This is a genomic window from Anoxybacillus ayderensis (genome assembly GCF_013761015.1).
Taxonomy (GTDB): domain Bacteria; phylum Bacillota; class Bacilli; order Bacillales; family Anoxybacillaceae; genus Anoxybacillus; species Anoxybacillus ayderensis.
In genome coordinates this window covers 226,735-284,405 of sequence record NZ_JACDUV010000002.1, presented here as the reverse complement: position 1 = coordinate 284,405, position 57,671 = coordinate 226,735, and the positions used below count along the sequence as shown (strand labels likewise).

Here is a 57,671-nt window from a genome sequence, read left to right as displayed (position 1 = left end):
ACCGAACGTCATCGGCACGCTGCTTGGTTCAATTTTAATCGGGGTGTTGTTAAACGGGCTGACGATGATGAACGTGCCGTACTACGCCCAAGATATAATAAAAGGAACGATTTTAATTTTCGCACTTGCGTTGTCCCATATTGTAAAAAAGTAACCCACCTTACGCAAGGTGGGTTTCAAACGTCCGTTCTTTTTCTACTTTTTCCATTAGTTCATCAATAAGACGAATGACTTCGGTCGATGCTTGTTCGAGTTCTTGCAGTTGCGCTTCGGCACCTTTTATATCGCCTTTTGCGTACGCTTCCGCTGCTTTTTTCGCCGCGACGTGCACACGTTCATGAGGGGCATCGAGCTTTTCATACGCTGGTGTGCCTTTCAGTTGTTTTTTCGTTTGTTCATCAAAGTACCATTTTCCTAATCGGCATTGATGGTGAGAAGCGACATCTTCTGGACGAACGGTTTCGTAGCCGACAATCATATTGTAAATGCGCCATTTCCATAATAAGTGATCCGTTTTCGCTAAATGCAATAACGCTTTCGCAGATAGTTTAATATTGTTTTCGTTAACTAAATGTAAACGGAAACGGTCGATCGCTTTGCTTAACGCATGAACCGTCTTTCCTGTTTTTTCACCAAGCTCGCGAACGTATTCTGTTAATGAGGCAATCGATGCCATTCGGTTTGCGATTTCATCGACAGCCGCCGCTTGTTGTTCAGCAACCGCAGCATTCGTATTTGTACTATCTTGAATGTCGCCCATCGCTGATACGATTTCGTTTAATAAAGGCATCGCTTCTTGCGCTTGACGAACCGCTTGACGAATCGTCGATGACGTTGAATAAATGGCCGATGATACTTCCGATGAAATCGTCCGCAACTCTCCGACGTTTCGTTGCACTTCGCCGAGCGATTGTACCGTATGATCGGCAAGCTTCCGAATTTCTTCCGCAACGACGGAAAATCCTTTTCCGTATTCCCCTGCACGTGCCGCTTCAATCGAAGCGTTTAACGCGAGTAAATTCGTTTGATCCGCAATGCCGTTGACAAGCTGCATCACTTTTTCAATCGCGCTTAAATGTTGTTGTAAATGTTCAAAACGATCAACCATGTTCGTAAACTGTTCGGACGTTTCCATAATTTCTTCAAACGCTTCCGTCATCATTTGTTGCCCTTTTTCCGCCTGTTCAACGGATGTCGTCGTTTTTTCGGCGATGACGGTCGCCGCGTGCGCCACTTCCGAAACGGCGGTCGTCATTTCTTCCGTCGCCGCCGTCACCATTTGTACATCGCTATTTTGTTGATCGAGCGCTTGCAGTAAATCTTTAATAAACATAATTTCCGCATTTTGTTCCATCAACATTTCTGTTCCGCTTGCGATTTGTTCCATCATCGTTTCTGTGTACACTTCAACGAGAAGCTGTTGCTCAATATTAATCGCCCGCTGCAACGTTTCCATCAATGTTAAACAACGTTTCGGCGCAAGGGCGGTTTTTGATAACAACGTTGTTAAAATAAAGAAATTCAAATGATTAAAGGCAACGATCAATTTTCCGACATTCACTTTTTGTTTGCGCAACAAATGGAAAAAGCGAAGCGATTCATCGACGTACGCGCGGTTGCGTTCCATCGTAAAAAAGGCGTTCATATACGCTTCGATGCGCGCTTCAGTCACCGCATTTGCCGCTTCTGGCTGCACTTGTTTCAGCCCCTCATAAAAAAGACGAACCATCTCTTGTTTGTACGGTGAAATGAGTTCATCAATTTGTTTTAACTTTGCGAAATCTTCAGTCGTAAAATGGTTGTATGATAACGTGTCGATAAATCGTCCTTGAAACGAATAGTCTGTCCCTTTTTCAAGCAATTCGTTTAATGACGGACGAAGGCGCTTAAATAACATGCGATTCACCTCTTTAGCTGTCTTGACATATAAGTCTATTGTACTATATCTCTTTCATGCATGTCATTAGTAATTGGCAAGGTAATATAAAACGTCGTGCCAACGCCTACTTCGCTCTCGACATCAATGCGCCCGTCATGTTCTTCAATAATTTTATAGCTGACCATTAAGCCGAGCCCCGTTCCACGCTCTTTCGTCGTATAAAACGGCTCCCCTAATTTTTTTATTTTCTCTTTCGGAATGCCGCTTCCTTCATCGCGGATGGCGATGCGTATGCCTTCTTCGACACGTGAAACAGAAACGGTAATCGTGCCGCCGTTTGGCATCACTTCAATCGCATTTTTTAATATGTTAATAAACACTTGTTTTAATTGCTTCGGTTCGCAATAAATAAGCGGCACTTGTTCATACGTCGCTTCAATTTGAATGTTATGCATCGTCGCCTGCACGCTTAATAAATCGACCGTTTCTTGCATAATTTTCACCACGTCGCCTCGTTCATAATGAATGGCTTGCGGTTTCGCCAACACGAGAAATTCAGTAATAATTGACTCAATGCGCTTTAATTCTGACATAATGACGTGGAAGTACATATCATATTGTTCGCAATCATTGCCGATACTTCCTTGCAATAGTTGAATAAATCCTTTTAACGCTGTCATCGGGTTGCGAATTTCATGAGCGATGCCTGCTGCTAGTTGCCCGACGACGTTTAACGTATCAGACTTGCGCAACTGTTCTTCCATTTCTTTTTTCTCGGTCATGTCGCGCACCATCATTAACCCGACATGTTCAATAATGTTTGGCTTAAACGATAATTCCACAATTTTTTTCTTTCCTTCGCCATCGATGAGCGCAAACTCTTTTTCTTCTTCTTCATTTCTCAGCCACATGTGAAATTTATTTAAATCGTTGCTTGCAATAAACGTATGTAAGCTCTTTTTCATTAGCTGTTCTTTTTGAAGGGCAAAAATGCGGCAGGCGGCAGGATTCGCATCAAAAATGCGCTGTTTATCGTCAATGAGCACGATGCCGTCCATCGCATGATTAAATACGCTGCGAAACTTTTGTTCTTGTTCGCGCAACTGCTTTTCCATTTTTCTTCGTTCGCTGACGTTGCGAAAAATCGTTAAATGGTAGCCGTTAATGGCGCCTTTTTTCGATGTAAATTCAAGCTGTTTTGTTTCGCCATTTGGCATATGAAACGTCAGTTCATCGCGAATTTGCCCATCGCGGAAAAATTGGCGCAGCACGTCGCGCACTTTTTTATTTTTTCCATCGATAAACTGCAATAAGTTCGCATGGACGAGATCGTGAAGCGGTAGCTCAAACGTTCGGCTTGCGGCTGGATTGGCGCGCAAAATGTTTCCAAAATCATCGCAAATAATAATCGCTTCGTGCGCTTGTTCAAAAATGGCGCGAAATCGTTCTTCGCTTCGCTGTAAGTTCATTTCCATGTTTCGTTTTTCTGTCACGTTGCGCATAATCGCCATAAAAAAGCCGCTATGCACGTTCGCTGTCAACGTCAATTCAAACAACTTTTGCATGCCGTCGCCTAAAATAAATGGAAGCTCGCTTGATACCGTTCCGTTTCGTTTTAACGTAAGCAACAGTTGATCGAATAAATCGTGATATTCAATCGGAATAAATGTTTGCATCGAAAGCTTGAACAAATCTTCTTTTTTTACGTTGACGCTTGCACAAAAGGAAGGATTGGCGTCAATGAAGCGACCTTGTCCATCAAAAATAACGATGCCGTCGCCTGCGCGATTAAACAAATCTTTAAATAACGTTTCGTTAATCGTTCGTTCACGCTCAAGCGCTTTTTTCGAGGAAATGTCACGGATGATATATAAATCAAATTGTTGCTTTTGATGGCGGCGCATAAATAGTTGCACATGTTTCAATTCACCATCGGCTAAACGGACGACGAGTTCATCATCGTACGCCCCAAATTTGCGCAACATTTGCTTTTGAAATTGAAAAATATGTTCAGGTACAAGGTATAAATATTCTTGAAATTTTTTTCGCAACAGTTGTTCTTTTGGCGTACGAAATAAACGGCACGCCGCATCGTTGACGTCAACGAACGCCCCGTCATCTTTCACAATAATCATCGCATCTGTCACTTGTTGCAACATAAAATCATACCGACTCATTCGCTCATCGATCGCTTCTTTCTCTCGTTTTGAAAGCTGAACGAATACGGATTCCTCCATCATATCTTTCAAACTCAAACGCTTTCCCTCCCCACTACTCCCTCTTCATATCATGTATATTCGCTACATCTGTTTTCATTCCTTCTTAACATTCTGAAAATTTTACTAATCTGATCGGATTAAAAAAGAGCAGCTCATTCGCTGCTCATTGATCGGTAATCACGATATATGTCGCTTTCATCGGTCCGTGTACCCCAACGACTAAATTCATTTCAATGTCTGCGGAGTTGCTTGGACCTGTAATGAAATTGATGCATGACGGAACATGTTTTTGTTCGCGAATGAGGCGCGCCGCTTGCGTCATGCGCGGAACGATTGTACTTTTCGGAATGATCGCCACGTACGTTTTCGGTAAAAAGCTAATCGTCCGCCCTTGGTTGCGATCATTAAGCAACACGACCGTTCCGGATTCCGCTAACGTTATGTCGCTAAATGTGATACCGATGTTCGCTTTTTCCGCTGCTTCAATGTTTGCTCGTCCGAGCGATACGTCCCATACGTGCACATCTTCTCTTTTTAAAAACGAAGATAAACCGACTTGTTCATATCGCTCATCATTTGCGACAACGATCGGTCCGCCGCCATGGGCGTCAATGACTTGTTCGATCGTGTGACAGAGCCCATCTGTTGTCGTTTCCACGAGCGTCGTATGAATGCGGGTACATTGCTTTTTTAATTCATCAAGTAACTCGTCTTGACTATACCCTTGAAATACCGTCTGTTGCGGCGCATGTTTCCATTGCGGACGTTCAACAAATGCAGGCATATCACGTCCAAGACGAGAAGCGAGGCGTTGTAAAAAAGCTTCCATTACTCTTCCCCCCTTTGTTTGAACCAGTCGCGAAACCGTTCTTTTTCTGGCGCTGGAAATTCGCGAATATCCGTCCATGCTTTTAACGGCCCTGGGCCTTTCGAAATGCGGTCGTTTACTGTAAACGGATTGACGGCCGTCGGTGCAATTTTTGAACCGAGTTTATACAACATGGACGATGCCGCGCCAAGCCCGAACGCTTTCATCGCTAACTTTTCCGAAATCGGCGCCTTTCCTTCCCGTTCAACAATCGTTTGCCGATGTTTTAACAACAGTTCATGGAGCGGAATTTTGACCGGACATGCTTCTGTACAAGCTGCACATAACGTCGATGCATACGGCAACTCTTTATAGTCGTCATAGCCACCAAGAAGCGGCGACAAGACGGCCCCAATCGGTCCGGAATAAATCGAACCGTACGAATGACCGCCGATATGACGGTATACCGGACAAACGTTGACGCAAGCCGCACAACGAATACATTGCAACACCGGTTGAAATTCCGTTCCTAAAATATCGGAACGTCCGTTGTCGACAATGACGAGGTGAAATTCTTCTGGTCCGTCCACTTCCCCTTCATCGCGCGGACCTGTTAATACCGTAATGTAGCTCGTCAATTTTTGCCCGACGGCGCTTCGTGTCAGTAAGCTGACGAGCACTTCCATTTCTTCAAACGTCGGTACGATGCGCTCCATTCCCATGACCGTAATTTGTGTTTTCGGTAAAGCGGTCACTAAATCGGCGTTTCCTTCGTTCGTGACTAACGTGATCGAACCTGTTTCCGCAACGGCAAAGTTGCATCCGGTAATGCCGACATCTGCCGTCATATATTCGTTGCGAAGCATATGGCGCGCATGAAGCGCCAATTCTTCTGGCTTTTCTGTTTTTGTATACGCCAGCTTTTCTTTAAATACGTCGCGAATTTGTTCTTTATTTTTATGAAGCGCAGGCGCGACGATGTGCGATGGCGGATCGTGGTCATCGACTTGCAAAATGTATTCGCCAAGGTCTGTTTCAATGACTTCGCATCCGAGTTTTTCAAGGGCGGCGTTCATATGAATTTCTTCGGTCACCATCGATTTTGATTTCACAATTTTTTTCGCTTGTTTGCTTTCGACGACGCGGCAAATGTAGTCGTTCGCTTCTTCTGCCGTTTGCGCGAAAAACACATGCCCCCCGCGCTTTTTTACATTTTCACTTAATTGCATTAAATAATAATCTAAGTTTTCGAGCGTATGTTGACGAATTTCTTCCCCAAGCGCGCGCCATTGTTCCCAATTGCCGAGCTCCGCTGCTGCTTCCAATCGGCGCGTGCGCAGCCGCTCTTGCGCTCCTGCCACCGCTCCGCGCATGAACGTATTATGAATCCCTTTTTCCACTCTCTCGTGAAATTCTCCCATGTTAATTTTCATCGCCATATGAATCCCCCCTTTATCGGCTATTTAACACTTCGGCAATGTGCATGACGCGAATCGGCTTTCCCTTTCGCTTGATGCGCCCGCCGATGTTCATTAAACAGCCGCAATCGGCTCCGATTAAATAATCTGCTTCGACTCGTTCAATACATTCAATTTTTTCATCGACCATTTGTTCCGAAATCGGCCCCATTTTGACGGAAAACGTACCGCCAAATCCGCAACAATTGTGCGCGTTTGGAAGCGGCACGACTTCAAGGTCTTTCACATGTTGCAAAAGCGCAAGCGGCGCATCTTTCACGCCAAGTAAGCGCGTCATATGACATGACGTATGATACGTCGCTTTTCCTTTTAACCGCGCCCCGACATCTTCCACTTGTAGCACATCGACGATAAATTGCGTCAATTCATACGTTTTATCGGCCACGCGTTTCGCCCGCTCTTCCCATTCACCGTCGCCTTTGAAAATGTGCGGATATTCTTTAAACATCGTCGCACATGAACCAGATGGCGTGACGATATATTCGGCATGTTCAAACGTGCGAATCATATGTTTCATCGCTTCTTTCGCTTCTTTTACATAGCCGCTATTGTACGCCGGCTGTCCACAGCACGTTTGCGCTTCGGGAAAATGAATCGTACAGCCAAGCCGCTCTAGTAGCTCGACTGTCGCTTTTCCGACGTTGACGTGAAACAAATCGACTAAACATGTAACAAATAATGTAACGTTCATTCCCGATCCCCTCTCCAAGAAAACGTTTTCTTTTTTTCACTTTACATCTAATTGCCAAATTAGTCAACCGGTCATCTGATGAGTACGTTCGGAGGAAGCCCCTCCGTTATGAAGAAATATAGTCGGACAGCACTTTTTCGACATGACCTAAATGGTCTTTCATTCGCTCTTGGGCAAGTTCGGCGTTTTGTTCGCGAATCGCCTCAAAAATAGCAATATGATCTTCAAGCAGCTGTTCGGTCGTCGCTTGTTTGGCAAACAACCAAATGCGGCGCGTCTCGCGCATCGTCTCCATCATCATGCCTGAGACGTTGTTCATTAAACTCACTAATAGCGGATTTTTCGTTGCTGCGGCAATTGCCATATGAAATAAAAAGTCCGCTTTTTCGCCAAGCTCTTCGTCGCCAATCGCTTCGCGCATTTGCGTAAGGGCGCTTTGCATCGCGCGCAAATCTTCGTCTGTTCTTCGTTTCGCTGCAACGCCTGCGGCACCAACTTCAAGCAGCTTTCTTACTTCTAATAAATGAGCGACATCTTCTTTATTCATGAGCACCGCTGCAGAAATCGGAAACGATAACATCGCTGGATCAAACTCGCGCACGTATGTGCCTTCCCCTTGTTTCATTTCAATGAGCCCCATCGCCCGAAGCGCCGTCAGCGCTTCACGAATGGCCGCCCGTCCAACTTGGAAATTTTCTGCTAGCTGTTGAACGGAATCGAGTTTATCGCCGGGCTTTAACTGACCCGTTTGAATCATATGTAAAATCGCTTCCGCTACTTCTTCATATATTTTTTTCGGTTTAATTTGTTTGTACACGTTGTCCACCCCATTGTTTCTTGTTTGCTCCCCCATACAAATAGAATATCATATCATATTTTTCTACAAAATAACTGTGAAAAATTTTTAAATATTCATATTGAAAATTGGTTGCGCTTACATTATGATATACTCATCAGATGATTGTATGACCTTATGATAAGGGGATAAGGAATTACATCATCATATTGAACAAAGGGGGATGCATATGAGTATCGGTATGTTATCATTTATCGCACTATTGCCAATTTTAACAGTTTTCTTATTTCTCGTCGTGTTAAAATGGCCAGCGAGCCGCGCGATGCCTGTTGCGCTCGTCGTCACAGCCGCGATTGCGTTGTTCGTTTGGGGAACGAAAGTAAACGTCGTTGCTGCCGCAAGCGTCAACGGCATAAAAACAGCGATTGAAATTATGTTTATCGTATTTGGAGCGGTGTTGCTTTTAAATACGGTGAAAGAAAGCGGCGCGATCGAAACGATTCGCCAAGGGTTTATTCACATTTCACCTGACCGCCGCATTCAAGCGATCATTATCGCTTGGTTGTTCGGTTCATTTATTGAAGGCGCAGCAGGATTCGGTACACCAGCTGCGATCGCCGCACCTCTTCTCGTTGCGATCGGCTTTCCAGCGATGGCGGCTGTGTTAGTTGCGTTAATTATTCAAAGTACGCCTGTTTCTTTCGGAGCGATTGGAACACCAATCCTCGTCGGAGTAAACACCGGCCTTGCGAACCAAGAAGCGGTCATGAAAGCAATTGGCGATATGGAGTTTACAGATTACTTATTGCAAATTGCCGCAAACGTCGGCATTATTCATGCGATGGTCGGAACGTTTATTCCGCTTATTATGGTCGGAATGCTTACGCGCTTTTTCGGCAAAAACCGTTCGTTCCGTGAAGGATTGCGCGTCTGGAAGTTTGCGATGCTCGCCGGCTTTGCTTTCACCGTTCCATATGCGATCATCGCGAACGTGCTCGGTCCAGAGTTTCCGTCGTTGCTCGGTTCATTAATCGGTCTCGTCATCGTCGTACCAGCGGCAAAAGCAGGGTTATTTATGCCGAAAGATACGTTTGATTTCGAACATCGCAACAATTGGGAACAAGAATGGATCGGTCGTTTAAACAACGAACAAACGAACATCGGGCAAGGGAAAAAGCGCATTTCGCTTTTAAACGCATGGTTCCCATACGTATTAGTGGCGATTTTGCTCGTCATTACGCGCACAGTAACGGAAGTAAAAACGTTTTTAACAGGAGAAAGCGTCACGATTTTAATCGACAATTTGTTTAACTCCGGCATTGCGATTAAATCGACACCGCTTTATTTACCGGGGACGATTTTCTTAATCGTTTCGCTCGTCACATACGTTTTACATCAGATGGATGCAGCAAGCTACAAAAAAGCGTTTAGCGATTCGTTTAAAACGGCATTAAGCGCAGGGTCCGCGCTCATTTTCGCCGTGCCGATGATCAACATTTTTATTAACTCAAAAACAGAAGAACTGGCAAGCATGCCGCTCGTATTGGCGGAAGGGGTGTCGCACATCGCCGGTTCCGCATGGCCGATCGTTGCGCCGCTCATCGGTGCGCTCGGAGCGTTTATCGCTGGAAGTAACACGTTCAGCAACATGATGTTCTCGCTTTTCCAATTCGGTACAGCGGAAAGCATCGGTTTATCTGCTTCAGGTGCTGCGGTCGTCGTTGCGTTGCAAGCGGTTGGTGGAGCTGCTGGAAATATGATTTGCGTTCATAACGTCGTTGCGGCTTCCGCGACAGTCGGTCTTGTCGGTCAAGAAGGAAGCTTAATTCGCAAAGCGCTCATTCCGATGACATATTACATTTTAGCGGCCGGTATGCTCGGCATGGGCTTCATCGTCGGCGGCTTCAACATCTGGTTCATCTTATATGCCGTCGTCGTTGTCGCATTCATTTTCTTTATGGTATCGAACCGCGGCAAAACGAAACGGGCGGAAAATCAAATTTCAGCATAATACAAAGGGTGTCCTCACAAAAAGGGCACCCTTTTTCCTTCCCTTCGGATATGATATAATTGTTCGTTGCAACCTACATATAAAGGAGTCGTTTGCAGTGCACATTATCTGTACAACGTTAAATGCAAAATATATTCATACGAACTTGGCAATTCGATATTTAAAAGCGTACGCCCAGCCGGAGTTTCATGTGGAGCTTGTTGAATATACGATTAAAGACCCGGTGTTAAATATCGTCACCGATTTGTATCGTCGCAAACCGGATGTCGTCGGGTTCAGCTGTTACATTTGGAACATCGAACAGACGATTGAAGTCATTCAGCTGTTGAAAAAAGTGCATCCAACCGTCACGATCGTCGTCGGTGGGCCAGAGGTGTCATACGATGTTTCTTATTGGCTTGAGCGCGTGCCGGAGTTTGATTATATCGTCATTGGCGAAGGAGAAGAAACGTTTAAACAGCTGCTTACCGCACTAGAACGTGGCGAAGATGTGACAAACATTGCAGGGCTTGCGTTTCACCGAGACGGGAAAGCGATCATTAACCCGCAAAGAAATAAAATCAACTTAGCAAACGTACCGTCACCGTTTCGCTTTCCTGAAGATATTCCGCATTTGTCGAAGCGCGTGACGTATGTCGAAACGAGCCGCGGCTGTCCGTTTAGCTGCCAATTTTGTTTATCGTCGATTGAAGTTGGCGTTCGTTATTTTGACCGCGAAAAAATAAAGGAAGATTTGCGTTATTTAATGAAACACGGCGCAAAAGTCATCAAATTTGTCGACCGCACGTTTAACATTAGCCGCAGCTATGCGATGGACATGTTTCAATTTTTAATTGACGAACACGTGCCGGGCGTCGTGTTCCAATTTGAAATTACGGCTGACATTATGCGCCCAGAAGTCATTGAGTTTTTAAATAAAGAAGCTCCCCCAGGGCTGTTCCGCTTTGAAATTGGTGTGCAATCGACAAACGATGACGTCAACAAGCTCGTCATGCGTAAACAAAATTTTGAAAAGCTTACGCGCACCGTCACGATGGTGAAACAAGGCGGCAAAATTGCGCAACATCTTGATTTAATTGCCGGGCTTCCAGAAGAAGATTACACATCGTTTCGCAAAACGTTTAACGACGTGTTTGCGCTTCGCCCAGAAGAGTTGCAGCTCGGCTTTTTAAAAATGTTGCGCGGCACAGGGCTTCGCCACAAGGCAAACGAGTACGGCTACATCTTTATGGACCGCGCGCCGTATGAAATTTTGCGCAACAATGTGCTTTCGTTTGATGACATCATTCGGTTAAAACAAGTGGAAGATGTGCTCGAAAAATATTGGAACGATCATCGCATGGACGAAACGATTGAATATATCGTCACCCATTTGTTTGATACACCGTTTGACTTTTTCCAAGCGTTCGGCACGTATTGGGACGAACAAGGTTGGGCGCGCATCGGGCATCAACTTGAAGATTTATTCCGTCGCCTTTATTCGTTTTTACAAACGTTACAGACGAACGACTTGCCGATCGTAGAAGCGTTAATGAAATACGACTATTTGCGCAATCAAAAACAAAAACCGCGCAAACCGTGGTGGGATGAAAAAACGGACAAACATGTACGCGCGCGCGTATACGAAAAACTGTCCGAACAACCGCATCTTCTTTCGCTAAGCGAAAAAGAATTATTTAAACATACCGTCGTCGAAATGATTCCTTTCGACTTGCCGCATTATTTACAAACGAAACATATTCGCCGCTGCAACATGGCGCTGATCGTTTACTTTAACCAAACGACGATGAAAGCGGAGACGTATAGTTTGGAAATCGAAAAGTAGGAGAGAGATCCCTCCTACTTTTTCTTTTCCTTTTTCGCTTCTTCTAACAGCTCGATCACTTTATAGGCATTGATGTCGCCTTGTTCGTGTCCGAATTCTTCCTTTAATATGTCGCTTGGAATCGGAACTGTTTTGCCCGCTTGTTTGTTTTTCATTTTCCTTGCCGTCCTTTTTTTGAATTTCGGTTTGCGCCGCGGCTCATATCTTCTCCACCGGCATATTGCGCTTCAAATTCGTCTTTCGGCATGCTTTCCGTCGGCGTTTGGTTGTTCGTCTTCGCGGCATCATGTGTTACTTTTCGTTTCATGATCGTTCACCTCGTCTATATGTTTGTTCTTTTTTGTACGCAATGAGTATGATGTCTTCGCCCGTTTGTTCACGAAGCTTTCGCTCAAATTGTTGCACTTCGGCGATGTCTCGTTCATTTAAAGATGCAATTGGAAAGCGCATATTGATTCCCCCTCACAAGTAATGTCGCGCAAAGAAACATATTTTATACGTCGCTAAGCCACATTAATAATTGAGGTGATCACAATGGATAAAGAAATCGAATCGCCCATTTTCGATGAGACGCAACCGCATCAAATTCATGCGCCGTCGTTTAAAGGGACAAATATACGCATGCAGCCGCCATTTATAAACAAATATGGGGTCGTCATCGGCGACAGTAAATACAATTCGCCACACTCCCCGCTCAATGAATGGAGCGATGAAACCGATCCAAGCGTCATGGCCGGTGATGAATGGGTGCATCCGACGAACGACATCGGTTGGAATACACCTGAAAACCACGCCTTATTAGAAGAAAAACGAAGCGGACAAGCCCCGTTCACCCATCCAGATAAAGATGTCGGATACGGGGCGGATTGACACATTTGCCTCCTTCTCGTCATACATTGAATAAGCAATGCATGATGAGGTGTCATATATGAATCAAGAATGGATTCAACTAATGAAAGTAATCGGTATTGGGATTATTGTGACAGGATATATCATTTTATTTATAAGCGAATATAGTGAGTGGGAAGAAATGAAAAAAGGGGGATCATTTTCCCCCTGTAAATGAAATGCCTTTAATAAAGTAACGGTTGAAAAACGCATAAATGACTAAGACAGGCATTGTAAATACCATCGATGCCGCCATAATGTAGTTCCAATAGCTAATGTATTGTCCTTTAAAACTATTTAACCCAAGCGGCAACGTAAACAAGTTCGGATCGGATAAAATGATAAGCGGACGCATAAAGTCGTTCCACGAACCCATAAAAACGAAAATGGCTTGCGCGGCGAGCGCTGGGCGAGCGAGCGGCAACACGATGCGGAAAAATGTGCCGATGCGGCTTAACCCATCTAACGCCGCGGCTTCTTCTAACTCTTTCGGGAAGTTAATGAAAAATTGACGCATCATAAAAATGAATGTCGCGTTAATCATTGCTGGGACAATCATTCCTTGATACGAGTTCAGCCAACCGAGCTGTTTTAAAATTAAATAGTTCGGAATCATCGTTACTTGTGCTGGAATCATTAATACCGCAAGAATGATCATAAAAATCGTCTGTTTTCCTCGGAAATGAAGGCGAGCGAGCGCATAGCCTGCCATCGAGTTAAACATTAAGTTTAAGATCGTCACCGTCACCGCAATGATGACGCTATTCATAAACCAACGAGGAAATAGCTCTTGTTCGATAAAAATTTGTTTATAGTTATCAAGCGTAAAGTCTTTCGGAATAAAACTAATCGAACCGCTCACAATTTCTTCAAGCGTTTTAAACGATGACGAAAGCGCCCATAAAAACGGAATCATCGTCACGATCGCATATAAGGCGAGAATCGTATATAACAATGCTTTGCCTATTCTCATGATCTTCCCTCCTTTAGTAAAGAGACTCTTCTTTTGAAAATTTTCGCTGCAACCACGTCGCAAGTAAAATGACGATCGCTAACGCAAACGCAAGCGCAGCCGCATATCCCATCGTTCCGAGCGATTTAAACGCATATTGATAAATAAGAAGAACAACCGTTAACGTCGCATTGTTCGGTCCGCCTGAACCGCCGGAGAAAATGTACGATTGGTCAAACAATTGGAACGTACCGATTAACCCCATAATGACGACAAACGATGTGACAGGTCTTAAATACGGAACAGTGACGTACCAAAACTTATGCCAAGCGTTCGCCCCGTCTAGCTCCGCTGCTTCATATAACGAATCCGGAATGTCTTGCAATGCCGCTAAATAAATGACCATAAAAAACGGCGCTGTCGACCAAATGTTCATAATCATAATGGCGTTTAAGGCAACAGACGGATCGCCAAGCCAGTTGTATGTCGGCAAGCCGAAAAACTTAAGCACGTGGTTGACAAGACCATTTTGGTTGTACATCCACATAAAAATAAGCGTCAAAACAGCCGATGATGTTAACGTCGGCAAAAAGTAAACGATGCGGAAAAACTTTTCTCCCTTTAACCCCGCATTAAGCGTTGCCGCTAAAACGAGCGCCAACATCGTTTGCGTCGGCACGACGATCGCCACATATTTCGCCGTATTCCAAAGCGCAATTTTTGCCCGCGTATCGTCTAATATGCGCGTAAAGTTGTCGAAACCGACAAATTGAAAACTTGCTCCTCCTAATAACTGCACTTTATGAAACGATAAATAAATCGCAAATAAAATCGGACCGATGACGAATAAAAGAAGAACAAATAACGTCGGTGACAATAACGTGTAGGCCGTTCCTGCTTCTTTCCATCGCTTACGACTAAACATATTTTCATCTCCTTTTGTCTTGCTATTCACCTCTTTCAAGTGAAGATTGTGCAACACTTCACTTGAAAGAAGGGAACAGCGAGGGGGAATCCCCCTCAGCCGTTACTTCGCTTCAATTTCTTTATTCGCAATGTCTTGTGCTTTTTTGAGCGCTTCCGCAAGCGGTTGTTCACCTAAAAAGGCGCTCACAAACTGGTTGTTAAAGTTGTTCATAATAATCGGCAAGTTCGTACCGTTTTGCCATACGGTCGCATACGGTGCTCCTGCAACAAGCGCTGCGCGCAATTCATCTTTATCGTATCCGAGTTCAGATGCGACCGATTTACGTGTTGGCAACGCAAATCCTTTACTTGTCCAAATTTTCATTCCTTCTTTTCCTGTTAAAAACGAAATAAGTTTCCATGCCGCTTCTTTCTTTTGCGAATCTTTGTTCATGACGTACGCTACTGTATACGCCATCGTTCCTTTTTTGCCGTCAATCGTTGGCACTTCTGCTGTGCCGAACGGTGTATTTGGGAACGTTTCTTGTAGGAACGGAATCGCCCAGTTTCCTTCAATGACCATCGCTGCTTTTTGTTGACCGAACATTTCGCCGCCCCAGCCGGCGCCAACTTCATTTGGTTGCGCTGCTGATTTATCTTTTAAGCGCATATCGACGATTGGCTGTAACGCTTCAACGACTTTCGGATCGGCAAAGCTTGCTTTGTTGTCTGTCACGACTTTGCCGCCTTTTGATTCCGCGATGTAGTATAGGCGCGCTAATTCCGGTGCTACCCCGAAACCGTACACTTCTGTTCCCTTTGTTAATTTTTTCGCCGCTTCGCGCAATTCATCCCACGTTTTCGGTACGTCTAGCCCTGCTTCTTCAAACATTTTTTTGTTGTAGAAAAGCGCTAACGTCGAATAGTCTTTCGGGAAGCCGTATATTTTACCGTCTGGACCTTTAAACGCATCAAGAAGCGGTTTTTCAAAATCGTTGATGTCAAAATCGTCTGTGACGTAGTCATCAAGCGGCTCTAAAACACCTGTTTCAATCATCGCTGGCGCTTCAAACGCATCTAAATAAAATACGTCTGGACCTTCGCCGCCAATTAAGCGCGTTTTAATGACATCCATATATTGATCGGAAATGACTTCATGTTTCACTTTAATGTTCGGATATTTTTTCTCAAATTCATCTAACGTTTGCTTTAACAATTTTTGTTCCATCGGGTTGCCACCCCAACCTGCAAGCGTGACTTCTACTTGTTCTTCTTTCTTATCGCTTCCTTCATTTTTTGCTGTTTTTTCTTCGCTGCCACATCCCGCTAAAACGCTTCCAAAAAGCATTGTCGACATACTAAGCGCAAACCATTGTTTCTTTTTCATCATATAAGACCCCTTTCTTATTCATTTTATATTTGGAAGGGAGACGAGCTCCCTTATTCCCGATGAAATGCACGTACAATTACATCGTACGTTAACTCAGCTGTCGTTTGGACGATGTAGTCCGCTTCTTTTAACGCTTCCTCGTCACCGACGCCAATGGCGAACATGTTCGCCGCTTGAATGGCCGCCACACCTGCTTGTGCATCTTCCACCCCGACGCACGCGGACGGGTCTACTTGTAGCTGTTTAGCCGCAGTCAAGAAAATTTCTGGGTGCGGTTTGCTGTTTTTTACTTTCGCCGCATCGACGATCGTATCGAAATATTCGCCAATTTGTAGCCGTTCGATGACGGTAAACGCATTTTTACTTGCGGATGCTAAGCCGATTTTCACGTTTTCACGTTTTAGTTCACGCAATAAATCGAGTATGCCGGGAAGTAAATCGTCTGGCGTCATGCGCGCAATGAGCTGTTTATAATGTTCATTTTTTTTGTCGGCTAGCGCCTCTTTTTCCGCCATCGTATAGCGCTCCGCTTGGCCGCCGAGCGCTAAAATGCGCTCGAGCGACTCCATGCGGCTCACCCCTTTCAACTGCTCGTTAAACGCGCGATCAAACGTGATACCTAATTCCTCCGCAAGCTGTTTCCATGCGATAAAATGATACTCTGCCGTATCGGTAATGACACCGTCTAAGTCGAAAATAACTGCCTTTAGTTCCTTGTTCATCATGTCAAATCCTTTCATGCAAGTGGAATCGTCACTTCGTCTTTTACTTCGTATGTCGTGCCGAACACATCAAACGTCACGGCATCGCAAACGTTCGTCACTTTTTTCACGACGAGCGACTCGTGCGTGACCGTTACTTCTAACCGATCACCGCGCCAATATATTGGAAACGATAGTTTTCTCCATTGTTTTGGAAGTTTCGGATGAATGCGTAACTTTCCGTCAAGCATGCGCACGCCGCCGAATCCGCATACGACCGATTGCCATACGCCGCCGATGGAGGCGGTATGCATGCCGTGATCCGATGATTTCATATTCGGACCTAAGTCGATGCGGGATGCTTGTTCAAACAATTGATACGCTAGCTCGCGATCGTCCATATCGCTCGCTAAAATGCAATGTGTCGATAAACTGAGCGATGAATCGTGAAGCGTTTTTGGCTCATAATAGTTCCAGTTCGCTCGTTTCACTTCTTGTGAAAACTTATTTTCTAGCAAGTAAAACAACACCATAATGTCCGCTTGTTTCGATACTTGAATGTTGTTCACTTGTTCAAGGTTGTAATCTTCAAAAATCGTGCCAACGCGCGTTTGCTTTTTATATTTCGTTAAGTCGATAATTTGTTTCGTTAAATACGTATCATCTTGCGGAATGACGAGATCTTCTTCGCGCGGCTGTGGCAAGTAAATGAGATCGACTTTTTCTTTCCATTTTTTATATGCTTCATGCACGCCAATTTTTTCGTGTAACGCGTCAAGCAATGCCGGATCGCTTTCTTTTAATCTTTCATAATAGCGAATCGCTGTTTCAATGTTCCAATGCGCCATATAGTTCGTAAAGGCGTTGTTGTTGACGTGCTCTTTATATTCATCTGGACCGATGACGTCGTTAATGTGATATTGTTTCTTTTCTTCGTTCCATTCTAATCGGCTCGCCCAAAACGTCGCGGTATCAAACAACATTTCATAGCCACAACGTTTCATAAAATCTTCGTCGCCTGTCACTTTGTAATATTGCCATACCGCAAACGCGATATCGCTCGTAATATGTTGCTCGATAAAGCCAGACCAAATTTTCGTCGCTTTTCCTGTCACAATATCAACCGCGCCCCATACCGGTGTCACTTCATCGCCTGTAAACGCTGACTCCCACGGATACATCGCTCCTTCATAGCCGTTCGCTTTCGCTTTTCGGCGCGCCCCTTCAATCGTGTTGTAACGATATTCAAGCAAGCTGCGGGCAATATGTGGGAACGTGTATGTGAAAAACGGCAAAATGAAAATTTCCGTATCCCAAAACGAATGGCCTTTATATCCTTCGCCTGTTAACCCTTTTGCCGCAACCCCAAAGCGCGCGTCATGCGCTGGCGTCATAATGATTAAGTGGTAATGCGCAAAGCGAATCGCAAGCTGGTCAAATTCGTTTTCGCTTTCGATCGTAATGTTCATTTGCTCCCAACGTTTTTTCCATTCCGAAACGTTTTCGGAAAAGAGCGCATCGTACCCTTTTTTCGCTTCTTCTTTTAAGTCGTTGAGCGCCTCTTGTCGCATCACATCAAGGCTGTATGCGTCATGGTCGTACGCTTTGTCGCGGCTTGTGTACACGTTGGCGAGCTTTTCAAACGTGAACGCCTCTCCCTTTTTGACATGAAACGATACTTGAATAAACACTTTGCGGCGGTCGATCGCCATGCGCGGCTCTGTTTCGACTTCTTTTCCGTCAATCATATATCGATGGACCGCATTGACGACAAAATCAATTTTCGATTCCGTCGTCGTTTGAATAAGTTGCAAGTATTTTTTATCAAAAATGCGCTTTTCTCCTTCGTGGAAATGTTGCGCTCCGCTATTTGTCATTTGCCCGTTAATGCCGGATGTAATGTGAACGTCCGCGTCGCAATTGAGCGGTCTTATTTCCATCTTCATACCGATGAGATGTAAGTTTTTTAGCGACACAAAGCGGCGAAACGTAAGCTCAAACTGCTCGCCGCGCGTATTTTCCCAAATGATGTGGCGCACTAATTCCGCATCTTTCACATTTAAGTCGCGGCGATAATGAATAATTTTCCCTTTTTCTAACGAAAACTTTTCGCCATTTAACCAAATGTCTAACTCAACGACATCTGGTGCATTCGGCAGTTCTGTCACTTCATATTCATCAAACTGGTTAAACGTACCGGCAACAAACAAATTGCGCACTTGCCCGACGTACGATTCTTCCGTCGCTGAACGAAGCCCCATATACCCGTTGCCAAGCGCCATAATCGCTTCGCATTTTCCGAGCGCATGCGGGTTGAATGCGACTTCTGATACGATCCAGTTTTTATACTCGCCTGTTCCTAAGTTGTATTGCAGCATCGTAAACTCCCTTTCCTCGTGTAAATGTCATTTTTCCAAAACGTTTCGGATTTTCGGCATGAAAAAAGGATTACCCTTTTTTCACTTCCGCCGTCGACTCGCGCACGACAAGTTGCGTCCGCAACGTCACAACTTTCGCTTCGTTTCCTTCCAACATATCAATAAGCATGCTTGCCGCTTCATAACCCATTTGAAATTTATTTTGCGCCACCGTCGTTAATGCGGGAGATACGTATGACGCAAGCAAAATGTCATCATATCCAACGACCGATACATCGTCAGGCACGCGCAAATGAAGCTGTTTGAGCGCTTTCATGACACCGAGCGCCATTAAGTCGCTTGCGCAAAAGATGGCAGTAATATTCGGCTCGTTTGTAAACAACTCGTATGCCCTCGCTTCCGCCATCTCTTCCGAAAAATCGCCGTTAACGATCCACTCTTTTCGAATCGGCACATTGGCTTCTTCCATCGCCTCATAAAATCCTTGCAGCCGTTGCTTGCTGACGAAAGCGTAATCGTGCCCGTTCATCATCGCAATGTTGCGATGCCCAAGCTCAAGCAAATGTTGCACCGCTTTTTTCGCTCCATATACGTTATCGGTCGTTACATATCCGACGCGGTCGGACTGAATCGGAATGTCGATTAATACGCACGGAATGTCGCTTTCGACAACTTCCGTTAAGTACGGATCATCCGTTTTAATTCCTTGCAAAATGACGCCGTCCACGCGCCGTTCGCGACATAGTTGCGAATACGTTTTTTCCCTTTGTTTCGTCGAATTTGTATTAAACAAAATGACGTCATAATCTGTTTTGGCGATGTAATCGTTGACGCCTGTCATCACTTCAAACGTAAAGTTATCCTTTACCGCTGAGCGCGTCATGCCTGAAACGAGCAGCCCAATCGTTTTCGATTTGTTCATGACAAGGCTTCGCGCAAGCGTATTCGGGCTGTAATTGAGCTGCTTGGCGATGTCGATAATTTTTTTGCGCGTCTTTTCACTGACGTCGGAATAGCCGTTTAACGCGCGCGAAACAGTCGTCACCGACACACCAGCCGCTTTCGCAATATCTTTAATCGTTGTCACTTTCATTTCCTCCAAAACGCTTCGGATTCCTTGTTGATTTGAATTGTAAACGAAGTTGAAACCGATTGCAACAAAAAATTTGTGAAAAAATTCGTGGCATTTTCCCCAAAAATACTCTCCCTTTCTTTTAAACGGTCATGCTATAATGAGAAAAAAGCGAAGGGGGCCTCACGATGAAAAAGCGATGGTCAATCCGTTTTCAGAAAAAACCAAAAACAAAACAAATGAAAAAAACGACGACGATCGGCAGGAAGTATGGGATCGTTTTCAGCTTTGCTACACTTTTATTTGTCAGCGTTTTCATTTTTGTATTTTTACTCGTCAATAACTTAACGAACGTCGTCAAACAAGTCGAACAAAAAAGCGACGAAGCGATTTTAATTACCGACCTCGGCTCGTTATTTAAACAAAAATATATTGTCATTACCGACTATATGACAAACCCCCGCCCAGAAACGCTTTGGCAATACGGCGACTTAACGAAACAGTTTAACGATAAAATGAAACAATTAGAGCCGCATATGCAGACGGAGGAGGCGAAAACGATATATCGCTCGACGATTTCGATTGAAAATCAGTTAAATGAATTGCTTTATAAAACGATTCAACCTGCGGTGTTATCGTATCGTGATCGCGGCGAACAAATCGACATTTTCCAAGTCATTAGCTTTCAAAATAAAGCGGCAACTATTCGCGATATGAGCATCGAAAAACTCGATGTGTTACGAAACATCGTTGTCAATGAACGAAGCGCGCTGACGACAGAAATGAACGATACGATTGCGAAAAACATTTTTATGATGTTGATTACCGTCGTTGTTGCGATCGTTTTATCTGTCATCTCCCTCGTCATTGTGAGCCGAAAAATAAGCAAACGATTAAAACAAGTCGTCGACGTTTGCCATGAGCTTGCGCGCGGCAATTTGCGCGTCCAACGCTTGACGGATACAGAAATGGATGAAGTCGGACAAATTTCGCAAGCGATGAATGAATTAGCGGACGGTCTTGAACAATCGATCGCCCAAATTCAAGCGGTTGCTACGCATGTAAACGACATGTCGCACACGTTGCGTCTAAACGCGGAAGCGACGACCGAAGCGAACGAACAAATTACGCAAGCGATTCTCGAAGTCGCATCAGGGGCAGATGAACAAGTAAACGTATCGAAACAAACGAACGAAGCGGTGCATAACGTATCCGATGCATTAACGACCGTTATGAGCAAAGTAAGCGAAACAGCAAAAAGAACAAACGAAGCAACGAAGCGCGTGAATGAAGGAACATCACTAGTAGAGCAAACGGTTGCACAAATGAAGCTTATTCGCGAACAAATTGAACATCTCGCTTCCGTCATTGAATCGTTAAACGATAAATCAAAAGAAATTCATCAAATCGTCGGCTTTATTACAAACATTTCTGATCAAACGAATTTGCTTGCATTAAATGCCGCCATTGAAGCAGCACGAGCGGGCGAGCATGGAAAAGGATTTGGCGTCGTCGCAGAAGAAGTGCGCAAACTAGCTGAACAAACGGCGCATGCGGCAGGAAACATTCGCACGCTCGCTGAACAGTCGCAAACGCAAACGGCGCATGCGGTGCACGTCATGCATGAAAGCAGCGAGTCATTCCAATGCGGCCATTCGCTCGTTGAACAAGTCGGGCATATTTTCCGTATGATTTCTACCGATATGGCGCGCGTCCAAGCAGAAAGCGATACGGTGAACGAAACGATTCGTTCCGTTGATGAAAAAGTAAAAACGATGACGTCATTTGCGGATCAAATTATTGATATTTCATCACAATCAGCTAAAAATATTGAACAAGTCGCGGCTACAACCGAAGAACAAAACGCAACGATGCAAGAGCTGCTCGCTTCTTCGCAAGAGCTCGCCAGCACGGCCGAACAACTTCGCCAAACGGTCGCACGTTTCCACATGTAATCGGACAACCGTCCTTTCTCAACATAAAAGGACGGTTTCTTTTTCGTATGCTACATGCAGAAAGGAAGTGAACGAATGCTCTCTTCTCACCTCGCGAAAAAAATCGTATCCGACGTGCGTCGCCTTATTCATGAAGACATTATTATCGTCGATACGAACGGAATCATTATGGCAAGCACCGACACGACACGCATCGGTCAATTTCACGAAGGAGCGTTTCTCGTTTGCCAAGAGAAGAAAAAGCGAATCATTACAAAGCAAGACGAAGGTGTATTAAAAGGTGTGAAAGCAGGCGTGAACTTGCCGATTTTTTTTCACGGCGACGTCATCGGCGTCATCGGCATTACAGGCGATCCAACGAACGTATCGCCGTATGGAGAACTGTTAAAAAAAATGACCGAGCTTCTTATTCAAGAAAACTATTATACAGAACAACTGCAGCTCGAAGCGCGGGCGCTTGAAACGTTCGTGTTTGAATGGCTGCAAACGCGCGAATGGTCACCGTCTTTTTTTGAACGCGCGCAACTGTTTCATATTGACTTAACAGCGAAGCGGCGCGTCGTGATCGCTTCGTTAAACGATAAAGAACGGACGATTTCGATTGAAATGTGGAAATTTACCCAAACCGTTTGGGACGACAAACGCGACATCATCGTTCGCTGGGGAAACGATCGCTTGCTTTTTTTACAAACAGACGACGACAAAGAACGAACGAGCGCAAAAATAAAGACGTTGCAACGATCGTTTTTGGAAAAATATGATGTTTCGTTTCATGTCGGATGCGGAAAAATGACCGATGCGAAATACGTGTATGAGTCATATAAACAAGCGGAGCGCGCCCTTCATGTCGCGAAACAAACAGAGGAAATCGTCTTTGATGAAGACTTACGACTAGACATGTGCTTAGAAGACATTTCTTTATCAACAAAACGAGAGCTCATTCAACGAACGATCGAACCGTTAATGAACGACGAAGAACTGCTTCATACGCTCCGCACATTTTTTGCGCACAACTTATCGCTCAAACAAACAGCCGAAGCGCTTCACATTCATATTAATACGCTTCATTACCGACTGAAAAAAATACAAGAATATACAAATTTAAACGTGCGCCACTTGGAACATGTCATCACTTTATATTTAGCCATTCGTTTTTTAGATGAAATAACAAAAAAATAGCTTGTAAACGCTTTATTTTTATATGTTCATCTATAGCGGGTTTCCCCGCTTTTTTTTATGCTTATAGTACAAATAAGAAAAAAGGGTGAACGACATGATCACTGAACGAGTGAAGCAACAATTTATTGACATTGTTGGTGCAGAAAACTACGACGATTCGAAAGCCGGACGGCTCGTTTATTCATATGATGCAACCCCAAACTTTCAGTCGCTTCCTGATGCGGTCATCGCACCGCGCAATACAAAAGAAGTAAGCGACATCGTAAAAATTTGTAACGAAGAGCGCATTCCGATCGTTCCGCGCGGTTCAGGGACGAACCTTTGCGCCGGCACGTGCCCAACAGAAGGCGGCATCGTCCTATTGTTTAAACATATGAATCGCATATTAGAAATCGATGAGGAAAACTTAACGGTTACTGTTCAGCCGGGCGTCATTACGCTCGACCTCATTCAAGCGGTCGAAGCGAAAGGGTTATTTTACCCACCGGATCCAAGCTCGATGAAAATTTCGACGATCGGCGGCAACATTAACGAAAACTCCGGCGGTTTGCGCGGCTTAAAATACGGGGTGACGCGCGATTACGTCATGGGGCTTGAAGTTGTGCTCGCTAGCGGCGACATCATCCGCACAGGTGGAAAACTTGCGAAAGACGTCGCCGGCTATGACCTCACCCGTTTATTTGTCGGCTCGGAAGGCACGCTTGGAATTATTACGGAAGCAACGTTAAAGCTCATTCCGATGCCGGAGACGAAGCAAACGATGCTCGCGCTTTATGAAGATTTAGAAGCGGCTGCCCGTTCCGTTTCAACGATTATCGCCAACAAAATCATTCCGACGACGCTTGAATTTTTAGATCAGCCGACGCTGCAAGTCGTCGAATCGTTCGTCAACATCGGCTTGCCGACGGACGTAAAAGCGGTATTGCTTATTGAACAAGACGGTCCAAAAGAAGTCGTCGCCCGCGATATGGAAGCGATGGCGCGCATTTGTCGCGAACAACGCGCCATTTCCGTTCAAGTGGCAAAAACGGAAGAAGAAGCGAACAATTTGCGCACCGCAAGACGTTCCGCCTTATCGGCGCTCGCTCGCTTAAAGCCGACGACGATTTTAGAAGATGCGACCGTCCCGCGCTCGCAAATTGCTAATATGGTGAAAGCGATTAACGATATTGCGCAAAAATATAACGTCACCATTTGCACGTTTGGCCATGCGGGAGATGGAAACCTTCACCCGACATGTCCGACAGATGTGCGCGACAAAGACGAACTGCATCGCGTCGAGCAAGCGTTTGAAGACATATTTGCGAAAGCAATTGAACTTGGCGGCACGATTACAGGCGAACACGGTGTCGGCGTCATGAAAGCGCCGTATTTAGAATGGAAGCTCGGCAAAGAAGGAATCGCGGCTATGAAAGCGATTAAACAAGCGCTCGATCCGAACAACATTATGAATCCGGGGAAAGTGTTCGCAAAAAGCACGCGCAAACGGGTGGTGGTGACGCGATGAAAAATGAACAGATCATGCAACAACAATTTCAAGCGCGCATGAACGAAGACGAACTATTAAACTGTATGCGCTGCGGCTTTTGTTTACCGACATGTCCGACATATATTGAATCCGGCTTTCAAGAGTCGCACTCGCCGCGCGGACGGATCGCGTTAATGAAAGCGGTCGTCGATGGGCTCATTGAACCGGATGAAGACGTCGAACGTTCGCTTCAACTTTGCCTTGGCTGCCGGGCGTGCGAACCGGTTTGCCCTTCTGGCGTGCGCTACGGTCATTTGCTTGAAGAAGCGCGCGATATTATTGCGCAACATAAAACGTATTCGCCGATCGTTCGTTTCATTCGCCATCTCGTATTTAAACAGCTGTTTCCATATCCGAAGCGCATGCGCATCGCAACGGCGCTCCTCGGCTTTTATCAACGGTCTGGGCTGCAATCTTTCGCGCGAAAACTTGGCTTGTTGCGCCTGTTGCCGAACCATTTAGCGACAATGGAAAAAGTGCTTCCGAACGTGCCGACGTGGAAAGAAATGAACGAACGTCCGACGCACGTTGAAGCGCTTGCCCCACGAAAGCATCGCGTCGCCTTTTTTAGCGGTTGTTTAATGGATACGATGTTTATGGACATAAACGATCGCACGATGAAACTATTGCAGCTTGCCGGCTGCGACATCGTCATTCCTGAGGCGCAAACGTGTTGCGGGGCGCTCCATGGACATAGCGGTGAAAAAGCGGACGCAAAAACGTTAGCGAAACGAAACATTGAAGCGTTTGAAGCGCTAAACGTCGACTATATCGTCACAAACGCCGGCGGTTGCGGAGCGTTTTTAATCGAATACGACCATTTGTTAAAAGACGATCCCGTTTGGGCGGAGCGCGCGAAAGCGTTCGTTGCCAAAATCAAAGACGTCTCCGTCATTTTAGTAGAGCTCGGCTTTCATCATCGCATCTTGCGCTTGCCAAACCAAATCGTGACGTATCAAGATTCATGCCATTTGCGCAACGTGATGAAAACAGCGACTGAGCCGCGCCTCCTTCTTCAGTCAATTGCAGGCGTCGAGTTTCGCGAAATGAAAGATGCCGACCGGTGCTGTGGGTCTGCGGGCATTTATAACATCGTTCATCCGGATATGTCGATGCAAGTGCTCGATTATAAAATGGAACAAGCGAAACAAACGAAAGCGACGACGATCGTTACCGCCAATCCCGGTTGCTTACTACAAATGAAGCTCGGCATTGAACGTGAAGGGCTTACAAACGTGCGCGCCGTTCATCTCGTCGACTTGCTTTTTGAAGCGGTCGAAGCGACGAAAGAAGCGACTGAGCCGATGAAGCAAACAGGCTAAGGGGCAGCCCTTAGCCGTTTTTCTAATGCCCGTCTTTTTTGTTCGAGCTCGGCTTCACTGCAAGCTTTTCGTTCATATTGCGAATAATCGATATGTAGCCACTCTGGAACCATCTCCGTTCGCACCGGTCTTCTTCTTCGCTCTTTTGTCGTTACATATCCGTTTTTCTTCCAGTTACGCAAAATGCCTTCCGTATATGTCCACGTGTTTACCCCGTTTTGCAAAGCGACTTTCAGCGCATGAAGCACCATTTCCTCTGACGTTTCATTGACCCATAATGCGATTTTTTCTCCAACATAGCCACTTATCGTCCCGAAACCGTTTTGTTCATAAAATTGTATAATATTTTGTAATGTATGATCTGTTGTTATATTTGTTTGTCTGTTCATCGTGCTATGTCCGCCTTGGCAAGTTGACACGTACGACGCGTCATGTTGCACCGTCTTTTGTTCATGTTGCGCGTTCGTGTCATCATTTTGTCGTTTTTCCTCGCCATTCATGACGTTCGCTAGCACATCATAATCAATGCGATACCATTTCGTTTTATCAAGCTTGGAGCGATACCTTGATACGACGATGCCTTTTTTCTCAAGCCGAACGATCGTGCGCCGAATCGTGCTTTCCGACCAAAACGGAAACTGCTTTTGCCACCCTTCGTACGTGTTATATACCCACACATGCCCATCATACGTATGCGTACTTTTCCCGAGCCAATAATGAAGTTGCTGCAAAAAAATGCTTTCATTCAACCCGAGCTTCACCGCCACCGTCGGCAAAACAAACAACGGATCATCATTGACTAACCATCTCATCCGAATCCCTCCTATCTACATTTATCGCCTCATGTGCGATATTTAGTTAGGGGGGAAGAAAAAAAGAGAATGCGTATGCATTCCCTTTATGCTTCTGGTGTAAATGTGCGCTGAGCGAGTTCGTTATCAAGCATAAATAGCGAGTTGCTGTCGTTTTCGATGCGCTTGAGCTTTTGGATAAGCGTATCAAACAGCGACTCTTCTTCCACTTGTTCGTCAATAAACCATTTTAAAAAGTTCATCGTCGCATGTTCGCGCTCGTCTAACGCTAAGTCAGATAGTTTATAAATGCGGCGCGTCACTTCTTTTTCATGAGCGAGCGCTTTTTCGAAACAATCGCGAACGGACGTAAATTCGTTGTTTGGCGATGGGAAGCCTGTCATAATCGCTCGTTCGCCAAGCGCGTTAATAAAGTTGTAAAACTTCATCGCATGGAAGCGTTCCTCTTCCGCTTGAACTAAAAAGAAGTTCGCAAAACCGTCCAACCCTTCCGCCGAGCAATATGCTGCCATCGCCATGTACGCATGCGCAGAATAAAATTCAAAATTCATTTGATCGTTCAATCCGTTTAACAATTTTTCACTTAACATACATCAACACTCCTCTCTTTCTTTATTATAACAAAAAGAGGAGGAACGTGCCTCCCCTTATTCGTTTTGCGCTTTTTTCAACGTGTGAATCGCTTCTTTTTGTTGTTTCGTTTCTTTTCCGGAGAAAAACCAACCGCCAGCGGCAATCGCTAAAAGAACGATCCAGAAAGTCGCTTTCCATAATGCTGAATGGGCAAAATGTTCCGAAACGACAGCTAAACTTGGATGCGCAAGCGTGTAGACTGCCAACTTCACGCCAACCCAACCGACGATTAAAAATGCAGCGGATTCTAAGCTTGGGCGTTTATGCAACAATTTCACGAACGCATTTGCCGCAAAACGCATAATAATGACACCAATTAATCCACCGGCAAAGATGACTAAAAACTTTCCGCCATCTAGCCCCCCGATTGGTGGTAAATTCGTATTTGGCAACGTCATCGCTAAAGCGACCGCCGCTAAAATCGAATCGATCGCAAACGCTAAATCAGCAAGTTCCACTTTAAATACTGTCATCCAAAAACCGGACTGCTTTTTCCCTTCTTTATGCGAACCGTCTCTGTTTTTGTTAATAAAATGATGCACGGCGATAAACATTAAATATAACGCACCGAGCGCTTGAATTTGCCAAATGTTCACTAAATACGAAATGACAAACAGCGCCGCAAAACGAAGAATGAACGCACCGGCAAGCCCGTAAAAGAGCGCCCGCTTTTGCTCTTTCTCTGGCAAATGCTTTACCATAACCGCCATCACAACGGCGTTATCGGCGGCGAGAATGCCTTCTAAACCGATTAAAACGAGAAGCACCCAACCGTACTCTAACAATAATGATACATCCATGAATGATCCCTCCTGTAATATGTAGTTTTCCCTCGTCCGTCGGCAAAAATCATGAGAACGCAAAAAAGACCTTTGCCGAACGGCAAAGGTCTCGCTAGACACATGTTGTGCCAACAAAGCCGATGGACGACGTCCATGAATTGACGACTTTGTTTTCAGGCATCGCCTGAACGCTACTCCCCTTTGTAAAGGAAAACTATGTTATTTGTAATTTCATTATAAGCGTACGAACTTATTTTGTCAATCCGTTAACTTACTTGTTTTTGTCCAACGTTTGCCTCATTTAACTTACTATGTTTGCGGCCGTACAAGAAGTAAATGACGAGACCGATCGCAAGCCAGCCGCCAAAGCTTAACCACGTCGTCGCTGGAAGCTGAAGCGCTAAATACGTACAAAACGCTACCGCAAGAAGCGGAATGACAGGCACAAACGGCACCATAAAGCTTCGTTTTAAGTTCGGTTCTGTTTTGCGTAAAATTAAAATGCCGATCGCCACAGTCGTAAACGCAAACAACGTTCCGATATTTGTTAAATGCGCTAATTTATTTAACGGAATCACCCCAGCGAAAATGGAAACCGCAATGCCCGTCACCCATGAATTCACAAGCGGCACTTGTTTTCGCTCGCTCACTTTCGCAAACAATGACGGAAGCAAGCCATCGCGGCTAATCGCATAAAAGAGGCGCGTTTGGGCATAAAGCATCACGAGAAGCACGGTCGTAATCCCCGTAATCGCCCCGAGCGAAATAAATCCTGCCACCCAATCTTGCTCAATATAGTTTAACGCAAAAGCAACCGGATTTTTTACACCTAGTTGGTCGTACGGCACAATACCTGTTAAAATGAGCGAGACGGCAATATAAAGAAGCGTACAAATCGCAAGCGATGCGATAATGCCGATCGGCATGTTGCGCTGCGGATTGCGCACTTCTTCTGCCGCTGTCGATACCGCATCAAACCCTAAGTACGCAAAAAACACCGTCGCTGCCCCTGCTGCCACGCCTGAAAAGCCGAACGGCATAAACGGCGTCCAGTTTTCTGGCTTCACATACCAAACCCCAACCGCAATAAACAATAAAATGACCGCAACTTTAATAAAAACCATCACCGCATTAAAGCGCGCTGATTTTCTCACCCCTTGCGTCAATAAAAACGTAATAAGCAAAACGATGACAATCGCTGGCACATCAATGAACGTACCGTTTGCCGGATCGTAAGCGCTTGTCAACGCCTTTGGCAGCTCAATGCCAAATCCAGCGAGCAACCCTTGAAAGTAGCCGGACCATCCCGCCGCTACTGCTGACGCTGCCACTCCGTACTCTAAAATTAAATCCCAGCCGAGCATCCATGCGATTAACTCACCAAATGTCGCATAGCTGTACGTATAGGCGCTTCCCGACACCGGCACGCTTGAGGCGAACTCCGCATAACAAAGCGCCGCAAAGACGCACGCCAATCCTGATAAAATAAACGAAAGAACGAGCGCTGGTCCTGCATGCTCAGCTGCAGCCACTCCCGTTAAAACGAAAATGCCCGTTCCAATAATCGCTCCAATTCCGAGCATCGTTAAATCAAAGGCGCCTAATTCTTTTTTGAGCGCTGCCCCTTTTCCTGATTCGCTCATGAGCGCCTCAATGGACTTTTTCCGAAACAAACTCATCGTTGTAAACTCCCCCTACTTGTTATGTTCATTTTATACTTTAACGCCCAAAATCGTTAAAGACAATACTTTTTCGCTATTTCGAAATATTTTTATTTTTCCAACAACAGAGGGAATGTCACTTTCATCGTCGTTCCGCGCCCTTTTTCGCTTTCCATCGTCCACGTGCCGTTCATCATTTCAATGATGCGAATCGATACCATCGCCCCGAGCCCTGTCCCTTTTTCTTTCGTGCTGAAATACGGTTCCCCATATCGCGCAAGCTGCTCTTTCGTCATTCCTTTTCCTTCATCGCGCACGACGATCGTAACCGTTTTTTCAGCGACATGTACAGCGACGTGCACCGCCCCCTCGCCTTCTATCGCTTCAATTCCATTTTTTATTATATTTAAAAAACATTGCCGAAAATATTGTCCGTTCCCTTTGATCATCGCAGGCATAAGTGTTGGGACGATTTTCACCCCATGAATGTTCGCGAATGGACGCAACATGTCGATCACTTTTTGTAGTTCGTGATGCACATGAAGCGGTTCTGTTTTTTCTGGGAACGGCTTCGCAAACGTTAAATAATCGTCAATAATGGCACAGGCGCGGTCTAATTCCTCAAGGGCGATATTCATATATTGCTCTTTCGTTTCCTCCGATATGTCTTTTCCTCTCATCAGTTGCATAAATCCTTTGACAACGGTAAGGGGATTGCGAATTTCATGGGAAATGCTTGCGGCAAGCTGGCTAACGACTTCCATTTTCTCCAGCTTGATCGCTTTCGAACGAATGAGCAACGCTTCTCGTAACGTTTCCATCATAAACACAACAAATAGTACGGCGACAGGAGGGACGAGAATAAAATCAACGATGTACGACTCGGTCACTTCAAAATCGGAAATTGCTATCGCTAATATTGTTGCTGCAATCGCAAGAATAAACGTCATCATCATAGAAGCAATCATCCGTTTTGTTTTCGGCAACTGTTTAAAAAATGGAGAAAATAAACTTCCGAACATAAACATCATGACGTACACAGCGACCGTAATAAACTGATACCCGTACATCACCCATCGCGCAACGAGTAAAATAATAAGCAACGGCAGGCTCACCGTCCATCCGCCGTAAAACGTGCCGATGAGAAACGGAACTTGCCGCAAATCGTGCACGCAATCGGGCGCGATGTAAATCGGATATTTCATACATAAAATAAGCGGCACGCTTAAGCAAACAACAAACAACAAACGTTGATACACTTTTTTGCGCTGGAAAAATCGAACGTAATCGTATAAAAAGTAAAAGAAAAAAATGCTCACTAAAATGTAAAACAAATTGTTTAACACGTGCTGATTGATATATGTCATCTTTCTCAACTCTCCCACATCGTTCATCCTTTTTTCAGTTTCGCGAAAACTTTTTCCGTTGTCAATGCAGCGACATCTTTGAAAAATGATCATGTTTCCATTATGATAAAGATGCAAACTACATAGTGGAGATGGTGATGATGAACGATCGGCGTTATTTGCCGCTTTTATTTGTTGTGATGTTTTTAGTCATGGTTGGATTTGGCATTATTATCCCTGTCCTTCCGTTTTTCGCAGAAAAAATTGGTGCGACTCCGACACAGCTTGGTTGGTTAATGGCTGTATATTCGTTTATGCAATTTTTATTTGCGCCGATGTGGGGACGATTGTCCGATCGTTACGGACGCAAACCGTTTTTACTGCTCGGCATTTTCGGTTTGGCGCTTTCGTTTTTCTTGTTCGCGTTGGCGACAAAACTTTGGATGTTATTTGCCGCTCGTATCATCGGTGGCTTTTTATCCGCCGCTACGATGCCGACAGCGATGGCATATGTCGCAGACGTCACGACCGAAGAAAACCGCGGGAAAGGAATGGGCATAATCGGTGCGGCGGTCGGGCTTGGCTTTATTTTCGGACCAGCGATCGGCGGCGTGTTTTCAAAGGCGAGCTTAACCGTTCCGTTTTGGATCGCAGGCAGTTTGGCGCTTATCACTGCCATATTCGTTTTCTTTTTCTTACATGAATCGCTTCCGAAAGAAAAGCGATCGAACGGAGAAACGAAACGACCGTCACTTATGGCGGCACTACGAAGCGACGTATCGCGTCTGTACGTATTGCAGTTTATCGTCACGTTTTCGCTTGCAGGACTTGAGGCAACGTTTGCTTATTTTGCCGCAAAACGTGCAGGACTTTCATCGACAGAGCTCGGCTACATTTTTATGATTATGGGACTGGCCGGTGCGATCGTCCAAGGAGGATTGCTTGGAAAACTCATTCAGTCGTTCGGTGAAGGAACGGTCATTCGTGGTGGACTATTTATTTCAGCGCTCGGCTTTTTCCTTATTTTATTCATCCACCATTTTTGGACGGCCGCCCTGTATTTAACCATTTTCGGGGTCGGCAACGGCGTCATTCGCCCATGCGTATCCGCCTTATTAACGAAACAGACGACCGATGGGCAAGGAAGCGCAACAGGACTGTTATCGTCGTTCGATTCGCTCGGGCGCATTGGCGGACCTGCCATTGCTGGATGGCTGTTTACATTAAAGCCGAGTTTGCCGTATATGACAGGCATCGTGCTTACGTTCGTTTCATTCGCCCTGTTTCAATCGTTTCAACGAACAATGATGCAAAAAGGCTCCGCTTAATCGGAGCCTTAACTAATTCCTTCTTCACTAAACGTTTCTCGTTCACGTGACGCAATGATCGGTCCATTTAACAAATCGACATCGACAATATAGCGCGGACGTTGTTTCGTTTCTTGATACACTTTTCCGATATACTCTCCAACTAACCCGATCGCAATGAGCTGCAATCCTCCGACAAGCCAAATGGACATCATAAGCGACGTCCAACCTGTTTGTGTATGACCGGTCATTTTTAAAAATAACACATACATCGCAAACAAGATGCTCACAAAAAATGAACAAAAGCCGAGAACGGAAACGAAACGAATCGGCATCATGCTAAATGACGTCAATCCGTCAAACGCAAAGCGAATCATTTTCATGAACGGATATTTCGTCACTCCAGCTTTTCGCTCTTTTCGGTCGTAATATACGGTTGTAGATGGAAATCCAAGAAGCGGCACGACCCCGCGCAAAAACATATTTACTTCGCGAAATTGTGCTAACGCTTCGACGGCGCGCCGGCTCATGAGGCGATAATCCGCATGGTTGTAAATGAGTTTCACCCCGATGCGATTCATGAGGCGATAAAACGTTTCAGCCGTCCATCGTTTCATATACGAATCGACATCGCGCTTTTTTCTTACTCCATAAACGATGTCATATCCTTCATGAAATTTACGCAAAAACTCACGAACGACATATATATCGTCTTGTAAATCCGCATCGAGCGTCACAATGCAATGCGCCATTTGTTTGGCTGCAAACATTCCTGCAAGTAGCGCATGTTGATGCCCTGCATTTCCTGCCAGTTTAATCCCTTTAATTTCTTCGTGTCGCAAACATGCTCTATAAATGATCGGCCATGTCCGGTCACGGCTTCCATCATCGACAAATACGATTTTACTTTCCGAAGAAATGAGCTGTTCCTCGATGAGCTGTTGCCGCAACGCCCGCAACTGCTCAATCGTCTCTGGCAATATGTCTTCCTCGTTATAACAAGGGACAACGATCGCTAAAATCGTCATGTCGTTTCACTCCTTTCTATTTCGTATAAATAAATCGTCCATGCGGACTCCTCGTGTTCAAACGTTCGCAATAGCTTTAGTTTGTTTTTTTTTGCATTGTCAATCGGCACGGCGGAAAAGACGTATCGCCCACCCATGTCGTATAATACGTTCGTATTGAGCTGCATACGGCGAATGCGTTTGTTTGATTGTTTCGTAAACATATAACGTTTGCCAAGCTCATCAACAAATACGTAACAACGTCCGCCCCATTCATCGAAATATTCCTTTAGCTTTTTATTTTTGTTTAGCTCGCTCGCAATCACTTGCCGAAATTGATGTTTGTACGAAAGCGGATAAAAGTTGTTGTACGTATCTAACGTGTAAAAGCCGTTATATTGAGCGATCGCTGGGTGAATGCCGATGCTGACGACCCGATACGTATGAACAGGCTTTTTTATATATTGTTTCATGTCTTGAAATTGCTTTTCGGCATAAAACGCGCGAAACGTTGGCTTGTCGCGATAGACGATTTGTTCATGAAACAACAGCGCCACAACAAGCTGCGCAAAAAGCGCAAACGAAACGATGCGCCGATCCCACGCGCGCCAAATGATGCGAAGCGACAATGCAAACAGCACGTAAATGACCATCGGACGTAAAAAATGATAGCGCGCAAAATTAAACCGGTCTAAAAACGGAAATGCCTCCGTCGCAGGAAGCCATCCTTTGTAAAACCAAAACGCATACCAAAGCGATAGCGCAAAATTCAGTACATGAAGTTGCCAAAATAGCCGTTCGTTTCGCCACCATTTTTTTCTCCATACGATATATAATGCGATGAACGTGATCGGTAAAATAATGAGCGTATGAATCGTCATCACATGCGTATGACCGAATATGTAGTTTTTGAATGTTAATCGCAGCGAGCGCCATAACGATAAACGGGCATGGAAATATTCATCTCGACTTGTTGGTTCTGTCGAAAATAAAAACGAATGAACGAGCCGATATTCCACTGCCAAATAAAGAGCAGTCATATATACGAGCGCCAACAATAACGGAATGTTCGGGCGGCGGCGCCACGCATCAACGATCCAAAACAAAAACATTGCGCTTAAAAAAAAGAAAAAGCCGAGCACAAAGCTAGAATAGAGCGGCAACAAAGTAAGGACGACATAGTTTTTCAACGAACGATCCCCAGCGCGAATGTTCAGTAGCGCCCAGAGCGCCAGCGGCATGCCGAGCGTGCTAAGCATCCCCGATGGCCAAAACGGCGTCAACGCAAACGTAAGCGCCACGCCGACACGAATCCACTCCGCTGTCTTTTCTTTTATGACGTGCGTTTTCAACAATGCATACATGCCGATAAATGCAAAGACGCGCGTCATCAGCTGGCTCAATCCGTATGCATAGACGGGCGGAAAAAGGGCGTGAAGCCAGACGATGCCGCTAAATTCCGTTCCGTATGCGTTGCGCGGCAACCCATTTATGACTTGTGGAATCGTCGCATGAACGGAACCGAACAGCTCACCGCTTCGTACGAGCACGCGATACCAAGCGATGTTTGAATCTAAATTGTCGTGCACGCGCATATGCGCATCTTCCCCAAGCACGAAATACGGCAATGCATGTAAACAAACGATGATGAATCCAAATGCAAACAATCTCATAACGCCCCTCCATTCCCCATTATTTTTTAACAACAAATGAAAAATATGCATAAGAAAAGCCTAAGCTATACAAGCTCAGGCCAAAGTTGTTTACAAAATTTGCGAATGAGACGGGGAACGAGATGGTCGCGCCGATAAACGAGCGTATGAACGAGCTGCTTTCTTTCTTCTTCCGTAATGTCCCAATCTTCTGGCATATGTTTCGTCATTTCTTCTATTAAAAGCGTCGGCATCGTTTGTATGATGGCGATTGCTTGCTCGAATTGTTTTAGTGTTGTAAACGATGCCATCATACGATGTGTTTTGCTGTCTATAAGCGTTTGCGGCAACTGTTTTAATTGTTCAACCGTCCACGCCGAACAACCACATATGTCGGCATGATCGATGATCCATAACGTTTGCCTTTCCTCTCGTTGCTCGATGATAACATTTTTTCTCGTCCGATCGCGATTGTACAACCAATAGTCGAAAACGATGACGCTCGCCAGTTGCCATCCATTTTCAACATGTTCGATCGTCGTTTCGTGGGCGTTTTTCCCTTCGATATATGCGCTCGCCAATTGCGTTTTCGTTTTTATAATAGTCGTCTCGTCTGGAATAGGCAAAAGCGTATGAGGCAAAGAAACGAGACGGGCGTGTGGGATTGGAAGGTTCATATATTTTGCGATTTGATAAGCGAGCCATTCGTTTATGGGCGCCTTTGGTTTTTTCGCATCATAACATTTCACGACATACCGTTTGCCATCGTCAAAAGTGACAAGATGGGAATTATGTTTATGTTGCGCAAATGTCTGTTCATACTTCATGTATATCCCCCACGATGTTGTGTAATAAGTCGACATACGTTTGGGCGCAACGTTCGATCGTAAATCGGTTGAGCACATGCGCTCGCCCAGCTTCGCTCATATGAGCATATTGTTGTTTGTCGTCTAAAATCTCAGCGATCGCACGAACCGCACCGCGCGTATGGTGCTCGCGAAATAAATATCCTGTTTTTCCGTGAACGATAATTTCCGGCATTGCCGATACGCGCGGGGCAACGACAGGCACGCCGCACGCCATCGCTTCAATAAATGTATTTCCGAACGATTCGACTTTCGTCGTCGCTAATAAACAGCCACCCGATTGACGAATTTTCGCATACATATTCGGCATTTGTTGATACGGCACAATGGGAAACCATTTCACAAATGATGTCAGCTGTTTTTCCTTCCATTCCGTTTCAAACGCTTCTTTATCTACACTATGTTGTCCGCCAATGATCCAACATTCCACATCATCGCGCTCTTTTTGCAACAACGAGGCGATTCGTAAAAACGCACGCCAATTTTTACGCCCATCTAACCGTCCGACGTACGCAACAATTTTTTTATTCGGGACATCATCGCACTCCATCGGGCGAAAAAAAGAAGCATCTAAGCCATTATAAATGACCGTAATCGGTGCTCGTTCATCGCTCAAAACAGAAAGAAGACGTTTTTGATAAAAAGACGGAACGATAAATTGACGCGGTGCAACTTTTTCAATCCCTTGTAAATTTCGTTTCAATTTCAACAATTCCGGTGTGCGCGCCTCGACAATAATCGGCCCACGATATCCAACATCGCTTAACCAATCGTACGCTTGGCTCGTATCGACGACGATAATCGCATCGTATCGCTTTCGCAATAAATCGTATATGTCGCTTTTCTTTTTCATGACGTAGACGTTTGCGACGTCTTCCATCATATGCATGCCACCAAGGTCTTTTGTATATAAAAAGTCCGTCGCGATCCCATGTTTTTTAAAATAGATCGCCCGATTGCGCCAGCCCGCATTCACCCCACCAACCGTCAACAACCGCCAAATGACTAAAATGTTCACACCTCAGCCCCCTTCATCGCATGCTCTTTTATTACTGTATGTTGCGAAGGGGGGAAAGTTGATAACTGTTCAAATGACACTTAGAGGTATTCCAAAACGGGGACATGTATGAGAAAAACTAGGGAGAGGCTCCCTAGTTTTTCGTTTTTGTATATACACGCAGTCCAGCAAGTAAGGGCAATGTGGCTGTTAACCCTATTGACCAATGGAATCCAAGCCAATCCGCAATAATACCTGCCACGATCGCTCCAATCGCATAGCCGCTATCACGCCAAAAGCGATATACGCCCATCGCGGAAGCGCGCCAATGCACTGCTGTGACATCACCAATTGCCGCTTGTAGTGTCGGATATACGATCGCCGTCCCAAGTCCTAACAACGCTGCGCCAAGGATCCATAGCGTCATATGATCCACAATAAGCATAAACCACATCGCCAACGCCTGTAGCCACATACCATATGCGATCATCTTTTTTCGATCAAAACGATCGCTTATGATGCCTGTAAACAGTTGGCATATGCCCCATGAAGCAGGATAAACGGCAACGATTATTCCAATTTGCGAGACAGATAATCCGAGTGAGGTGAAATATAAAGGAAACAATCCCCATGCCACTCCATCTTTCAAATTTGTCGCAAGTCCTGCTAAGCTAAAACTAGATAATGTTTTATTTTTCCATGTTGTTTGTTGAAATACTTCTTTGGAAGATAATGATTTTTGTTTTTGTTCTTTGTTTAGTTCCATATGCAATCGCACATAGTTTTTCGTATCTTTTGCGATGATCGATAAAATCATTCCTAGCATCGCAATGACGACCCCAATATAGAATAATTCGAGCTGAAGAGAAAATGTCGCTGCGACATATCCTGATATCGCTGCCATCGTTGCGACACCGAAGTAACCCGCAAACTCATTTAAGCCAACAGCTGTGCCACGCTCCGTGGGCTTTGCGATGTCAATTTTCATATTGACCGTCATCGACCACGTCAATCCTTGATTGATCCCAAGCAACACGTTCGCAAATACGACAACCCACCATTCATGTGCAACAAGCATACATATCGGAACAAATAACCCGATCATCCATCCCGCTAACAATATATTTTTTCTTCCAAATCGATCAGCAAGTTGACCGGCAAAATAGTTTACAACTGCTTTGGACAAACCGAAGCTGACAATAAACGAAATGGCAGCACTCACCGATGTAAGCCCGAACTGTTTTTCCACAATCATCGGCAAAACCGTTCTCTCTAGACCTACCATTGCCCCCACAAACACGTTGATGACGACTAATAATAAAAATGAAACGTTATTTTCTTTTATTCCTAAACGTACCACTATCTTACTCACCTTCCTTAAAAACAAACAACATGGCCATCATTGATGACCATGTTTAACAATCACGCCGTATACGCTCGGGTGAAAATGAACGAGCTCGACATGTGCAAATGCCGCTTTTGCCTCGTCCATCAGCTGTTGCGAAGGAATGCGTTCATGAATTGGTGGGCCCATGTCGCTTTCAACCGCTTCCCACTCAATCAATAGAAACGCACCGTTCGGTTTCATGATGCGAGCAATTTCCGCAAACACCGCTTCCCGATCGGCCACTTCATGAAGAACAAACGCCATCAGCCCTTGATCAACCGATTGCGATGGAATCGTTGTTGCGGTCACATCGCTTAGGATGTAAGCAATGTTTTCTACCCCTTCTTTTTCTGCATGTTGCTGTAGGAAAGCGAGCATTTCTTGTTGTACATCAACCGCATATACCGTTTTTGCCACTTTCGCTATCGGGACAGTAAAATAGCCATTCCCTGCCCCTAAATCCGCCACGACATCCCGTTCGCTGATGTGCAATAACGAAACGACTTCCTCTGGAGCAATGAGCTCTCTTCTTTTCGGATTCAACAACTTCTCTGCTTTCGAATGATGAAATCGATGCCCTGCCATGAATCATCCGTCCTTTTCTTTTTTATACCCACATCCGTATTTTACCCTTTTTTTCGATGTTTGTCATCTGAACAACAAGTCAAAACAAAAGGAGCTTCATTTATTGAATGGAAAATGAGCTCCTTTACGACACGGTATTTTGTTTTGATTCATAATTATTCTTGATTCGTTCAATCCAATACGCTTCATCGTAATGGTAAACATAATTCGGATACTCTATCATTCGTTCTAACAATCCTGTGTTGCAATATTCGACAAAAATGAAACAAATCCTTTTTATTCATTGCTTTCATGAATCGAAATGAATGTTCAGTTCTGTACTCATCTTTTCATTTCGTACTCTCTACTTGCCACAATTTATAGTAAAAAGAAGTCAGCGTGTTAGGCGCTGACCTTTTTATGCCGATGTTTTTGTCGGGAAATGGCCGTTTTTTTCATCGGTTTGTACGTATGTTTTTTGAACGTATGGAGAACTCATAAGGGAAATCATTGCACCGTAATCGACCGCAAAGCGAATATGATCACCGACGCGAATGTCAGTGCGTGTGGCATCAACAATAATATGGTCGCTGCTCGATCCGATGATGTCGACAGGAGAAAGTGGCGTCAATCCGCTCACGTGCACATCTTGACGACCGATGCCGACGATGGCGCGTTTCATCATGCCGCGCTCTTGAAACGTCGGTGTTTCTCCAAATGCATTGCGACTTTGTACACCGTACGGGACAGACGGCTTCGTTTTCACTTCGATCACTTCCGCGACGAGACAAAACGCATCTTGATATAAATGAGGAATGGCCGCACCGCGAATCGTTTCTCGCCCTAAAAAAATGGCTTCGCCAAATCGGAGATGGTTAATGCAACCGACATCTTTCGTTTGTTTTAACCAATAATAGTTCGCGGAATTGCCACCAGATACGTACGGTAAAAACAACGCATACTCTTTTTGAATATGTTTCGCAAGTGACGAAAGCTCACGCATTTTTTGATCCGTCGGAATAATGCCACCAAAACAGGCAAAATTTGCGCCGATGCCGACAATTTGAATGTTTGGCAACGGACGTATTTGTTCAATAAATGACGGGACGTCTTTCGGCATAATCCCCTCGCGCAAGTCGCCCATTTCAACCATAATAATAATGGCATGCGTTTTATTTTGCTTCACCGCTTCCGCCGAAATCGCACGCACGACGTCGATTTCTGATTGGACGCTGACATCGACATGTTGAACAACTTTATTTACTTCGCTTAATGCAGGTGTACGAATGAGCATATATGTTGCCGGAATGTGCGCCGATCTTAATTTTGCGATTCGTTCGACTTTCGTATCCGCTAAACTTGTCAAACCGCTATCGACAAGGGTGCGAGCAATTTGCACATCTCCGCCCACCCCTTTGACGACAGCTGTCATTTGTATTCCTTTTTCTTCACACCATTTTTTCAACGTGACAGCATTATGACGAATTTTCCGCAAGTCAATTTCGACTCTCGGCGTCATAATACCGCCACCTCACGTTTTTGTAACGATGGGAAATAATCGATGAGACGATCGACAACTTTGTCTGCGCCGTATTTTAATACATCTGTGACTGGCATATGGAACGTTCGCTCATATTCGGAAATCGTTTGTTTTAATTCTTCATCTGTCATCCCTTCATGGTTTAACGTAATCGCAACGACTTTTGTTTTTCCGAAATGTTCAATTAATGCGATTTCACTTTCGACCGTAGGCATTTCGACAAACGGGAAGTCGCCAAGCACTTTTCGCTTCGGCGGATGCTGCAAAATGACCGCTTGTGGTCGCGCCCCTTTTAGAATGCCAGCCGAGCTGACGTAAGCTGGATGGCTCAGCGCCCCTTGTCCCTCCACAATAATGATGTCGGGTTTTTCTGTTTCATACGCGCGCACAATTTCTCGCTCGAGTTCACCGATCATATATTGAAGCGGAAACGCATCCATCGCAAATCCGTACGAAGCACCTTGAATTAAGCCCGTTTGTCCTGTCGCAACAAACGCTGCTTTATAACCACGCTTTTGCATTTCTTTCGCGATAATCATCGCGGTCGTTCGTTTTCCGCACGCTCCATCTGTTCCGAGCACCGCCACAACGGGCGCTTTCACTTGCAAAATACGTCCCGTAAATAACGTCCATTCTTTTTTCGGACGCGGTTTGCGAATATCGCGAATCGTTACTTCACAACGTTTGGCGATCGCCATCATTTCTTCGTCTTCTGTTAAGAACTCTTGAAGTGGGTTAATGATATGCATGCCTGCTTCCATCGCTTCAATGATCACTTGTCGTTCTTCTTTTTTGAGAAAAGCGTTCGCTGGAGCAATTCCTAAGATGAAGTAGTTCGGTTTTTCTTTTGCGGAGGCCATTGCATCTTGAAGGTTTTTACAAATCGGAATGCCATTTTTCTTTTGATCAAGCACTTCTCCCGCATCTTGACCAGCTTTTGTCGAATCAATAACCGCCACGATTTCATACAGTCCAGAATCGCGCACAAGTCCATTCGCTGTTTTTCCATCCATGGAACCAAATTGATTTTCACAATATACAATGGCGTATTTCTTCACAAGAAATCCCTCCATTTCGTTGTGAAATCAATATCTCCATGAAAAAAACATCTCGCTTTACCGAAATCGGAAAGAAAGATGTTCCCCGCCTTAATAATTATAGCGAATTTTGAATAAAAAGTAAAATGCATGATTTCACAACTTCTATCTCTAGTATGATCGTCAATATACCCATATTCGAAAATTCAGTCAATAGGCTGTATTCCTTGCTACATCTACAAAAATCCCGAAAAACAACTTGTCGTCGATCCCCCGGGTTTTTTGCAAGATTGGAGGTCGACGACAGTTGTGAAATAATGAACAAAACCACAAATATGTTGTTTTTATCTGTGAATCGGAAGACGAATGACAAACGTCGTCCCTTGTTCCGAGCTGTCGTGAAGCGCAATCGTTCCGCCATGGTTTTCAATAATTCGTTTGACGATCGTTAATCCTAATCCTGTCCCTGACGACTTCGTTGTGATAAATGGTTCAAAAATCGCCTCCTGCATATGTGTCGGAATGCCGCTTCCAGAGTCGTACATGTACATGTTGTACGTTTCATCGACATCGGAATATATGCAAATCGTTCCGCCTTCTTCCATCGCTTCGATGCTGTTGTGAAGCAAATTGTATAACACTTGCATCATTTGTTTCGAATCAAGCTGTAACGGCACATGATCAAGGCGCACGTGCACGCGTATATTTTTCGCCTCTAACGTTTGTTGAAAAAGAGAAAGAACATCTTGAACGATCGTTTCGATATACGCCTCTTTCATCACCGGGGCGCTCGGTTTGGCGATCAGAAGCATATCTTCAACAATGGCGTTGATGCGATCAATTTCTTTTAATAAAAGAGGGATATGATATTGTTCGCGATCGCGTTCACGTAAATTTTCGTTCATAAACGCTAAAAAACCGTGAATAACCGCAAGCGGATTGCGAATTTCATGCGCTGCCTTCGCCGCCATTTCCCCCATTAACGCCAACTTTTCCGATTGATGTATTCGCTTCGTTAGTTGTTCCATTTCGGTGATGTCGAGGAAATAAGTAATTTCCCCAATGTGCTCATCATACCTATTTTTCAACTGTACTTTAGACATCAAAAAAGTTTTCGTTTCTAATGTTTTGTAAACGATCTTCTTGTTTGTTACAGGGGAACTCGTTAAAAAAAGCTCCCAAAACGCCTTGTTTTCTTTCGGTTTTTGCCTTTCATTCAGCATATGTTCTATATCTTTTTTCCCCAAGGAAAGCAACGTCACCGCTGATTCATTAATAAAATAATTCCCTTTCAACTTATCATTCATAATAATTCCGCTCGGTAAAGCGTTTAGTAATTGTTCAATAAATACTTTATCTTTCAATACTTCTTCATATAAATATGAGTACTTTCTAAAAATGATCGACAAAACGACAAGAATGGCAGTAAACATAGCTAATCCAAACATAGGATAAAAAGGAAGAGAAAGCGCCAAAATAACTGCTCCACCTAGTATAATCATATATTCAAAAATCGTTTCTTTCACAATACTCGTCACTATGACGTACATTCGCTGCGATGAGTTAAGGAAGAAATAAAAAGCCATGATGAGCGCATTGACTGTGTAATATACGACAAAAGAAGCGATATACGCAGGAGAATGCGCAAAATCAATCGCTCCAATCTCCCCATCGAAAAAAAGAAACGTATAATAAGCGCTACAAATCATAAGAACATACATAGAAAAATTAAATATATGTTTCCACCAAACCATTTTTTTATATTGAAAAATAAAAATAAATACCGTACTTAATAACAAACTGAATAAAACGTATTTCATTCCAAATACAACGAGCACTGCCAAATGTAGCGATGAATCAAACGACGTCCCATTTCCATTTGGCGGAAGTTTAATGTCATAATAATTAAGAAGAACCACTCCGATCGCCAACAATAACGAAAATAAGATTTGCTCTTGATCAAAGGAAAAAGAATAAAAAAAGATAATCAGTCCACTGAAACAAACGATCGAGGTATATAATGATATAAGTCGTTTCCTCCACGTTGCACACAATGATAAAACCTCTTTTCAAATCCGTTCTAGAATTTCACTCTATCATTCTATTTCAAACACGACAAAGAAGCAACGGAAGCTTATGCCTTAAAAAAACGAAAAAACATGGCGCAATGACGCCATGTTTTTATCGGAACATCATATCGTCTTTTCGGGCGACGCCTGTTTTGTATGCGGCTTTCATGACAGCTTCGCGCACGCGTTCAGCCACTTTGTTGTTAAAGACGCTTGGGATAATGTATGTTTCGCTTAATTCTTCGTCAGTGACGACAGAGGCGATCGCTTCGGCTGCTGCTAGCTTCATTTCTTCGTTAATTTCGATGGCGCGGCAGTCTAACGCCCCACGGAAAATGCCTGGGAAGCAAAGGACGTTATTAATTTGGTTCGGATAGTCTGAACGCCCTGTCGCCATGACGCGAACGTACGGTTCGGCAAGCTCTGGATCAATTTCTGGAACAGGGTTTGCCATCGCAAAAACGATCGGGTCTTTCGCCATTTTTTTCACATCTTCGACCTTCAAAATGCCCGGTGCAGATACGCCAATAAATACGTCCGCCCCAACGATGACGTCGGAAAGAGAGCCTGTCATATTTTCTGGATTCGTTAATTGCGCATATTCGTTCCAATACGGATTGTCGTATTGTACACCGCGATGAATCGCCCCTTGACGATCGACACCAATAATGTTTTTCACACCAGCCGCAAGCAATATTTTCGTGCAGGCGATTCCTGCAGCACCAATGCCTGTTAATACGACTTTAATGTCTTCAATTTTTTTATCTACAATTTTTAACGCATTTAACAACCCTGCAAGTAAGACGACCGCTGTTCCATGTTGGTCATCGTGGAAGACAGGAATGTCGAGCTCTTGTTTTAATCGTTCTTCAATTTCAAAGCAACGCGGTGCGGCGATGTCTTCTAAATTAATGCCGCCAAACGCCGGGGCGATCGCTTTGACGATTTGCACAATTTCTTCCGTATCTTTCGTATCTAAACAAATCGGAAACGCATCGACGCCCGCAAGCTGTTTAAATAACATCGCCTTCCCTTCCATGACCGGCATCGCGGCATACGGTCCAATATCTCCAAGCCCTAATACGGCCGTTCCGTCGGAAATGACCGCCACCGTATTTCGTTTAATCGTTAACGAATATGCCTTCGTCGGATCTTCCGCAATTGCCGTGCATACGCGCGCCACACCCGGCGTGTACACGCGCGCTAAATCATCGCGCGTTTTAATCGGAATTTTCGATTTCACTTCAATTTTTCCGCCGATATGCATTAAAAACGTGCGGTCAGAAACGTGAATGACTTTGACACCTGTCGTTTTCCGCAACGTATCGACAACTACGTCCGCATGTTTGGAGTCAAGAACGCTGACGGTAATATCTCGCACCGTATGTGTTTTGCTTGAAGAAATGACGTCGATGCCGACAATATCCCCGCCAGCTTGTCCGATCGCTGTCGCAATGTCGCTAAAAGCGACAACGTTTTTCGCAAATTGTAGTCGAATAGTAATGTGCATGTTTGCTCCGCTTGACATCGTATGTACCTTCCTTTTCTCTGTCGATTCGTGTTATTTTCCGGCAATGCCTGGACTTGTCATCGCATACGGGTCTAAAATAGCACGTAGCTCTGTTTCATTCAATAAATTTTGCTCGAGGCATAATTCACGCACCGATTTTCCGGTACGAAGCGCTTCTTTTGCGATGCGTGATGCCGCTTCATAGCCGATGTACGGATTGACCGCTGTAATGACGCCGATGCTGTTTTCGACATGTTGTTTTAGCCGTTCTTCATTCGCTTCAATGCCAGCTAAGCAGTAATCGGTAAACACGCGAAACACGTTATCCATCATATGAAGCGACTGAAGCAAATTAAACACAAGCACAGGTTCCATGACGTTTAACTCAAGCTGCCCTGCTTCCGATGCTAAACAAATCGTTTGGTCGTTGCCGATCACTTGAAACGCCACTTGATTTACGACTTCCGCCATGACTGGATTCACTTTTCCCGGCATAATGGACGACCCCGGTTGACGGGCAGGCAATGTAATTTCTCCAAGCCCTGCGCGCGGACCAGACGCCATGAGACGAAGATCGTTAGCGATTTTCGACATGTTGATCATACATATTTTTAAGGCAGCCGACACTTCTGTATACGCATCTGTATTTTGTGTCGCATCAACGAGATGTTCCGCGCGCACAAGCGGCAAGTCTGTCAAACGAACGAGATGAAAAATGACGCGCTCAATATAGACCGGATCGGCATTTAATCCTGTACCTACCGCCGTTGCGCCGATATTCACTTCGTATACATGTTGGCGCGACTGCGCAATGCGCTCCATATCGCGCTTTACGACGCGGCGGTATGCTTCAAATTCTTGCCCGAGCCGAATTGGAACGGCATCTTGTAAATGCGTCCGTCCCATTTTAATGACGTGATCAAACTGTTTTGCTTTATCGGCGAACGTATCGTGCATATGCTCCATCGTTTGAAGCAATTGGTTCACCATGTTTAACACCGCAATATGAATGGCCGTCGGAAACACGTCGTTTGTCGATTGTGACATGTTGACGTGCGTATTTGGACTAATGATATGGTAACTTCCTTTTCTCTCCCCTAACCATTCAAGTGCGCGATTCGCGATCACTTCGTTCGTATTCATATTGATCGACGTTCCTGCGCCGCCTTGAATCGGGTCAACGATAAACTGATCGTGCCATTGTCCTGCGATCACTTCTTCTGCCGCTTTGACAATCGCTTGACCAATGCGCACATCGAGCTGTCCCGTCTCCATATTCGCAAGCGCCGCCGCTTTTTTTACGATCGCCATCGCCTGAATAAGTTCGCGATGCAATCGATACCCTGTAATCGGGAAGTTTTCTGCCGCGCGCATCGTTTGAATGCCGTAATATGCGTCGTATGGAATTTCTTTTTCGCCAAGCAAATCTCGTTCGATTCGTACTGCTTTCGTTTGCATCATTTACGCATCCCAACTTTCTTCTTGTTTTTGTGTCATGTCATTTGCGATTGGCGTTTCCATCATATTTTTTATGTCAAGCAAATTCGTCGTTTTTCCTAGCGCCCACATGAGCTTCGGTACGATCGCTTCCGTATTCATATCACCGGATAAAATGACCGTATTTTGCGCCACTTTTCGCCCGACTTCGTATAACGTTAAGTCTTCCCCTTCTTCTAAACATTGCGTCGTAATGACGACGGCCATGCCATCGTCGATCAGTTCTTTTATTTTCGGCAACAAATTCCGCCCTTGAAACGGCACGCCGCCGCTTCCGAAGCTTTCGATAATGACGCCGCGATATAAATGGCGAATGTAATCAAATATTTCTGGCTTTGTGCCCGGATGAAGCTTCAACAAAAACACATCCGGACAAAGCGACGCATCAAACTGCAGTTTTCCGCTCGGTTTCGGAAGCTCATATTGATAATCAATCGTTTCTCCATGAATGTAGGCGACGTACGGATGGTTAATGCTTTCAAACGCATCGTAACTTTTCGTCCGCATTTTTACCGCTCTCGTTCCTAAAATGACGCGCCCATCGAAGACGACAAATACCCCGCCGACGTCTTCGCATGCAAAACGAAGCGCATCGCGTATATTTTTTTTCGCATCTGTTTTCGGAAAACCGATCGGCACTTGTGAACCGGTCAACACGATCGGTTTGTGGCTGTTTTGGATCATATATGATAACGCGGCTGCCGTATAAGCCATCGTATCTGTTCCATGCGTGACGACGAAACCGTCATATTGGTCGTAATGTGTATAAATCGCCTGAGCAATCTCGCGCCAATGTTCTGGCTGCATGTTTGTGCTGTCGATGTTCATTAAAATTTGGCTATGTAGCCGATACGGCTGATTGTCGATCGTAATGTAGCTCGTCAATTGTTCTGCCGTCAGCTTCGGTGTCAACCCTTCTTCACTCGGCACAGAAGCAATCGTGCCGCCTGTCGCAAGCAACAAAATGTTTTTCATCATCGTCACCTCAAATATGGCGATTTTAAGTCATCTATTGTATTCTTTGTGTCATGTAGTGTAAACTATAAATAAAATTGTTCGCGTTTCGCGTACCTTTACTTCAATTATATTTAGGAAAATAGAAAATAACAAGTATTTTTATTCGTTTTGCGAACGATGCATAGTAAGGGAGAGACAGATGATGATTTCGAAACGATTATCGGAGTTACGGAAAAAGAAACAATGGTCGTTGCAATATATTGCGGATCAGCTCAATATCGCAAAAAGTACATATGCAGGCTATGAATCGGGGTATCGTCAACCGTCGTTAGAAGCCGTCAAAGAACTCGCCATTTTATTTGGCACAACAACGGATTATTTGCTTGGGGCAACGGATGAAGAGAAACCGACCATTGAGCTGACGAATGCGACGTTTCATCTGACGGTCGATGGAGAAACGGTGACGGAAGACGAAATCGTTTGGCTAATTGCTTTTCTTCGCGCAAAACGCGACATCAAAAAAAAGAAATAGGCGCATAAAACGCCTATTGAATCATCACGACATCGCGCATCAATTGTTCAACGGAGGCATACGGCCGATCCAACTGCAACATGCGCCGCAACACATGGCGCGCCTCTTTTGACAAGGAAAGTTCGTCTTCCCAGCTTTTCTCTTTGTCCGCTGTCGGTTCATAAGAAGAATACAATAAAAACAATAAAAAATGACCGAGGGCATATATGTCGCTTTTTACATCAATCGTTCGCCTGAGCCGCTGTTCAAGTGTAAACAGCCGTTCATTTTTTTCGGATAAAAAGCGCGCAAGTCCAAAATCGAGCACATATACAACCCCGTTGCGAAAAACGATATTGGGGATGCGCAAATCGCGATGCACAATGCCGTGCGCGTGAATGTATTGCACGACACGCAACACATCCGCCAATAGTGAAAACGCTTCTTTTTCATCGTACGTTTTGTTTTTATCAAAAATAAGCGTCTCCATCGTATCTCCTTCAATGTATTCCATGACAAGATGCAACGTGCCGCGCACGTCAAACGAGTCGTACAACTTCGGAATTTGTGGATGATTGAGCTTTTTTAAAATGAGCGCTTCTCGTTCAAACGATGCGCGCCGCTTCTTTTTTTTCGTCCGCTTCATCTGTTTTAAAACGACAAGCTCCTTCGTTTCTTCATCGCGCGCCACATACGCCACACCATAGCTGCCTTCTCCAAGCTGCGTTTGAATCGTGTATCGCCCGTTTACGACCGTTCCTTCTCGATACGGCTTTTCAACAAACATCATGAACTGCCAAAAAAGCTAGAGAAAATGCTGTGGCTATGATGTTTTTTCTTATAATGCTTATAGCCGTATTGCGACGGATGGCGATGCGGACGGTACGTATAACGATCGCTACTGCTGTAACGATGCTTGTGCATATTTTTGTGTAAAAGCATGTCAAGCAATTTTTTCAACATAGTTATCATCCCCTTCATCACGGATAGCTTACTATACGGAAAAATAAGAAAAAAGTTTCATATTTAAAATATATCCTTGCGAAATAGAAAAAATTTTATGAAAATACAGAAGAAGGGGGGAATGTACATGTTTCGCGACGGAGTAAAATCAGGGACAGCGATTGCGATTGGATATGCGCCTGTTGCGCTTACGTTCGGTTTGTTAGCGAAATCAACAGGGCTGTCGCTTATGGACACGACGCTTATGAGCATGATTGTATTTGCGGGGGCGGCGCAATACATTTCGCTCAATTTACTATCTCTTGGCACCGGTCCGTTTGAAATCATTTTAACGACGTTTATTTTAAACATTCGGCATTTTTTAATGTCCGCATCACTCAATGAAAAAGCTGAACATGACGCACTTTGGAAAAAAGCACTATACGCATTCGGCATTACAGATGAAACGTTTTCTGTCGCCGCCATGAAAGAAGGAACGATCTCTGCTTCGTATATGTTCGGACTCATTTTCATTTCCTACAGCAGTTGGGTCGTCCATTCGGCCATCGGACATATTGTTGGCGGGTATTTGCCGGAAAACGTGCAAGTGAGCTTATCTGTCGCCTTGTATGCGATGTTTGTCGGGCTATTAGTCCCCGCCGTCAAAACAGAACGAAAGGCGCTTTGGCTTGCGGTGTGCTCTGGTCTCATGAACTGCGCGCTTTTATTATGGCTCAACGTCCCGAAAGGATGGGCCATCGTCATCTCTACAATCGTTTCGGCTATATGTATGCAATGGATTGTAGAAAAAAGAAAGGAGACGGAATATGCACAATAACCTTTTTCTCATTATTCTTGGCATGGGCATCGTGACATACATTCCGCGCATGCTTCCATTGACGGTTTTTCATCGCATCCACTTGCCGCCGTTTTGGCGCGGTGTATTGCGCAACGTCCCATACGCCACGCTCGGCGCTTTAATTATTCCGGGCATTTTTCTCATTCAAGACGATCCGGTATTTGGCATCCTCGGCTTTGTGAGTGCCGTACTGGCCTCATGGCTCGGCGCAAACGTCATGAGCGTCGTCTTCATATCCGTCCTTGTGTTAACTGTATATACGATAGTGTCATAGTAAAAAGTCAGCGCATCACACGCTGACTTTTTCTTCATTTTGCCGTTCGCTTTCCACTCCTTTTTTCTCCAACACAGCCATGACCACTGCAACAATAATGAACGTTCCACCAATCCAAAATGAGAAGCGCAATTGTTCATGCAAAAACAGCCAACCGAACAAAGAGCCGACAAGTGGCTGGAAAAAGAAAAAGAGCGAACCGACCCCGGCATCCATCATTTCCATTCCTTTATTCCAAAGAAAAAACGCCCCAGCCGTTGACACAATCCCGAGATAAAAAATCCCGAGCACGACCGAAAACGAAAACGTTTGTGACATCCCTTCCGACCATTCCCATACCATCATCGGCGTTGTGCCGATGAAAGCGACAAAAATCGCGTACGTCGTGATCACTAATACGGAAAGGCGCGCAGATGCGATTTTGACGAGCACAGATAAAAGCGCCCACGTCACCGCAGCTCCAACGAGTAAGACGTTCCCGAAAAACGAAGTCGCCTCCCCCTCGCTAAATCCAACGACGACAACAACTCCTGCTGTTGCGAGTAACAACGCACTTAGTTTCCTAAGCGTCATCGTTTCATTCAACATCCAGCGAGCGAAGATGACGATGAAAGCAGGCGTGGCCGACGTAATAAGCGAAGCCGTGTGCGCATCCGACCATTTCGTCCCGACGAACTGTAAGGAAATCGAAAGAACGTATCCAACAACTCCAATATATATGATCGGTTTCCAATCGTTTTTTCCTTTTGGCATCGGGATGCGCTTTAGTCGTAAAATCGTCCATAATACAAAAAAAGCAATCGCATAACGAAGCCATACGAGCGTAAATGGCGGAACGTAATCGAGCACATATTTACTAACGACATACATTCCACCCCAAATGCTAGCAGCGAGCGACAAATACAACGAACCGAAAAACGTTTGTCTCATCTTTTCTCCCTCCGTCTTTTTTCTTTTTTCTACAAGACGGAACGTGCGCTTGCCCCGTCTTAGGAGCAAGTTGCTGGTTGATCGTTTTCAAACAACATCGTTCTCCCCTCCTGTTCATTTGTTATTTCTTCATTGTATCAAATGTTTCGCCCGCTTTTACATATCACTTGGTTGTTTAAATCATATTTTTACTAGTTCATCACCAAAAGATGTACTTGCGCCAGCCATTAAAGAATCAACTCCCTGATAGGACTAGTTTTTTGCTATGTTGAACCGTTTACTGGACTCATTTTTCTTGTGGATTTAATGACAAAAGTAAGCAAACAAAATGCCAATTTGACTCACAACTTCCGCAATTAAAATAAAAACGACCAACTTACTAATTTCGGTTTTTCGACACCTGACCAACTAAAATTAGCTTTTCAACAATTATCAAGAAACTTTAAAGTAAAAAATAACCCTTTCTGAAAGAGAAAGGATTATGTCAAATCAGATATGTTTCTATTTTCGCTAGGCATTCATCAATTATTTTATCTATTTCTTCAATTTGTGCATCTTCTGGATTATACTTCTTTAAAATTTTTAGATTACGAGCTTTCCAATCCAATGATTTAATTTGATCAGTTAAAACTACCCCTGTTATTGGATAGCCATCGCCACCAAGAGATATTCCTTCTTTTGGTAAATCCACTTCGAAAGGGTAGCCCTTCTTTTGAGTGGTAATCGGACAAACAGCTATAAATCCTGTTGCTTGATTGAATTCTTTAGGCGATAAAACAATCGCATTCCTTCTCCCAGCCTGCTCATGCCCAGCTTGTGGATTGAAGTTTAAAACAACGAAATCGCCTCTCTCTGGTACGTCTGCTGACATTAAATCAATTCACGCCCTTCTATACCGAAATCAATTTCTTCGTGTCGATTTTCAGGTGTAATCTGTGATATTAGTTCTTCCAGTGTGTATTTTTTCCGTGTTCTTTTTGGTTTTAATGTGATGATACCTTCATTTCCAATCACATTTAATTCTATTTCGGAACCTTGTTTAATCCCTATTTGATCAGCAACATCTTTTGGGATACGAATGCCCAAACTGTTTCCCCATTTTTGAGCAACAACTGTAGACATGTAGTCTCCTCCTTTACTTTGGTTTATTTTGCTTTCTAAATGTTCCTTTGAGTTCATTATATCACCCCCCAACCAAAATGTATATACATAGTATATACGATCTTCCAAAAAATGATACACCTGATTTTTCTATAAAAACCAAATAATACCCTTTGAGAGAATTATTTGCAAGGTGTTGAAAAAGTATGTTGTCAAGAAAAGATTTTTTAATCGTCTCTATAGCACGTCAAATAAAGAACATTGTAATGTAATCTTGTGTGTAAAAACAATTTTTACAAAAACAAAAGAAGGTGGAGCGCTGTGGGGTCCCCTTACTCCAACAACCGCTCCACTTCTTCTTCCGAAAGGTCCGTGACGTTCGCAATATCTTTTACACTCATCCCTTTTTTCGCCATCGTTTGTACAAGGCGCTTCATTCCTTGTTTTATTCCTTGTTGTTCATATGAAATAATTAACTCCATCACTTTGTCTTTTTCTTTCGTCTCCATTTCATTCACCTCGCTTCGTAGTCTTCGTTCTTCTTCGTCTGATAGTTTTACATATGTTTCAAAAAAGCCAAACAATAATCGTTGTTTCGCTTCATCTAATTCCAATCGGACAAGCATGCGTAAAAATTGTTTTTTCAGTTCTACCCGTTCACTTTCAGTATATCCCATTTTGCTTAGCAGTGCAGCAGCGATTGGATTGTCTTGACGAATGTAGTTTCGCCAGTTTTGTTTGCGCAATTCGACAGTGAAAAAACGAAAGTCAAGCACGTGGCCAAAAGGAAATTGGAGGGTAAATGTCGATGGTTCGTCGCGGATCGTATCGTAGCTAAATACAGCAATAGGTACAATGTTTTTACGGTATTTTTCAAACAAACGGCTAAAATAAATAAACATCCGTTCTGGAAATGATGGTTGGACGTAGCTTTGGTTTTCGATATGCACGATCACAAGCCCATCTTCGCCTTTTAACTTCGTTTCGACAAGCAAATCGACGCGGTACTTTTCTCCTGCCGTCACATCGGTAAACAGCTCCTCGGATAAAAACGAGACGTGGCGAAAATCGATATGCTCGTGCATGGTTGGGAAAAAGAGAACGATAAATTCCTCAAAAAACGTTTGGATCAACTCTTTAAACAGACGATCGTGGTCAATGGACATATAGTCACCTCGCATACAATCGTTTCGATGTTTTTATTCGACAACATCGACTATTTTCCTGCATACGAAAACATTTGTGGTAGTCAAGAGGAGAGGTTAAATACAACGAAAAAACCCCGAGCTCTCTAAAAGAACTCGGGGTTGTGATGATTCCGACTGGGCTCGAACCAGCGACCTCCACCCTGTCAAGGTGGCGCTCTCCCAGCTGAGCTACGGAATCGTATGTTGTCCTATCGAACACATTTTTTATTATACTCACCACCTCTCACATTGTCAAATACTTTTTTAAAAAATTTTTTAGCCATTGCCTAGGCAATGGCTAATGGCGGATAAAGTCGATGTGAGTACCTTGGAAAAAACCGTCTTTATATTCGTATGTGACGATTAAGCTGCCGATGTATTCGCCTTTTTTTCGTTCGAGGAGTAAAACGGCTTTCAGCTTTTGTTTATCGAGCGCGTATTTTAAAAAGCGGTCGAATGTCGTCTTTACCCCTTTTTGTCCTTCGCGTGCGTACGGAATGAAAGCGTGAACGTGATCAATGATTAGCTCTGTTCCTTCGTCCGTCTCTTTCATTTTCATGCTTTTTAAAACGACGGCGCGCGGATCTTCGACGATCATTTCTTCTATGCCGTTTTCGTGATGGGCAAATACGTGCACTTCATTTTTATACGTGCCGTTGCCGCGTGCTTTCACGAGAAAAACGACGACATCTTCCTTTCCATCGTCCGTCACATCAACAGAATACAATTGCGGAGTCGCTTTCGGGTCATTGATATGTTCCCATTCTGGAAAAGCATACGTCGCTTTTCCGACGTGAAGCGTAAAATGACGCACCCAATCTCCGTCTTCTTTGCCGCATAGTTGCACGTTTGCTTCCTCTAATTTTTTCGTACAAGCATGTCCATTGAACGAAAGCGCTGTCATAACCGATAATAACAATGATAAAAACATACGCGTCCTCCATACTTTTTTCACTTAGTATGAAAGAAAAAAAGAAAAAATATGTATTGCCTTCCTTAAATAAGACATGGTATGATAATTAGAAAAACAAAAAAGGGGGCATGCACGATGAGACGTGTCACATTAACTGACATCTTCCTTCACCCCATTACTCAAAAATATTTGAAACGTTCAGGCGTCGCCCACGCTATCGCTACCGCATACCATGCGTATCGCCTTGCCCTGCAATATGGAGTCAATGTTGATTTAGCGACAAAAGCGGCACTGCTTCATGATATTGGGCATTATGAATGGTACTCAAACGGAACTTGGGACTATGAAACATATAAACAAAACGACATTCATGCGATTAAAGGGGCGGAGCGAGCGCACAAATTGCTTATTCGACTCGGTGAACATCCTCAACATGCTAAAGAAATCGCCCTCGCCATTTTGCTTCATACCGATTCGTATCTTCCAGAAGGAGAGCTAAACCGAAAACCGCTTCAGACGATCGTTAAACTTGCCGATGAAGCAGATGAAGAACCAGGTGGCAAACATCACTATCGCCAAATCGATGACGAACTCGCTTTGAAAAAAATTCAACAACTCGATCGCATGGTCGAGCAACAACTACAACGAGATGCCCTCGACCAAATTAGCTAAGGCTAGGCGATATGCCTAGCCTATACATACGATAACGCCTGTTCAAAATCAGCGATTAAATCATCGATCGCCTCGAGTCCGACGCTTATGCGCAACAAGCCGTCCGTAATGCCGCGACGAAGGCGTTCCGCTTTCGGCATCGCCGCATGCGACATTTTTGCCGGATAAGATAAAATCGACTCTACCGCTCCTAAACTAACCGCAAATACCGGAATGTGAGCATATTTGACAAACGTCCGCACCGCTTGTTCATTTTCCAATTCAAACGACAACACCGCGCCAAACCCACGCGCTTGATCGCGATGAATGACGTGCCCTTCGTGATGCGAAAGCCCCGGATAATACACGTGCGCCACTTTCGGATGACGATGTAAAAACTGCGCGAGCTGCATCGCTGAACGAGAAGCGTAATCGAGCCGAACGTGAAGCGTTTTTAGCCCGCGCAGCACAAGCCACGCATCTTGCACGCCGAGCACCGCACCGAACGCATATTGCAACTTCCGAAGCTCTTTCGCTAGTCGTTCATCTTTCACAACCGCAAGTCCAGCGACGACATCGCTATGGCCGGCTAAAAATTTCGTCGCGCTATGAAGCACGACATCGACGCCGAGATCGAGCGGACGTTGCAATAAAGGTGTCGCGAACGTATTATCTAAAAACGTCAAACAACCGTGCGCTTTCGCAAGCTTCACAACTCCGCGAATGTCCGTAATTTTCAGCAGCGGATTTGACGGCGTTTCCATATAAATCACTTTCGTATTCGGGCGAATATGACGCGCTACCGCATCTAAATCGGTCATATCGACAAACGTATATTCAATGCCAAATCGGCTTAATACATCCGTGATGATGCGATACGTTCCGCCATATACGTCATCTGTAATCAACACATGATCGCCTTTTGACAACAACAAAAACGCCGTTGAAATGGCTGCCATGCCCGATGCGAACGCAAAACCGCTCACTCCTCCTTCTAGCTCCGCGATCGTTTCTTCAAGCGCCTCGCGCGTCGGATTGCCTGTGCGGCTATAATCATATTTTCCAAACGTATCAAAATCAAACTGATGAAACGTTGACGCATGATGAATCGGGACGCTCACTGCCCCCGTTTGCGCATCCACCCGCCATTTATTATGAAGCAATTGCGTTTGCCACTCCATTTTTACACCTCTTTCATGCGTTGAAACGCTTGTGTTAAATCGGCAATTAAATCGTCATGATGTTCAATGCCGACAGAAAAACGTAACAGTCGATTACATACCCCATTGGCGATGCGAACATCCTCTGGAATATCCATATGCGTTTGCGTCGCTGGATACGTAATAAAACTTTCGACACCGCCTAAACTTTCCGCAAACGTAATGAGCGTTAAACTGCGCAAAAACGGATTGACCCACTTTTCATCGCGCACGCGAAACGACAACATGCCTCCTCTCCCCGGATATAACACATCGGTGACGTCTTCGTGCCCACGTAAAAATTCATAAATCGCTTTCGCGTTTTGTTCGTGCTGACGCATGCGAAGAGCGAGCGTCTTCATGCCGCGAATTAACAGCCATGAATCAAACGGCGACAACACCGCCCCGATCGCGTTATGATACATCGCCAATTGCTCGCACAGCGCTTTTCCTTTAGCGACAATGAGCCCCGCAAGCACATCGTTATGTCCGCCTAAATATTTCGTCGCGCTATGAATGACGATGTCCGCCCCTTTCGTCAATGGCTTTTGTAACACAGGCGTGTAAAACGTATTATCGACAATAAGAAGCAGCTCATATTGTTTCGCAAACGCCGCCACCGCTTCGATGTCCGCTTCTTGCATAAGCGGATTCGTCGGCGTTTCTAAAAAAATCGCTTTCGTTTTGTCCGTCACATATGCTTTTACCGCATCCAAGTCGCGAAAATCAACGTATGTAAACGACAGACCGTATTTTCTCCACCCTTTTTCAAACAGCCGATACGTTCCGCCATATAAATCGGCCGAAACGAGAAAATGATCCCCGCTTTCAAAAAGCGCAAACACCGTTTGAATTGCCGCCATGCCCGAACTACATGCGAAGCCTTGATCCCCTTCCTCTAACTGCGCAATCGCCTTCTCGACGATGTGTCTCGTCGGGTTTCCCGTCCGAATGTAATCGTACCCTGTCGACTGTCCGATCCCTTCATGCCGATACGCTGTTGAAAAATATACAGGTGGATTCACTGTCCCTGTCGTCGTCTCGCTTCGATTACCGATTTGCGCTAATACCGTTTCCACATGACTCATTCGCTCTCTCCCTTTCTCAAAAAATAAAAGCCTTCTAAGAAGAAGGCTTTCTGTCCATAGACAAACGCTTCTTCTTATCTTCCGAATTGAACACCAATTCGCTGGATTTAGCACCTGACCGCTTTCGGCTGGTTGCTGAAGGTTCATCGGGCCAGTCCCTCCCCTTCTCTTGATAAGAATGCATACGCATATTGAATTTTCTGATTTTTAAATAATGTACCTTATTTCCATAAAAATTTCAACTATTTTTTATTTTCTTGTAACAAAATTTCATTCCGCCGCAAGAGCATCCGCTTTTGTCGGATGGACGGTGCCGGCTGGATGTTGTGGCGGCGCATAAATGGAGTACAGCTTAAGCGGAACGTTCCCTATGTTGATCACATTATGCCACGTTCCTGCAGGCACAAAAATGGC

Annotated in this window: 56 protein-coding genes, 1 tRNA gene and 1 riboswitch (2 of these 58 only partly in view); of the genes, 14 read left to right on the top strand and 43 right to left on the bottom strand. The window is 44.6% G+C overall.

What is annotated here, in order from left to right; translation table 11 throughout:
* Positions 1-154, top strand: the end of a protein-coding gene (locus tag HNR63_RS03785) for an ABC transporter permease (RefSeq protein ID WP_181519823.1). 806 nt of this gene lie to the left of the window's left edge; 154 of the gene's 960 nt are visible here — the last part of the coding sequence; its start codon lies beyond the left edge, outside the window; its stop codon occupies positions 152-154.
* A gap of 6 nt (positions 155-160) precedes the next feature.
* On the opposite strand, the gene HNR63_RS03780 is transcribed toward HNR63_RS03785, so the two are convergent.
* The 6 genes from HNR63_RS03780 to HNR63_RS03755 form a co-directional block, all read right to left on the bottom strand.
* Complete coding sequence (locus tag HNR63_RS03780; protein ID WP_181519822.1) at positions 161-1,897, bottom strand: methyl-accepting chemotaxis protein; 1,737 nt, start codon at positions 1,895-1,897, stop codon at positions 161-163.
* Between the two features lie 35 nt (positions 1,898-1,932).
* Complete coding sequence (locus HNR63_RS03775) at positions 1,933-4,119, bottom strand: PAS domain-containing sensor histidine kinase (protein ID WP_181519916.1); 2,187 nt, start codon at positions 4,117-4,119, stop codon at positions 1,933-1,935.
* Between the two features lie 142 nt (positions 4,120-4,261).
* Positions 4,262-4,927 (bottom strand): LutC/YkgG family protein, encoded by a 666-nt coding sequence (locus HNR63_RS03770; RefSeq protein WP_181519821.1) that lies wholly within the window; start codon positions 4,925-4,927, stop codon positions 4,262-4,264.
* Positions 4,927-6,345: a LutB/LldF family L-lactate oxidation iron-sulfur protein gene (locus HNR63_RS03765; RefSeq protein WP_181519820.1), complete on the bottom strand. Its 1,419-nt coding sequence runs from the start codon at positions 6,343-6,345 to the stop codon at positions 4,927-4,929. The genes HNR63_RS03770 and HNR63_RS03765 overlap by 1 nt, the downstream gene beginning before the upstream one ends.
* A 13-nt stretch (positions 6,346-6,358) precedes the next feature.
* The gene (locus HNR63_RS03760; protein ID WP_181519819.1) at positions 6,359-7,075 is read right to left on the bottom strand and encodes a (Fe-S)-binding protein; all 717 of its coding nucleotides are present in this window, start codon (positions 7,073-7,075) and stop codon (positions 6,359-6,361) included.
* A gap of 106 nt (positions 7,076-7,181) precedes the next feature.
* A complete protein-coding gene (locus HNR63_RS03755; RefSeq protein ID WP_181519818.1) occupies positions 7,182-7,928 on the bottom strand; it encodes a FadR/GntR family transcriptional regulator in 747 nt (248 codons plus the stop codon).
* A gap of 172 nt (positions 7,929-8,100) precedes the next feature.
* On the opposite strand from HNR63_RS03755, the gene HNR63_RS03750 reads away from it, so the two are divergent.
* Complete coding sequence (locus HNR63_RS03750; protein WP_181519817.1) at positions 8,101-9,882, top strand: L-lactate permease; 1,782 nt, start codon at positions 8,101-8,103, stop codon at positions 9,880-9,882.
* Between the two features lie 97 nt (positions 9,883-9,979).
* On the top strand, positions 9,980-11,707 hold the full coding sequence (locus HNR63_RS03745) for a DUF4080 domain-containing protein (protein ID WP_181519816.1): 1,728 nt from the start codon (positions 9,980-9,982) through the stop codon (positions 11,705-11,707).
* 14 nt (positions 11,708-11,721) lie between these two features.
* On the opposite strand, the gene HNR63_RS03740 is transcribed toward HNR63_RS03745, so the two are convergent.
* From HNR63_RS03740 to HNR63_RS03730, 3 genes are read right to left on the bottom strand one after another with little or no spacing between them, the layout of a single operon-like run.
* Positions 11,722-11,862, bottom strand: coding sequence for a hypothetical protein (locus tag HNR63_RS03740; RefSeq protein WP_181519815.1), 141 nt, complete (start codon positions 11,860-11,862; stop codon positions 11,722-11,724).
* On the bottom strand, positions 11,859-12,014 hold the full coding sequence (locus HNR63_RS03735; protein WP_006321568.1) for a hypothetical protein: 156 nt from the start codon (positions 12,012-12,014) through the stop codon (positions 11,859-11,861). Before HNR63_RS03735 ends, HNR63_RS03740 begins: the two co-directional genes overlap by 4 nt.
* Entirely contained in the window at positions 12,011-12,157 is a 147-nt protein-coding gene (locus tag HNR63_RS03730) for a hypothetical protein (RefSeq protein ID WP_021094290.1), read from the bottom strand. The genes HNR63_RS03735 and HNR63_RS03730 overlap by 4 nt, the downstream gene beginning before the upstream one ends.
* 84 nt (positions 12,158-12,241) lie before the next feature.
* Between HNR63_RS03730 and HNR63_RS03725 the strand changes: the two genes are divergently transcribed.
* Together HNR63_RS03725 and HNR63_RS03720 are read left to right on the top strand one after the other, a co-directional pair.
* A complete protein-coding gene (locus HNR63_RS03725) occupies positions 12,242-12,577 on the top strand; it encodes a DUF3905 domain-containing protein (RefSeq protein WP_181519814.1) in 336 nt (111 codons plus the stop codon).
* Positions 12,578-12,635: 58 nt separating this feature from the next.
* Complete coding sequence (locus HNR63_RS03720) at positions 12,636-12,773, top strand: hypothetical protein (protein ID WP_163151045.1); 138 nt, start codon at positions 12,636-12,638, stop codon at positions 12,771-12,773.
* Here HNR63_RS03720 and HNR63_RS03715 read toward each other — a convergent pair.
* The 6 genes from HNR63_RS03715 to HNR63_RS03690 form a co-directional block, all read right to left on the bottom strand.
* Positions 12,753-13,568: a carbohydrate ABC transporter permease gene (locus HNR63_RS03715; RefSeq protein WP_181519813.1), complete on the bottom strand. Its 816-nt coding sequence runs from the start codon at positions 13,566-13,568 to the stop codon at positions 12,753-12,755. The genes HNR63_RS03720 and HNR63_RS03715 overlap by 21 nt on opposite strands.
* 13 nt (positions 13,569-13,581) lie before the next feature.
* Positions 13,582-14,472, bottom strand: a complete 891-nt coding sequence (locus tag HNR63_RS03710) for a carbohydrate ABC transporter permease (protein ID WP_085788474.1) — start codon at positions 14,470-14,472, stop codon at positions 13,582-13,584.
* 102 nt (positions 14,473-14,574) lie between these two features.
* The gene (locus HNR63_RS03705; RefSeq protein ID WP_035063014.1) at positions 14,575-15,840 is read right to left on the bottom strand and encodes an ABC transporter substrate-binding protein; all 1,266 of its coding nucleotides are present in this window, start codon (positions 15,838-15,840) and stop codon (positions 14,575-14,577) included.
* Positions 15,841-15,893: 53 nt separating this feature from the next.
* Positions 15,894-16,583, bottom strand: coding sequence for a beta-phosphoglucomutase (gene pgmB, locus HNR63_RS03700; protein ID WP_181519812.1), 690 nt, complete (start codon positions 16,581-16,583; stop codon positions 15,894-15,896).
* On the bottom strand, positions 16,580-18,922 hold the full coding sequence (locus tag HNR63_RS03695; RefSeq protein WP_181519811.1) for a glycoside hydrolase family 65 protein: 2,343 nt from the start codon (positions 18,920-18,922) through the stop codon (positions 16,580-16,582). Before HNR63_RS03695 ends, pgmB begins: the two co-directional genes overlap by 4 nt.
* A gap of 70 nt (positions 18,923-18,992) precedes the next feature.
* Positions 18,993-20,009 carry a LacI family DNA-binding transcriptional regulator gene (locus HNR63_RS03690; RefSeq protein ID WP_181519915.1) on the bottom strand — a complete coding sequence of 339 codons (1,017 nt, stop codon included), beginning with the start codon at positions 20,007-20,009 and terminating at the stop codon, positions 18,993-18,995.
* 173 nt (positions 20,010-20,182) lie between these two features.
* On the opposite strand from HNR63_RS03690, the gene HNR63_RS03685 reads away from it, so the two are divergent.
* From HNR63_RS03685 to HNR63_RS03670, 4 genes are all read left to right on the top strand, one after another.
* A complete protein-coding gene (locus HNR63_RS03685) occupies positions 20,183-21,949 on the top strand; it encodes a methyl-accepting chemotaxis protein (protein ID WP_181519810.1) in 1,767 nt (588 codons plus the stop codon).
* A gap of 75 nt (positions 21,950-22,024) precedes the next feature.
* On the top strand, positions 22,025-23,128 hold the full coding sequence (locus HNR63_RS03680) for a CdaR family transcriptional regulator (protein ID WP_181519809.1): 1,104 nt from the start codon (positions 22,025-22,027) through the stop codon (positions 23,126-23,128).
* A 94-nt stretch (positions 23,129-23,222) separates the two neighbouring features.
* The gene (glcD, locus tag HNR63_RS03675; RefSeq protein ID WP_181519808.1) at positions 23,223-24,635 is read left to right on the top strand and encodes a glycolate oxidase subunit GlcD; all 1,413 of its coding nucleotides are present in this window, start codon (positions 23,223-23,225) and stop codon (positions 24,633-24,635) included.
* Positions 24,632-25,978, top strand: coding sequence for a (Fe-S)-binding protein (locus tag HNR63_RS03670; RefSeq protein ID WP_181519807.1), 1,347 nt, complete (start codon positions 24,632-24,634; stop codon positions 25,976-25,978). The genes glcD and HNR63_RS03670 overlap by 4 nt, the downstream gene beginning before the upstream one ends.
* Here the strand turns inward: HNR63_RS03670 and HNR63_RS03665 are convergent.
* The 5 genes from HNR63_RS03665 to HNR63_RS03645 form a co-directional block, all read right to left on the bottom strand.
* Positions 25,975-26,790: a DnaD domain-containing protein gene (locus HNR63_RS03665; RefSeq protein WP_181519806.1), complete on the bottom strand. Its 816-nt coding sequence runs from the start codon at positions 26,788-26,790 to the stop codon at positions 25,975-25,977. The two genes, HNR63_RS03670 and HNR63_RS03665, sit on opposite strands and share 4 nt — an antisense overlap.
* Before the next feature lie 86 nt (positions 26,791-26,876).
* The gene (locus tag HNR63_RS03660) at positions 26,877-27,380 is read right to left on the bottom strand and encodes a ferritin (protein ID WP_021094305.1); all 504 of its coding nucleotides are present in this window, start codon (positions 27,378-27,380) and stop codon (positions 26,877-26,879) included.
* 57 nt (positions 27,381-27,437) lie between these two features.
* Complete coding sequence (locus HNR63_RS03655) at positions 27,438-28,223, bottom strand: TerC family protein (protein ID WP_085788482.1); 786 nt, start codon at positions 28,221-28,223, stop codon at positions 27,438-27,440.
* 248 nt (positions 28,224-28,471) lie between these two features.
* Positions 28,472-29,884 (bottom strand): branched-chain amino acid transporter BcaP, encoded by a 1,413-nt coding sequence (bcaP, locus tag HNR63_RS03650; protein ID WP_085788483.1) that lies wholly within the window; start codon positions 29,882-29,884, stop codon positions 28,472-28,474.
* A gap of 92 nt (positions 29,885-29,976) precedes the next feature.
* On the bottom strand, positions 29,977-31,260 hold the full coding sequence (locus HNR63_RS03645) for an ATP-binding protein (RefSeq protein WP_246316722.1): 1,284 nt from the start codon (positions 31,258-31,260) through the stop codon (positions 29,977-29,979).
* A gap of 113 nt (positions 31,261-31,373) precedes the next feature.
* Between HNR63_RS03645 and HNR63_RS03640 the strand changes: the two genes are divergently transcribed.
* Positions 31,374-32,540, top strand: a complete 1,167-nt coding sequence (locus HNR63_RS03640; RefSeq protein ID WP_181519914.1) for an MFS transporter — start codon at positions 31,374-31,376, stop codon at positions 32,538-32,540.
* An 8-nt stretch (positions 32,541-32,548) separates the two neighbouring features.
* On the opposite strand, the gene HNR63_RS03635 is transcribed toward HNR63_RS03640, so the two are convergent.
* The 12 genes from HNR63_RS03635 to HNR63_RS03580 all read right to left on the bottom strand — a co-directional run bounded on the left by HNR63_RS03635 (position 32,549) and on the right by HNR63_RS03580 (position 47,620).
* Entirely contained in the window at positions 32,549-33,547 is a 999-nt protein-coding gene (locus HNR63_RS03635) for a glycosyltransferase family 2 protein (RefSeq protein WP_181519804.1), read from the bottom strand.
* Entirely contained in the window at positions 33,544-35,250 is a 1,707-nt protein-coding gene (locus tag HNR63_RS03630; RefSeq protein WP_181519803.1) for a DUF6044 family protein, read from the bottom strand. The genes HNR63_RS03635 and HNR63_RS03630 overlap by 4 nt, the downstream gene beginning before the upstream one ends.
* Before the next feature lie 14 nt (positions 35,251-35,264).
* Positions 35,265-36,005, bottom strand: a complete 741-nt coding sequence (locus tag HNR63_RS03625; RefSeq protein WP_181519802.1) for a HipA family kinase — start codon at positions 36,003-36,005, stop codon at positions 35,265-35,267.
* On the bottom strand, positions 35,995-37,062 hold the full coding sequence (locus HNR63_RS03620; RefSeq protein ID WP_181519801.1) for a glycosyltransferase: 1,068 nt from the start codon (positions 37,060-37,062) through the stop codon (positions 35,995-35,997). Before HNR63_RS03620 ends, HNR63_RS03625 begins: the two co-directional genes overlap by 11 nt.
* Before the next feature lie 133 nt (positions 37,063-37,195).
* Positions 37,196-38,404, bottom strand: a complete 1,209-nt coding sequence (locus tag HNR63_RS03615; RefSeq protein ID WP_181519913.1) for an MFS transporter — start codon at positions 38,402-38,404, stop codon at positions 37,196-37,198.
* Between the two features lie 36 nt (positions 38,405-38,440).
* On the bottom strand, positions 38,441-39,013 hold the full coding sequence (locus tag HNR63_RS03610; protein WP_181519800.1) for a class I SAM-dependent methyltransferase: 573 nt from the start codon (positions 39,011-39,013) through the stop codon (positions 38,441-38,443).
* 397 nt (positions 39,014-39,410) lie between these two features.
* On the bottom strand, positions 39,411-40,511 hold the full coding sequence (locus tag HNR63_RS03605) for an alanine/ornithine racemase family PLP-dependent enzyme (RefSeq protein WP_085788489.1): 1,101 nt from the start codon (positions 40,509-40,511) through the stop codon (positions 39,411-39,413).
* Entirely contained in the window at positions 40,508-41,590 is a 1,083-nt protein-coding gene (locus tag HNR63_RS03600) for an N-acetyltransferase DgcN family protein (RefSeq protein WP_223249770.1), read from the bottom strand. Before HNR63_RS03600 ends, HNR63_RS03605 begins: the two co-directional genes overlap by 4 nt.
* A gap of 323 nt (positions 41,591-41,913) precedes the next feature.
* On the bottom strand, positions 41,914-43,623 hold the full coding sequence (locus HNR63_RS03595; protein ID WP_343047601.1) for a two-component system sensor histidine kinase NtrB: 1,710 nt from the start codon (positions 43,621-43,623) through the stop codon (positions 41,914-41,916).
* Between the two features lie 127 nt (positions 43,624-43,750).
* Positions 43,751-45,166 (bottom strand): NAD-dependent malic enzyme, encoded by a 1,416-nt coding sequence (locus tag HNR63_RS03590; protein ID WP_085788493.1) that lies wholly within the window; start codon positions 45,164-45,166, stop codon positions 43,751-43,753.
* A gap of 33 nt (positions 45,167-45,199) precedes the next feature.
* On the bottom strand, positions 45,200-46,609 hold the full coding sequence (gene aspA / locus HNR63_RS03585; protein WP_181519799.1) for an aspartate ammonia-lyase: 1,410 nt from the start codon (positions 46,607-46,609) through the stop codon (positions 45,200-45,202).
* The gene (locus HNR63_RS03580; protein ID WP_085788495.1) at positions 46,610-47,620 is read right to left on the bottom strand and encodes an asparaginase; all 1,011 of its coding nucleotides are present in this window, start codon (positions 47,618-47,620) and stop codon (positions 46,610-46,612) included.
* Between the two features lie 184 nt (positions 47,621-47,804).
* Here HNR63_RS03580 and HNR63_RS03575 point away from each other — a divergent pair, with 184 nt between their 5' ends.
* A complete protein-coding gene (locus HNR63_RS03575; RefSeq protein WP_181519911.1) occupies positions 47,805-48,134 on the top strand; it encodes a helix-turn-helix domain-containing protein in 330 nt (109 codons plus the stop codon).
* Positions 48,135-48,147: 13 nt separating this feature from the next.
* On the opposite strand, the gene HNR63_RS03570 is transcribed toward HNR63_RS03575, so the two are convergent.
* Complete coding sequence (locus HNR63_RS03570; protein ID WP_181519798.1) at positions 48,148-48,903, bottom strand: serine/threonine protein kinase; 756 nt, start codon at positions 48,901-48,903, stop codon at positions 48,148-48,150.
* Positions 48,900-49,076, bottom strand: a complete 177-nt coding sequence (locus tag HNR63_RS03565; protein WP_167333733.1) for a hypothetical protein — start codon at positions 49,074-49,076, stop codon at positions 48,900-48,902. Before HNR63_RS03565 ends, HNR63_RS03570 begins: the two co-directional genes overlap by 4 nt.
* Before the next feature lie 127 nt (positions 49,077-49,203).
* Here HNR63_RS03565 and HNR63_RS03560 point away from each other — a divergent pair, with 127 nt between their 5' ends.
* Positions 49,204-49,893: an AzlC family ABC transporter permease gene (locus HNR63_RS03560; RefSeq protein ID WP_181519797.1), complete on the top strand. Its 690-nt coding sequence runs from the start codon at positions 49,204-49,206 to the stop codon at positions 49,891-49,893.
* The gene (locus HNR63_RS03555) at positions 49,883-50,188 is read left to right on the top strand and encodes an AzlD domain-containing protein (protein ID WP_181519796.1); all 306 of its coding nucleotides are present in this window, start codon (positions 49,883-49,885) and stop codon (positions 50,186-50,188) included. The genes HNR63_RS03560 and HNR63_RS03555 overlap by 11 nt, the downstream gene beginning before the upstream one ends.
* A 15-nt stretch (positions 50,189-50,203) precedes the next feature.
* Here HNR63_RS03555 and HNR63_RS03550 read toward each other — a convergent pair whose 3' ends face one another.
* The 6 genes from HNR63_RS03550 to HNR63_RS03525 all read right to left on the bottom strand — a co-directional run bounded on the left by HNR63_RS03550 (position 50,204) and on the right by HNR63_RS03525 (position 54,337).
* Positions 50,204-51,118: a DMT family transporter gene (locus HNR63_RS03550; protein WP_181519795.1), complete on the bottom strand. Its 915-nt coding sequence runs from the start codon at positions 51,116-51,118 to the stop codon at positions 50,204-50,206.
* A gap of 484 nt (positions 51,119-51,602) precedes the next feature.
* Complete coding sequence (locus tag HNR63_RS03545; RefSeq protein WP_181519794.1) at positions 51,603-51,989, bottom strand: type II toxin-antitoxin system PemK/MazF family toxin; 387 nt, start codon at positions 51,987-51,989, stop codon at positions 51,603-51,605.
* The gene (locus tag HNR63_RS03540) at positions 51,989-52,297 is read right to left on the bottom strand and encodes an AbrB/MazE/SpoVT family DNA-binding domain-containing protein (RefSeq protein ID WP_019418225.1); all 309 of its coding nucleotides are present in this window, start codon (positions 52,295-52,297) and stop codon (positions 51,989-51,991) included. The genes HNR63_RS03545 and HNR63_RS03540 overlap by 1 nt, the downstream gene beginning before the upstream one ends.
* Before the next feature lie 254 nt (positions 52,298-52,551).
* Positions 52,552-53,385: an Rpn family recombination-promoting nuclease/putative transposase gene (locus HNR63_RS03535; protein WP_181519793.1), complete on the bottom strand. Its 834-nt coding sequence runs from the start codon at positions 53,383-53,385 to the stop codon at positions 52,552-52,554.
* Between the two features lie 147 nt (positions 53,386-53,532).
* Positions 53,533-53,605, bottom strand: a tRNA-Val gene (locus tag HNR63_RS03530).
* A gap of 99 nt (positions 53,606-53,704) precedes the next feature.
* On the bottom strand, positions 53,705-54,337 hold the full coding sequence (locus HNR63_RS03525) for a hypothetical protein (protein WP_171334687.1): 633 nt from the start codon (positions 54,335-54,337) through the stop codon (positions 53,705-53,707).
* Positions 54,338-54,454: 117 nt separating this feature from the next.
* Here HNR63_RS03525 and HNR63_RS03520 point away from each other — a divergent pair, with 117 nt between their 5' ends.
* A complete protein-coding gene (locus HNR63_RS03520; protein ID WP_085789379.1) occupies positions 54,455-54,991 on the top strand; it encodes an HD domain-containing protein in 537 nt (178 codons plus the stop codon).
* Between the two features lie 20 nt (positions 54,992-55,011).
* Here the strand turns inward: HNR63_RS03520 and metC are convergent, their stop codons facing one another.
* The 3 genes from metC to HNR63_RS03505 form a co-directional block, all read right to left on the bottom strand.
* Positions 55,012-56,151: a cystathionine beta-lyase gene (gene metC, locus HNR63_RS03515; protein WP_009362745.1), complete on the bottom strand. Its 1,140-nt coding sequence runs from the start codon at positions 56,149-56,151 to the stop codon at positions 55,012-55,014.
* A gap of 2 nt (positions 56,152-56,153) precedes the next feature.
* Positions 56,154-57,257 (bottom strand): methionine biosynthesis PLP-dependent protein, encoded by a 1,104-nt coding sequence (locus HNR63_RS03510; RefSeq protein ID WP_181519792.1) that lies wholly within the window; start codon positions 57,255-57,257, stop codon positions 56,154-56,156.
* Positions 57,258-57,328: 71 nt separating this feature from the next.
* A riboswitch (SAM riboswitch) is annotated at positions 57,329-57,436 on the bottom strand.
* 91 nt (positions 57,437-57,527) lie between these two features.
* Positions 57,528-57,671, bottom strand: the 3' portion of a protein-coding gene (locus HNR63_RS03505) for a cupin domain-containing protein (protein ID WP_181519791.1). Its footprint extends 336 nt past the window's final position; 144 of the gene's 480 nt are visible here — the last part of the coding sequence; the start codon falls outside the window, past its right edge; its stop codon occupies positions 57,528-57,530.

Coding starts and splice junctions, on each gene's coding strand:
- HNR63_RS03780 (WP_181519822.1), bottom strand. CDS start 1,897: ATGTTATTTAAGCGCCTTCGTCCGTCATTAAACGAATTGCTTGAAAAA.
- HNR63_RS03775 (WP_181519916.1), bottom strand. CDS start 4,119: ATGATGGAGGAATCCGTATTCGTTCAGCTTTCAAAACGAGAGAAAGAA.
- HNR63_RS03770 (WP_181519821.1), bottom strand. CDS start 4,927: ATGGAAGCTTTTTTACAACGCCTCGCTTCTCGTCTTGGACGTGATATG.
- HNR63_RS03765 (WP_181519820.1), bottom strand. CDS start 6,345: ATGGCGATGAAAATTAACATGGGAGAATTTCACGAGAGAGTGGAAAAA.
- HNR63_RS03760 (WP_181519819.1), bottom strand. CDS start 7,075: ATGAACGTTACATTATTTGTTACATGTTTAGTCGATTTGTTTCACGTC.
- HNR63_RS03755 (WP_181519818.1), bottom strand. CDS start 7,928: ATGGGGGAGCAAACAAGAAACAATGGGGTGGACAACGTGTACAAACAA.
- HNR63_RS03750 (WP_181519817.1), top strand. CDS start 8,101: ATGAGTATCGGTATGTTATCATTTATCGCACTATTGCCAATTTTAACA.
- HNR63_RS03740 (WP_181519815.1), bottom strand. CDS start 11,862: ATGAAAAACAAACAAGCGGGCAAAACAGTTCCGATTCCAAGCGACATA.
- HNR63_RS03735 (WP_006321568.1), bottom strand. CDS start 12,014: ATGAAACGAAAAGTAACACATGATGCCGCGAAGACGAACAACCAAACG.
- HNR63_RS03730 (WP_021094290.1), bottom strand. CDS start 12,157: ATGCGCTTTCCAATTGCATCTTTAAATGAACGAGACATCGCCGAAGTG.
- HNR63_RS03725 (WP_181519814.1), top strand. CDS start 12,242: ATGGATAAAGAAATCGAATCGCCCATTTTCGATGAGACGCAACCGCAT.
- HNR63_RS03720 (WP_163151045.1), top strand. CDS start 12,636: ATGAATCAAGAATGGATTCAACTAATGAAAGTAATCGGTATTGGGATT.
- HNR63_RS03715 (WP_181519813.1), bottom strand. CDS start 13,568: ATGAGAATAGGCAAAGCATTGTTATATACGATTCTCGCCTTATATGCG.
- HNR63_RS03710 (WP_085788474.1), bottom strand. CDS start 14,472: ATGTTTAGTCGTAAGCGATGGAAAGAAGCAGGAACGGCCTACACGTTA.
- HNR63_RS03705 (WP_035063014.1), bottom strand. CDS start 15,840: ATGAAAAAGAAACAATGGTTTGCGCTTAGTATGTCGACAATGCTTTTT.
- pgmB (WP_181519812.1), bottom strand. CDS start 16,583: ATGAAAGGATTTGACATGATGAACAAGGAACTAAAGGCAGTTATTTTC.
- HNR63_RS03695 (WP_181519811.1), bottom strand. CDS start 18,922: ATGCTGCAATACAACTTAGGAACAGGCGAGTATAAAAACTGGATCGTA.
- HNR63_RS03685 (WP_181519810.1), top strand. CDS start 20,183: ATGAAAAAGCGATGGTCAATCCGTTTTCAGAAAAAACCAAAAACAAAA.
- HNR63_RS03680 (WP_181519809.1), top strand. CDS start 22,025: ATGCTCTCTTCTCACCTCGCGAAAAAAATCGTATCCGACGTGCGTCGC.
- glcD (WP_181519808.1), top strand. CDS start 23,223: ATGATCACTGAACGAGTGAAGCAACAATTTATTGACATTGTTGGTGCA.
- HNR63_RS03670 (WP_181519807.1), top strand. CDS start 24,632: ATGAAAAATGAACAGATCATGCAACAACAATTTCAAGCGCGCATGAAC.
- HNR63_RS03665 (WP_181519806.1), bottom strand. CDS start 26,790: ATGAGATGGTTAGTCAATGATGATCCGTTGTTTGTTTTGCCGACGGTG.
- HNR63_RS03660 (WP_021094305.1), bottom strand. CDS start 27,380: ATGTTAAGTGAAAAATTGTTAAACGGATTGAACGATCAAATGAATTTT.
- HNR63_RS03655 (WP_085788482.1), bottom strand. CDS start 28,223: ATGGATGTATCATTATTGTTAGAGTACGGTTGGGTGCTTCTCGTTTTA.
- bcaP (WP_085788483.1), bottom strand. CDS start 29,884: ATGAGTTTGTTTCGGAAAAAGTCCATTGAGGCGCTCATGAGCGAATCA.
- HNR63_RS03645 (WP_246316722.1), bottom strand. CDS start 31,260: ATGAACGATGTGGGAGAGTTGAGAAAGATGACATATATCAATCAGCAC.
- HNR63_RS03640 (WP_181519914.1), top strand. CDS start 31,374: ATGAACGATCGGCGTTATTTGCCGCTTTTATTTGTTGTGATGTTTTTA.
- HNR63_RS03635 (WP_181519804.1), bottom strand. CDS start 33,547: ATGACGATTTTAGCGATCGTTGTCCCTTGTTATAACGAGGAAGACATA.
- HNR63_RS03630 (WP_181519803.1), bottom strand. CDS start 35,250: ATGCATATTTTTCATTTGTTGTTAAAAAATAATGGGGAATGGAGGGGC.
- HNR63_RS03625 (WP_181519802.1), bottom strand. CDS start 36,005: ATGAAGTATGAACAGACATTTGCGCAACATAAACATAATTCCCATCTT.
- HNR63_RS03610 (WP_181519800.1), bottom strand. CDS start 39,013: ATGGCAGGGCATCGATTTCATCATTCGAAAGCAGAGAAGTTGTTGAAT.
- HNR63_RS03605 (WP_085788489.1), bottom strand. CDS start 40,511: ATGACGCCGAGAGTCGAAATTGACTTGCGGAAAATTCGTCATAATGCT.
- HNR63_RS03590 (WP_085788493.1), bottom strand. CDS start 45,166: ATGTCAAGCGGAGCAAACATGCACATTACTATTCGACTACAATTTGCG.
- aspA (WP_181519799.1), bottom strand. CDS start 46,609: ATGATGCAAACGAAAGCAGTACGAATCGAACGAGATTTGCTTGGCGAA.
- HNR63_RS03580 (WP_085788495.1), bottom strand. CDS start 47,620: ATGAAAAACATTTTGTTGCTTGCGACAGGCGGCACGATTGCTTCTGTG.
- HNR63_RS03575 (WP_181519911.1), top strand. CDS start 47,805: ATGATTTCGAAACGATTATCGGAGTTACGGAAAAAGAAACAATGGTCG.
- HNR63_RS03570 (WP_181519798.1), bottom strand. CDS start 48,903: ATGATGTTTGTTGAAAAGCCGTATCGAGAAGGAACGGTCGTAAACGGG.
- HNR63_RS03565 (WP_167333733.1), bottom strand. CDS start 49,076: ATGTTGAAAAAATTGCTTGACATGCTTTTACACAAAAATATGCACAAG.
- HNR63_RS03560 (WP_181519797.1), top strand. CDS start 49,204: ATGTTTCGCGACGGAGTAAAATCAGGGACAGCGATTGCGATTGGATAT.
- HNR63_RS03555 (WP_181519796.1), top strand. CDS start 49,883: ATGCACAATAACCTTTTTCTCATTATTCTTGGCATGGGCATCGTGACA.
- HNR63_RS03550 (WP_181519795.1), bottom strand. CDS start 51,118: ATGAGACAAACGTTTTTCGGTTCGTTGTATTTGTCGCTCGCTGCTAGC.
- HNR63_RS03545 (WP_181519794.1), bottom strand. CDS start 51,989: ATGTCAGCAGACGTACCAGAGAGAGGCGATTTCGTTGTTTTAAACTTC.
- HNR63_RS03540 (WP_019418225.1), bottom strand. CDS start 52,297: ATGAACTCAAAGGAACATTTAGAAAGCAAAATAAACCAAAGTAAAGGA.
- HNR63_RS03535 (WP_181519793.1), bottom strand. CDS start 53,385: ATGTCCATTGACCACGATCGTCTGTTTAAAGAGTTGATCCAAACGTTT.
- HNR63_RS03525 (WP_171334687.1), bottom strand. CDS start 54,337: ATGTTTTTATCATTGTTATTATCGGTTATGACAGCGCTTTCGTTCAAT.
- HNR63_RS03520 (WP_085789379.1), top strand. CDS start 54,455: ATGAGACGTGTCACATTAACTGACATCTTCCTTCACCCCATTACTCAA.
- metC (WP_009362745.1), bottom strand. CDS start 56,151: ATGGAGTGGCAAACGCAATTGCTTCATAATAAATGGCGGGTGGATGCG.
- HNR63_RS03510 (WP_181519792.1), bottom strand. CDS start 57,257: ATGAGTCATGTGGAAACGGTATTAGCGCAAATCGGTAATCGAAGCGAG.